This is a genomic window from Pseudomonas sp. PvP028, assembly GCF_017832255.1.
GTDB classification, from domain to species: domain Bacteria; phylum Pseudomonadota; class Gammaproteobacteria; order Pseudomonadales; family Pseudomonadaceae; genus Aquipseudomonas; species Aquipseudomonas syringae.
Genome location: NZ_JAFIBL010000001.1, coordinates 3,408,474 through 3,466,144, shown reverse-complemented (window position 1 = coordinate 3,466,144; position 57,671 = coordinate 3,408,474). Strand labels below are relative to the sequence as shown.

The 57,671-nt window shown below is 59.3% G+C and carries 48 protein-coding genes and 1 pseudogene (1 of these 49 only partly in view); 31 read left to right on the top strand and 18 right to left on the bottom strand.

Translation table 11 applies throughout. The features are described 5' to 3' along the window. Nucleotides 1-98: 98 nt before the first annotated feature. From JOE34_RS15410 to JOE34_RS15370, 9 genes are read left to right on the top strand one after another with little or no spacing between them, the layout of a single operon-like run. On the top strand, nucleotides 99-878 hold the full coding sequence (locus JOE34_RS15410) for a polysaccharide biosynthesis/export family protein (protein WP_003427153.1): 780 nt from the start codon (nucleotides 99-101) through the stop codon (nucleotides 876-878). 17 nt (nucleotides 879-895) lie between these two features. Beyond that, on the top strand, nucleotides 896-2,887 hold the full coding sequence (locus tag JOE34_RS15405) for an exopolysaccharide transport family protein (RefSeq protein ID WP_016568506.1): 1,992 nt from the start codon (nucleotides 896-898) through the stop codon (nucleotides 2,885-2,887). Then, complete coding sequence (locus tag JOE34_RS15400) at nucleotides 2,887-4,065, top strand: glycosyltransferase (protein ID WP_016568507.1); 1,179 nt, start codon at nucleotides 2,887-2,889, stop codon at nucleotides 4,063-4,065. The genes JOE34_RS15405 and JOE34_RS15400 overlap by 1 nt, the downstream gene beginning before the upstream one ends. A 1-nt stretch (nucleotide 4,066) precedes the next feature. Continuing rightward, nucleotides 4,067-5,380, top strand: a complete 1,314-nt coding sequence (locus JOE34_RS15395; RefSeq protein ID WP_003315826.1) for a cellulase family glycosylhydrolase — start codon at nucleotides 4,067-4,069, stop codon at nucleotides 5,378-5,380. Nucleotides 5,381-5,383: 3 nt separating this feature from the next. Next, nucleotides 5,384-6,601 (top strand): glycosyltransferase family 4 protein, encoded by a 1,218-nt coding sequence (locus JOE34_RS15390; protein ID WP_044313228.1) that lies wholly within the window; start codon nucleotides 5,384-5,386, stop codon nucleotides 6,599-6,601. Continuing rightward, nucleotides 6,592-7,692: a glycosyltransferase family 1 protein gene (locus JOE34_RS15385; RefSeq protein ID WP_024664516.1), complete on the top strand. Its 1,101-nt coding sequence runs from the start codon at nucleotides 6,592-6,594 to the stop codon at nucleotides 7,690-7,692. The genes JOE34_RS15390 and JOE34_RS15385 overlap by 10 nt, the downstream gene beginning before the upstream one ends. Beyond that, nucleotides 7,692-9,107 carry an O-antigen ligase family protein gene (locus JOE34_RS15380; RefSeq protein ID WP_003427162.1) on the top strand — a complete coding sequence of 472 codons (1,416 nt, stop codon included), beginning with the start codon at nucleotides 7,692-7,694 and terminating at the stop codon, nucleotides 9,105-9,107. The genes JOE34_RS15385 and JOE34_RS15380 overlap by 1 nt, the downstream gene beginning before the upstream one ends. Then, on the top strand, nucleotides 9,104-9,925 hold the full coding sequence (locus JOE34_RS15375; protein WP_024664518.1) for an acyltransferase: 822 nt from the start codon (nucleotides 9,104-9,106) through the stop codon (nucleotides 9,923-9,925). Before JOE34_RS15380 ends, JOE34_RS15375 begins: the two co-directional genes overlap by 4 nt. A gap of 15 nt (nucleotides 9,926-9,940) precedes the next feature. Then, nucleotides 9,941-11,356, top strand: coding sequence for a lipid II flippase MurJ (locus JOE34_RS15370; RefSeq protein ID WP_209996037.1), 1,416 nt, complete (start codon nucleotides 9,941-9,943; stop codon nucleotides 11,354-11,356). On the opposite strand, the gene JOE34_RS15365 is transcribed toward JOE34_RS15370, so the two are convergent. Next, on the bottom strand, nucleotides 11,290-12,243 hold the full coding sequence (locus JOE34_RS15365) for a LysR family transcriptional regulator (protein ID WP_209996035.1): 954 nt from the start codon (nucleotides 12,241-12,243) through the stop codon (nucleotides 11,290-11,292). The genes JOE34_RS15370 and JOE34_RS15365 overlap by 67 nt on opposite strands. A 128-nt stretch (nucleotides 12,244-12,371) precedes the next feature. Here JOE34_RS15365 and JOE34_RS15360 point away from each other — a divergent pair, with 128 nt between their 5' ends. From JOE34_RS15360 to JOE34_RS15335, 6 genes are all read left to right on the top strand, one after another. Beyond that, nucleotides 12,372-13,532: a TDT family transporter gene (locus JOE34_RS15360; protein WP_024664521.1), complete on the top strand. Its 1,161-nt coding sequence runs from the start codon at nucleotides 12,372-12,374 to the stop codon at nucleotides 13,530-13,532. Nucleotides 13,533-13,597: 65 nt separating this feature from the next. Further along, a complete protein-coding gene (locus JOE34_RS15355; protein WP_209996032.1) occupies nucleotides 13,598-14,530 on the top strand; it encodes a hypothetical protein in 933 nt (310 codons plus the stop codon). A gap of 75 nt (nucleotides 14,531-14,605) precedes the next feature. Next, nucleotides 14,606-14,956: a hypothetical protein gene (locus JOE34_RS15350; protein WP_004417166.1), complete on the top strand. Its 351-nt coding sequence runs from the start codon at nucleotides 14,606-14,608 to the stop codon at nucleotides 14,954-14,956. A 939-nt stretch (nucleotides 14,957-15,895) separates the two neighbouring features. Continuing rightward, a complete protein-coding gene (locus tag JOE34_RS15345; RefSeq protein ID WP_096133157.1) occupies nucleotides 15,896-17,113 on the top strand; it encodes an aldose 1-epimerase family protein in 1,218 nt (405 codons plus the stop codon). Between the two features lie 166 nt (nucleotides 17,114-17,279). Continuing rightward, nucleotides 17,280-17,957: a type 1 glutamine amidotransferase domain-containing protein gene (locus JOE34_RS15340; protein WP_016568517.1), complete on the top strand. Its 678-nt coding sequence runs from the start codon at nucleotides 17,280-17,282 to the stop codon at nucleotides 17,955-17,957. Nucleotides 17,958-18,083: 126 nt separating this feature from the next. After that, nucleotides 18,084-18,233, top strand: a complete 150-nt coding sequence (locus tag JOE34_RS15335; protein WP_002554136.1) for a hypothetical protein — start codon at nucleotides 18,084-18,086, stop codon at nucleotides 18,231-18,233. A 7-nt stretch (nucleotides 18,234-18,240) separates the two neighbouring features. Here JOE34_RS15335 and JOE34_RS15330 read toward each other — a convergent pair whose 3' ends face one another. From JOE34_RS15330 to JOE34_RS15320, 3 genes are all read right to left on the bottom strand, one after another. Continuing rightward, entirely contained in the window at nucleotides 18,241-19,176 is a 936-nt protein-coding gene (locus JOE34_RS15330; RefSeq protein ID WP_016568518.1) for a LysR family transcriptional regulator, read from the bottom strand. 68 nt (nucleotides 19,177-19,244) lie between these two features. Beyond that, complete coding sequence (locus JOE34_RS15325) at nucleotides 19,245-20,471, bottom strand: cyanate transporter (protein ID WP_024665163.1); 1,227 nt, start codon at nucleotides 20,469-20,471, stop codon at nucleotides 19,245-19,247. 113 nt (nucleotides 20,472-20,584) lie between these two features. After that, nucleotides 20,585-21,685: an MBL fold metallo-hydrolase gene (locus JOE34_RS15320; protein ID WP_209996030.1), complete on the bottom strand. Its 1,101-nt coding sequence runs from the start codon at nucleotides 21,683-21,685 to the stop codon at nucleotides 20,585-20,587. A 194-nt stretch (nucleotides 21,686-21,879) separates the two neighbouring features. Between JOE34_RS15320 and JOE34_RS15315 the strand changes: the two genes are divergently transcribed. Continuing rightward, nucleotides 21,880-22,494, top strand: a complete 615-nt coding sequence (locus JOE34_RS15315) for a TetR/AcrR family transcriptional regulator (protein WP_003315845.1) — start codon at nucleotides 21,880-21,882, stop codon at nucleotides 22,492-22,494. 20 nt (nucleotides 22,495-22,514) lie between these two features. On the opposite strand, the gene fahA is transcribed toward JOE34_RS15315, so the two are convergent. Continuing rightward, nucleotides 22,515-23,810 (bottom strand): fumarylacetoacetase, encoded by a 1,296-nt coding sequence (gene fahA / locus JOE34_RS15310; RefSeq protein WP_209996027.1) that lies wholly within the window; start codon nucleotides 23,808-23,810, stop codon nucleotides 22,515-22,517. After that, complete coding sequence (gene hmgA, locus JOE34_RS15305; RefSeq protein ID WP_209996020.1) at nucleotides 23,810-25,114, bottom strand: homogentisate 1,2-dioxygenase; 1,305 nt, start codon at nucleotides 25,112-25,114, stop codon at nucleotides 23,810-23,812. Before hmgA ends, fahA begins: the two co-directional genes overlap by 1 nt. 140 nt (nucleotides 25,115-25,254) lie before the next feature. Between hmgA and JOE34_RS15300 the strand changes: the two genes are divergently transcribed. After that, entirely contained in the window at nucleotides 25,255-26,046 is a 792-nt protein-coding gene (locus tag JOE34_RS15300) for an IclR family transcriptional regulator (RefSeq protein ID WP_209996018.1), read from the top strand. A 79-nt stretch (nucleotides 26,047-26,125) separates the two neighbouring features. Here JOE34_RS15300 and JOE34_RS15295 read toward each other — a convergent pair whose 3' ends face one another. Further along, nucleotides 26,126-27,703 carry a sensor domain-containing diguanylate cyclase gene (locus JOE34_RS15295; protein WP_024665166.1) on the bottom strand — a complete coding sequence of 526 codons (1,578 nt, stop codon included), beginning with the start codon at nucleotides 27,701-27,703 and terminating at the stop codon, nucleotides 26,126-26,128. A 356-nt stretch (nucleotides 27,704-28,059) separates the two neighbouring features. Here JOE34_RS15295 and JOE34_RS15290 point away from each other — a divergent pair, with 356 nt between their 5' ends. Continuing rightward, complete coding sequence (locus JOE34_RS15290; RefSeq protein ID WP_057445486.1) at nucleotides 28,060-30,258, top strand: EAL domain-containing protein; 2,199 nt, start codon at nucleotides 28,060-28,062, stop codon at nucleotides 30,256-30,258. 60 nt (nucleotides 30,259-30,318) lie between these two features. Here the strand turns inward: JOE34_RS15290 and hppD are convergent, their stop codons facing one another. Together hppD and JOE34_RS15280 are read right to left on the bottom strand one after the other, a co-directional pair. Beyond that, nucleotides 30,319-31,395, bottom strand: a complete 1,077-nt coding sequence (hppD, locus tag JOE34_RS15285) for a 4-hydroxyphenylpyruvate dioxygenase (RefSeq protein ID WP_003370421.1) — start codon at nucleotides 31,393-31,395, stop codon at nucleotides 30,319-30,321. 142 nt (nucleotides 31,396-31,537) lie between these two features. Further along, nucleotides 31,538-31,693, bottom strand: a pseudogene (locus JOE34_RS15280) (maleylacetoacetate isomerase); the annotation flags it as partial. Between the two features lie 138 nt (nucleotides 31,694-31,831). On the opposite strand from JOE34_RS15280, the gene glcD reads away from it, so the two are divergent. From glcD to JOE34_RS15260, 4 genes are read left to right on the top strand one after another with little or no spacing between them, the layout of a single operon-like run. Continuing rightward, the gene (glcD, locus tag JOE34_RS15275; protein ID WP_024684012.1) at nucleotides 31,832-33,331 is read left to right on the top strand and encodes a glycolate oxidase subunit GlcD; all 1,500 of its coding nucleotides are present in this window, start codon (nucleotides 31,832-31,834) and stop codon (nucleotides 33,329-33,331) included. Beyond that, nucleotides 33,331-34,389, top strand: coding sequence for a glycolate oxidase subunit GlcE (glcE, locus tag JOE34_RS15270; RefSeq protein ID WP_003391514.1), 1,059 nt, complete (start codon nucleotides 33,331-33,333; stop codon nucleotides 34,387-34,389). The genes glcD and glcE overlap by 1 nt, the downstream gene beginning before the upstream one ends. Before the next feature lie 3 nt (nucleotides 34,390-34,392). Then, on the top strand, nucleotides 34,393-35,625 hold the full coding sequence (gene glcF / locus JOE34_RS15265) for a glycolate oxidase subunit GlcF (protein WP_024665170.1): 1,233 nt from the start codon (nucleotides 34,393-34,395) through the stop codon (nucleotides 35,623-35,625). Nucleotides 35,626-35,659: 34 nt separating this feature from the next. Then, nucleotides 35,660-36,067 carry a heme-binding protein gene (locus JOE34_RS15260; protein ID WP_003391508.1) on the top strand — a complete coding sequence of 136 codons (408 nt, stop codon included), beginning with the start codon at nucleotides 35,660-35,662 and terminating at the stop codon, nucleotides 36,065-36,067. A gap of 47 nt (nucleotides 36,068-36,114) precedes the next feature. Here JOE34_RS15260 and JOE34_RS15255 read toward each other — a convergent pair whose 3' ends face one another. Together JOE34_RS15255 and JOE34_RS15250 are read right to left on the bottom strand one after the other, a co-directional pair. Continuing rightward, complete coding sequence (locus JOE34_RS15255; RefSeq protein ID WP_003344092.1) at nucleotides 36,115-37,086, bottom strand: YncE family protein; 972 nt, start codon at nucleotides 37,084-37,086, stop codon at nucleotides 36,115-36,117. 328 nt (nucleotides 37,087-37,414) lie between these two features. Further along, nucleotides 37,415-38,431, bottom strand: a complete 1,017-nt coding sequence (locus JOE34_RS15250) for a LacI family DNA-binding transcriptional regulator (RefSeq protein WP_016568529.1) — start codon at nucleotides 38,429-38,431, stop codon at nucleotides 37,415-37,417. A gap of 282 nt (nucleotides 38,432-38,713) precedes the next feature. Here JOE34_RS15250 and JOE34_RS15245 point away from each other — a divergent pair, with 282 nt between their 5' ends. The 3 genes from JOE34_RS15245 to csrA all read left to right on the top strand — a co-directional run bounded on the left by JOE34_RS15245 (nucleotide 38,714) and on the right by csrA (nucleotide 41,362). Continuing rightward, entirely contained in the window at nucleotides 38,714-39,202 is a 489-nt protein-coding gene (locus tag JOE34_RS15245) for a gluconokinase (protein WP_003344097.1), read from the top strand. A gap of 98 nt (nucleotides 39,203-39,300) precedes the next feature. Continuing rightward, the gene (locus tag JOE34_RS15240; RefSeq protein WP_003315860.1) at nucleotides 39,301-40,653 is read left to right on the top strand and encodes a GntP family permease; all 1,353 of its coding nucleotides are present in this window, start codon (nucleotides 39,301-39,303) and stop codon (nucleotides 40,651-40,653) included. Between the two features lie 520 nt (nucleotides 40,654-41,173). After that, the gene (gene csrA, locus JOE34_RS15235; RefSeq protein WP_002554157.1) at nucleotides 41,174-41,362 is read left to right on the top strand and encodes a carbon storage regulator CsrA; all 189 of its coding nucleotides are present in this window, start codon (nucleotides 41,174-41,176) and stop codon (nucleotides 41,360-41,362) included. A gap of 110 nt (nucleotides 41,363-41,472) precedes the next feature. On the opposite strand, the gene JOE34_RS15230 is transcribed toward csrA, so the two are convergent. From JOE34_RS15230 to JOE34_RS15220, 3 genes are all read right to left on the bottom strand, one after another. Next, a complete protein-coding gene (locus tag JOE34_RS15230) occupies nucleotides 41,473-42,873 on the bottom strand; it encodes a pyridine nucleotide-disulfide oxidoreductase (protein WP_032659248.1) in 1,401 nt (466 codons plus the stop codon). A gap of 722 nt (nucleotides 42,874-43,595) precedes the next feature. Beyond that, nucleotides 43,596-43,856 (bottom strand): DUF1652 domain-containing protein, encoded by a 261-nt coding sequence (locus JOE34_RS15225; RefSeq protein WP_024665172.1) that lies wholly within the window; start codon nucleotides 43,854-43,856, stop codon nucleotides 43,596-43,598. A 405-nt stretch (nucleotides 43,857-44,261) separates the two neighbouring features. Next, nucleotides 44,262-44,771, bottom strand: coding sequence for a GNAT family N-acetyltransferase (locus JOE34_RS15220; protein ID WP_003315866.1), 510 nt, complete (start codon nucleotides 44,769-44,771; stop codon nucleotides 44,262-44,264). 351 nt (nucleotides 44,772-45,122) lie between these two features. Between JOE34_RS15220 and JOE34_RS15215 the strand changes: the two genes are divergently transcribed. The 3 genes from JOE34_RS15215 (at nucleotide 45,123) to JOE34_RS15205 (ending at nucleotide 48,803) form a co-directional block, all read left to right on the top strand. Continuing rightward, a complete protein-coding gene (locus tag JOE34_RS15215) occupies nucleotides 45,123-46,067 on the top strand; it encodes an alpha/beta fold hydrolase (RefSeq protein WP_161421696.1) in 945 nt (314 codons plus the stop codon). A 54-nt stretch (nucleotides 46,068-46,121) separates the two neighbouring features. After that, nucleotides 46,122-46,562: a GNAT family acetyltransferase gene (locus JOE34_RS15210; protein WP_003391495.1), complete on the top strand. Its 441-nt coding sequence runs from the start codon at nucleotides 46,122-46,124 to the stop codon at nucleotides 46,560-46,562. Between the two features lie 120 nt (nucleotides 46,563-46,682). Continuing rightward, nucleotides 46,683-48,803, top strand: coding sequence for a TonB-dependent siderophore receptor (locus tag JOE34_RS15205; protein ID WP_074908567.1), 2,121 nt, complete (start codon nucleotides 46,683-46,685; stop codon nucleotides 48,801-48,803). A 57-nt stretch (nucleotides 48,804-48,860) separates the two neighbouring features. Here JOE34_RS15205 and JOE34_RS15200 read toward each other — a convergent pair whose 3' ends face one another. Continuing rightward, nucleotides 48,861-49,382, bottom strand: a complete 522-nt coding sequence (locus tag JOE34_RS15200; RefSeq protein WP_003391487.1) for a DUF3237 domain-containing protein — start codon at nucleotides 49,380-49,382, stop codon at nucleotides 48,861-48,863. Between the two features lie 184 nt (nucleotides 49,383-49,566). Here JOE34_RS15200 and JOE34_RS15195 point away from each other — a divergent pair, with 184 nt between their 5' ends. Then, the gene (locus JOE34_RS15195) at nucleotides 49,567-50,184 is read left to right on the top strand and encodes a TetR/AcrR family transcriptional regulator (RefSeq protein ID WP_003315871.1); all 618 of its coding nucleotides are present in this window, start codon (nucleotides 49,567-49,569) and stop codon (nucleotides 50,182-50,184) included. Between the two features lie 131 nt (nucleotides 50,185-50,315). Then, complete coding sequence (locus JOE34_RS15190; protein ID WP_003427202.1) at nucleotides 50,316-51,944, top strand: methyl-accepting chemotaxis protein; 1,629 nt, start codon at nucleotides 50,316-50,318, stop codon at nucleotides 51,942-51,944. Nucleotides 51,945-52,032: 88 nt separating this feature from the next. Here JOE34_RS15190 and JOE34_RS15185 read toward each other — a convergent pair whose 3' ends face one another. The 3 genes from JOE34_RS15185 to JOE34_RS15175 form a co-directional block, all read right to left on the bottom strand. Beyond that, on the bottom strand, nucleotides 52,033-52,914 hold the full coding sequence (locus JOE34_RS15185) for a CAP domain-containing protein (protein ID WP_003427204.1): 882 nt from the start codon (nucleotides 52,912-52,914) through the stop codon (nucleotides 52,033-52,035). Between the two features lie 138 nt (nucleotides 52,915-53,052). Then, a complete protein-coding gene (locus JOE34_RS15180; protein WP_032659282.1) occupies nucleotides 53,053-54,693 on the bottom strand; it encodes a methyl-accepting chemotaxis protein in 1,641 nt (546 codons plus the stop codon). A gap of 191 nt (nucleotides 54,694-54,884) precedes the next feature. Further along, nucleotides 54,885-55,610, bottom strand: coding sequence for a GNAT family N-acetyltransferase (locus tag JOE34_RS15175; protein ID WP_032659255.1), 726 nt, complete (start codon nucleotides 55,608-55,610; stop codon nucleotides 54,885-54,887). Nucleotides 55,611-56,185: 575 nt separating this feature from the next. Here JOE34_RS15175 and katB point away from each other — a divergent pair. Beyond that, nucleotides 56,186-57,671, top strand: the 5' portion of a protein-coding gene (gene katB / locus JOE34_RS15170; RefSeq protein WP_003344123.1) for a catalase KatB. 20 nt of this gene lie beyond the right edge of the window; 1,486 of the gene's 1,506 nt are visible here — the first part of the coding sequence; its start codon is at nucleotides 56,186-56,188; its stop codon lies beyond the right edge, outside the window.

Here is a 57,671-nt window from a genome sequence, read left to right as displayed (position 1 = left end):
CCACGCAATCGACTGCACACGGAACAGGCATGACCCGCCTACATGAATTTATTACCCGCGAGGGAGCCGTATTTGTGCATGACAGGAGCTCAGGAACAATGAAAAGCATGATGCTGATCGCCAGCTTATTGCTGTTGAGTGCGTGCAATACCCCTTCCAGGGTGGGCCTGCCCGATGACCGTGCGCAAATCGAGGCCGGCCAGGCTGCGGGCCGTGCACTGGCTGGCAAGCCACTGCCGCCGGAGCGAATCCGCCCCGGCGACACGCTGCGCATCGTGCGCAACAGTGGCGAGGCACCGTCGATTTCGGCGTTTACCGCCAACTCCATCTATGAACTGACCCTGTTTCAGGTGCTCAACGACGGCACCTTTTCCTACCCTTACATCGGCACGGTGAAAGCCGCGGGCCTGACCCTCCAGCAGCTTAACGACCTGCTGGAAAGCAAACTGCAGACCGTTTACCGCGAGACCGCGCTGACGATCAACATTTCCCAGTCGCCGGGCAACACGGTGTTTGTCGGTGGCGCAGTGCGCAACTCGGTCACCTTGCCGGTCAACGTCGCCACCAACCTAGACCAGGCCATCGTCGGCGCGGGCGGCGTGGCGCTCGATGCCGATGCCGGTCAGGTCGCGCTTCTGCGTCAGGAAGAAAACGGCCTCTACAAGACCTACTTCTTCGATTACAGCAAGTTCCTCTGGGCGGGCGGCGTCGGTGGCCCTACCGCACCGGTCCTGTTGAAACGCGGCGATATCGTGTTCGTTCCCAAATCATCGGTCGGCAACAAGGTTGACGGCGTGTCCCTGTATTTCAACCAGTTGATCCCCTTCGCGAAGTCGATCGGCCTGGGCCTGAACTACGAGCTGCGCAACAACAATTAATTGTCAGGGAAACAGACATGATCAACATCCGCTCATTCCGCGACTTGCTGCGCCTGCTCTTCATCTTCCAGCGCGAAGTCAGGATTACCGTGCTGGCGACGTTCGTCATCATTCTTCTGGGCGCGTTTCTGCTCCCCAACCGCTATGAGTCCACCGCCCTGCTGCTGGTCAAGCCCGGCCGCGACAGCAGCACGGTGCCTATCGAGTTGTCCGACCGACAGGCCATCGTGATACCGAGCGGCCTGCGCGATCCGCTGCTCGACGAGGAGCGCATGCTAAGCGGGCGGCCGATCATGCGTGCCGTTTCCGAGAAATACCTCGCCGAGCTGTCCATGGTGCCGCCTGAAACGGGCGCTCTGGCCTCGGTGAAGAACGGCATCAAGACCGTCGTCGGGGCGCTCGTCAACGGCGTGCGCAGCGTTCTGCAATTCATCGGGCTGGTGGAACACCGCTCCCAGGCCGAGCGCCTGGCGGAGGATCTGGAGAAAAACTTCAAGGTCAGCCATGAGCCTGGCTCGTCTGTGATGGAACTGAGGTTTACCTGGAGCGACCCGGAAGTCGCGCAGACCGTGCTCAAGACCTGGATCACCGAGTACCAGACGCAGCGCACCAAGACGCTGGGCCGTGTCAGCCTGTACGCGTTCTACGAAGGGGAAGTGAAGACGACCGGTGCGAACATCATCGAGTACAAGAAGCAGATCCAGAACTACCTGAACCAGTTGAGCGCGGTAAGTATTTCCCAGCGTCTGGCGGACACCTCGCAGGCGCTCAACGATCTGCGCACCGAGCGCAACAACACCACCCGCTCGATTGCCTCGACCAAGGCAGGTCTGGACCTGCTGAAAAAACAACTGGCAGAGCAGCCCAAGACCGTCTCGGCAGGCCGCGAACTGGCCCTCAACCCCAATCGCCAGGACTTGCAGAACCGCATCAACGGCAAGGAAGTGGAACGTCAGGAGATGCTCCGCTCGTTCAAGGACGAGGCGCCGCCGATTCGTGCGATCAATGAGGAAGTCAGTAACCTCAAAAAGCTGCTCAAGGAACAGGACGCCACCGTACAGCGCTCCGAAAGCATCACGCCCAACCCGATCTACAACCGCATGCAGAACGTGTACGCCGACCAGCAGACCAGCTACGCACGCCTGCAAACCCAGTTCATCCAGCAGAACGAGCAAATCGCGCAGCTGGAACGTGACCGCCAGCAGGCACTGAATCTGGAGCCGGAACTGTCACGCCTGCAGAACGAGCTGGATGCGGCAGAAAAAAGCTATGCGCTGTACAAAAACAGCCTGGAAAAATCGCGTATCGACCGTGAACTGGACAACAGTCAGATCAGTAATATCGCGACCATCGAGGAGGCGACCTTCAACCCCAGCCGGGTATTCCCGAAAAGCCTGATGATGCTGTTTCTGGCGTTCCCGCTGAGCGTCGTGGTCGGTGCCGTGGCGCTGTACTCCTTCTACTTGCTGGACCAGCGCATTCATGACGGCGACAAGATCGAGAGCAGCTTCGGTGTTCCGGTCTGGACCAGCCTCCCCGACCTGGAACGTGCCCAGGAACGCAGTGCAGCCCTTACATCGAACCTGCATCGGGTGTACGGCATTCTGCCGCTGGATCAGGTAGAAGAACGCGGTTTGACCATTGGTTTTACGTCGGTGAAGTACGGGGCCGGCGTGTCGTTCGTGATCGCGCGTTTGAGCACGCTGTTGATCGAACAGGGCCATCGGGTGCGTACCGAAGGCCGCAGTCCGGCCATTCCGGGCGAAATTGTGCTGATCAACGCTTCGGCACTGTCGGCGAATCAGGACGCCTTCGTGCTGTTGCGCAAGGCTGACCTGATCGTGCTGGTGGTTCGCGCCCAAGACACCACCGTGCCGATGCTGGAAGACACGTTGAACAACCTCAACACCGCTTTCAAGAAAGTCGACGGCATCATCATCAACCGTCGGCGCTTCGAAGTGCCTGAAAAAGTCTTGAGTTTTCTCAAGCGAATCGGGAGCAGAGGCTGATGCGAATAGCTTTGCTTGCGCCGCTGCCACCCGAGCAGAATGGCATCGCCGATTACGCCGGACATCTGCGCAATGCGCTTGAAGGCCTGGGTCTGCAGGTCACTACACCGCTGCAGGGCGTCGGCAACGATCCCCGCGCCGCAGAGCAGCGGGTGGCCGAAACTGACTGGAGCGGCATCGATCTGGTCCACGCTGAACTGGGCGGTGGGCGACTGGCAGAGTTTCAAGCGCTGCGCGCACTGCGTCGGCGTTTCCCCAAGCTGCCGTTGACCGCGACCGTACACGATCCCGAGCGGCTGGTCTGGCGGCGCGAAAAACTGCCCTGGCCGTTGTCGATGGTCAGCGGCATGCGCTCGCCGCTGCCGGAAATCGCCACGGTACTGGCCGACCCGCTGTGCCTGCATGAAGAACGGCAGCTGGCGCGGCACATGACCCGCCTGGTGACCCTGACCCAGGCGGGCAGCCAGAGCCTGCGCCAGCGCATGGGGCTGACAGCGGCGCAGATGGCGGTCATCAATCACGGCAACCTCGACATCGCCCCCGCGCCGTTGCCGCCATTGAATCCCCTGCGCCTGTTGTATTTCGGTTTCATTTATCGCGGCAAGGGTATCGAGGATCTGCTCGATGCGCTGTCCAGCGTATTCACTGCCCAGCCTGCACTGCGCTCGACCGTGCGCCTGACCCTGGCCGGTGGCAGCGAGCCGGAAATGGCCTTCGGCCCTTCCGGCAGTTATCTGGAACAACTGCGACTGCGCATCCGCCAACTGGGCCTTGTCGATCTGATCGACTGGCAACTGGACCTCCCTGCCGAACAGATCCCGCAGGTTATCCAGGCCCATCACGTCATGGTCCTGCCTTATCGCGAGTCGAGCAAACTGAAGATTCTTGGCAAGCTGCGCGGCACCAGTGGCGCGCTGTCGTGGGCAGTGGCCTGTGGCAGAGGCGTCATTACCTCGGATGCACGCTCGTTTGCCGAAGAAGTCTCACATGGTAACGGCATGATCTACCCGCAAGGCGACGTCGACGGGCTGACGCAAGCCCTGGCCCGCGCCTGCGCAACACCGGAACTGGTCAGGCAATGGGCCGATAACGCTGCGCAGATGGGCAAGGCCAGGGTCTGGAGCCATACCGCAGAACATTTTCAGAATGTATTTCGCCAGGCTTGCCAGGAGAAGTGACATGCAGCGTCCATCCAGATTCGGGCAACTCGTCACCAGCGCACTGCTCGGCGCAGCGCTGAGCTGTGCCGCGCAAGCGTCAACGGTCCTCAAGGCTCCCCGCGAGGTAGTATGGGCAGACTTTCTGGGCGTCAACGTGCAGTTTCAGTACTTCGCGCCTGACATCTATCAACAGCAGATGAGCCGTCTGGATGAACTGGGCCTGAACTGGGTGCGACTGACCATTCACTGGCCAGTAATCGAGCCGCAAAAGGACCGTTACGCCCTGACCGAGCTGGACGCCGCTATGGCCGCGATCAAGGCGCATAATTACAACACCTTGGCGTACCTGGTCGGGTCAGCGCCCTTCGCCAGCAGCGCGCCGGCCGGGGCAAAGGCCCGCGATCAATATCCGCCAACCGATTTCAACGTGTTCGCCGCACGCATGACCGCCCTGGCCCAGCGCTATCCTCAGGTCAACAACTGGCAGGTCTGGAACGAGCCGAACATCGTCTGGCTGCCCAAAGAGGACCCGGCTGCCTATAGCCGTTTGCTGACCACCACTGCCAATGCGATCCGTGCGGTGCTGCCGAGCAAGACGATCGTCACTGCGGGCATGGCTTACTACAGCCAGATGCACAGCACCTCCGGCTACATGCTGCAGACCCTGCTCGATAATGGCCTGGGCCAGCAGAATATTGTCGCGGCCTATCACCCCTACTCCGAGTACCCGGAAGGCGATTCCACACCGGATCGCGATTTCCTGGTGCGCGCCAATGCCATGAACCAGTTGTTGCACAGCAACGGCGTCAAGCAGGTGTGGGCCACTGAATGGGGCTGGTCGAGCTATGCAGGCCCGGTGGAGATGCAGCACCTGATTGGCACCTCCGGCCAGGCTGACTATACCCTGCGACGTCTGGCGCTGATGAGCGCCATGGATTTCCAGCGCATCTTCCTGTTCAACCTCAGCGATCTGGACGAGCGCGCCTCGGCCCGCGATCAGGGCTACGGACTGCTTGACCTGCAAGCCAGTCCCAAACCGGTCTACACCGCGCTGCAGAACTTTCTGAAGATCACCGGCCCGCGCCTGCTACCCGCCGAACCGCCAGCTGTAAGCAGCGTCCCGGACGACCTTTATGCCGTTCCGTGGACGCGTGCAGATGGCACGCATCTGCTGATGTTCTGGAGTGCGGCGGGCACGTCGCTGAATTTCCCGGCTATCACCGACGCTGTGGTTCACGACCCATTGACCGGTAGCCGCACCCCGCTGTCCGGCAGCCAGGGCGTCACCCTGCTGCTGAAGCCGACTCTGCAAATTCTGGAATGGAAGCCCTGAGCCATGCGAATCCTGTGGACGCTCCCCTACCTGCCCTGGCCCACCACCAGTGGCGGCAAAACCCGGGAATACCATTTGCTGCGCAACCTGGCAGCGCGTGGCCATCGCATCACGCTGCTGGTCCAGTCCAAAAACCCGCTGGACGACGACGCTCGCGCGGCACTGGAGCCGTGGCTGGAACGCCTGATCGTGATCGATCGCCGCCCTCTGCTCAGCCTGCGTACCCTGCTGGCCGTGGCGTTTGCCGCGCCACCGATGCTGGCCAGCGTGAATGGCTACGCGCCGCAACTGGAAAAGGTCTTCGAGCAGTTGCTGGAGGAAGACTGGGACATTATTCAGTTGCAGCACACTTATGCCTTCCAGCCCTTCGAGCGTGCGCTCAAGCGCTCTGGCAAGCCCTTCGTGCTGACCGAGCACAATGTCGAATCGGACCTCGGTGCCGCCAGCTACGACCGTCTGCCTCGCTGGGCCAATGCCTTCGCGGTCTATGACCGCTGGCGCTACCGGCGCTGGGAAACCCGCGTGTTTCGCCAGACCGGCGAGTTGATCGCGGTCACCGAGGACGATGCCAAGGCGCTTTCGCGTCTGAGCGGCAGGGCTACGTCCTATGTGGTCAACAGTGTCGACTGCGATTATTACGCCAGCGTTCATGCGGACCGTCACAGCCATCGCCTGCTGTTCATCGGCAACTATGAATACGGCCCCAATGTCGACGCCATCGAATGGGCGCTGGACGAAATCATGCCAAAGGTCTGGGCCCTGGCACCCCATGTGCGTTTTGCCATCGGCGGCTTCGGTATGCCCCCGGCCTGGCGCGAGCGCTGGCCTGACCCGCGCATTGAATGGCTGGGTTTTGTGCCTGACCTGCGTGCCTTGCAGGCCACTGCCTCGATGTTCTTCGCGCCACTGCGCCAGGGTGGCGGCTCAAAGCTCAAGACCCTGGAAGCCATGGCCGCCGGCCTGCCGGTAGTGACCACCGCGCAGGGGGTTTCCGGGCTGGCGGTGCGGCACGGCGAACATTACCTGGGCAGTGAGGATGCCTCCGGGCTGGCGGCACTGATCGCTGAATACACCGACAAACCACTGCAGCTCGAGCAGATTGGCGAGGCCGGCCGCGTTTATGTTCGCGCCCGGCATGACTGGTCCGTTTCGGCCGCTCAGCTGGAAGTGATTTACACCCGTTTTTCGTTCTCCAAGCAAGGATTGCGCTCATGCGTATAGGACTCGACTACCGCGCCGCAGCCGGTTACCCCACCAGCGGCATCGGACGCCAGAACCTGGCGCTGGAACAGGCGTTTCGTGAACACCCGGACGTGCAATTGCAGCTGTTCGGCGTGGCCCCCTACGATCATCCGGTACGCCGCCTGATGCATGCCCCGCGCTGGGCCGCCCCATTGAATTCGGTGCATCGGCTGCCCGATCGCCTGCGCTTCGAAGGCCAGTTCCTGCCTGCAGCCCTGCGCGATGCCGGTATTCAGATCTACGTGGCCAATATCAACATGGGCCTGCCGCTGGGGCGCAAACCGGCCGGTATGCGCTACGTGCTGCAATTGCACGATCTGTTTCAGCTCACGCAGCACAACAGTCACGGCTCGCAACTGAAAGCCAGGCTCTACCGGATGACCGACTACCTGTCGATTGCCTGGTCGTTGAAGGTTGCCGACCAGATCTGGGTGCCCTCGCAGTTCACTGCAAACGAAGCTGCTCGTATGTTCCCCAGGATCAAGGCCAAGCTGCGCGTCATACCGCTGCTGGTGGAGGCGTTCAAGGGTGAGCCGGCCGACATCGCGCAACTGCGCCTGCCGCTGCGTTACTGGCTGTGCGTGGGCACGCGCGAACCGCGCAAGAACATCAAATGGTTCGTGGATGCCTGGCAGACCGCGCGCATGCAATTCGTCGATACCCCGGAGCTGGTACTGGTCGGTGGCGATGATCCGCTGACCGAGGCCCAGCGCCAGTTACCGGGTCTGCATGTGCTCAGCGGCCTGAGCGACGCCGAACTGCACGCCGTCTACAAAAATGCCGAACGGCTCTGGCAACCCTCCAAAAGCGAAGGTTTCGGGCTGCCGGTGATCGAAGCACTGAACACAGGCACACCGGTTGCAGTGGCCACTGGCTCGTCGCTGGACGAAGTCGCCCCGCCCGACAGCCCGCGCTTTTCGCCAGTCGACAGCGGTAATCTGATCAGGTTGATGGGCTCACTTTCTCAGGCGCCCGAAGAGGATCCGGCGATTGCCAAAGACTGGACGCAACGCTACCAGTTGGAAGCCTTTAGCGAACGCGTGCACGCGGCGCTGGAGGAATTGCGCTGATGCCAATGGCCTTACCCCTGGGGCTGCTGTTCAGCCTGCTGTTCGGCGTGATGATCTGGATGTTGCCCGCGCCCTTCGTGGTGGCGGCAGCAATCGGTATCGTGGCGGTTGCCACGATCATGCGTCGGCCGGTACGCGGGCTGCTGCTGTTCTGCCTGATCGGAACCTTCCTGCCATACTCGACGGTTCAAATCGGCATTCGCACCACGGTGTCCGAAGCGCTGATCATGCTGACCTGGGCCAGTTACCTGCTGCATGCAGTCTTCCAGGAGCGCCAGCGTGTGCCCCATATGCTGCGACCCGAACGGCTGCTGGTGGCATTGATGCTGTTCAGTGCGTTTCCTTTTCTGGTCGGGCAGTTGACGGTTGTCGCCGAGGGCAACGGACCGATCAACTGGATACGCTGGTTGTTCAACCTGTCGATCCTGTTTCTGGTGCCACGCCTGCTGACCGACCTCAAGACGCTGGAAAATGCAGTCATCGCGCTGCTGGGCGGGACGCTGTTATTGCTGCTGCTCTCGATCGGAGTCTATGTCACCAAAGGCTCGGCCACTGCAATTATTCCGATCCTCGGCAGCCTGGGCTACAGCGGTGCCGACATCCTGAGCCAGAGCCTGCTTTCGCTCGCCAGCCGCATGGGCTCACCGTGGATGCACCCCAACGTGGCCGGGGGTGCGCTGGCGATGCTGCTGCCGCTAGCCTTCTGCTTCGGCATGACGCGCAGCGGCGCGGCTCGCAAGCTGGGCCTGACGGTGGCCGCACTGGGCGCGGTCGGCCTGTTGCTGACCGGATCACGCGGTGCGCTATTGAGCCTGATCGCGATGATGCTGCTGATGGCCCGGCGACGCATCCCGCACTTGGGGCGGCTGCTGATGGGTGGATTGGTGGCAGGCATTGTTCTGCTTATGTTCTACCCGCCTCTGCAAGACCGCCTGATGGGGCTGTTCAGCGATGACGACGCCAGTACCGCGATTCGCTTTCTGGAATACAGCCATTTCCCCGATGCAGTTGCCACCTTCCCGTTCGGCATCGGTTTCAAGACCGACCCGCCGGTACTGGGCTACACAGAGTTTGGCATTTCCAACCTGTGGCTGAACTACATCTACAAGATCGGCATACCCGGCATGCTGCTGTTCATCGCCATCACCGTCAGTTGGTGGAAGGAAGTGCGCCCCGGAAGCGGCCGGATCGTGCTGACTCGCGACAACGGCATTGCGCTGGGCTGCACAACCGGTGTGCTGGCAGCGCTGTTCAGCGGCCTGTTCGACCATTACTTCAGTTTCACCAGTGTGCTGGTCGCATTTTTCTGGCTATTTGTCGGCATCAGCCTGTACGAAACCAGACGCCTGCGCGCCAGCGCCTACACAACACCCAGACATCTTGAAGCCTCACACGAGCCGGGAGCCTCCTCATGAAACACCGCATGATGCATTCTCATAATCTCAGGGAGGCACTGCCCGATTACGCGCGCAAGATGGCGGTGCCGCTCGACGAGCTGGAAGCCGCCTACCAGTGGATGCTGGACAACGAAGTATGCTTTGAAACGCGGATCAAGGATCGCACCCTGTCGTTCATCTGCTACCTCAATATCGAGCCAAGAATCGAACACCCGCTGGCGCGACGCTTCTACAAGCTGCTGGCCATCGAAACCAAAGGCCCCCTTATTCCACTGTACGGGATCAATTGGCCGACCCTGCGCGACCGCATGTTGCGGACCTGGGAGCAGGCGTACAACATCCTCATCTGCAAGATCCCCAGCCACACCCTGCGCCTGCTGTGGCTGCGCATCGGCGGCGCAAAGATCGGCAAGGGCTCGACGGTCTGGCGCAATACCGAGGTGCTGGGCGTCGACAGCCTGCGCATCGGCAATGACAGCACGGTGGGCTGGCACTGCCAACTGGACGCACGCGGCGGCCTGGTGATCGGCGATCACGTCACCATCGCTTCACATGTGCTGATCATCGCCGGCGGACACGATCTCAACGAGCCTGAATTCTGGGCAGTAGGCGGGCCGGTGTTCATCGGCGACTACGCCTGGATCTGCAGCCGCGCGCTGCTTTCGTTCGGTGCCGACATCGGCGAAGGTGCAGTGGTGGGCGGTAACAGCGTGGTCTCCAAACCGGTTCCGCCCTACGCCATCGTCAGTGGCCCGAACGCGGAAATCAAGGGCGAGCGCGCTCGCGGCCTCAACTACAAGGTGGGCGGCAAAGGCCTGTTCACCTTGTTTCACTGATCAGAAGCGCAGGCGATGCTGGGTTCGACACTTTGGCTGACACTGGCCACCCTTACCGGGCTGGCTGCCGGATTTGCCCGCGAATGGCTATTGGTGGCGGCCTGGGGTGCCGGAGGCCAGAGCGACGCGTTTCTGGTTTCGATGTTCCTGCCCGAGGCGCTGCGCATGTCACTGGCGGCGGGCTTGCTCAGCGCCGCTGCCCTGCCCCTTTATCAGCAGCGCAGCGTTGAACGGCAACAGCGCTGGCTGGGAGGCATGGCACCGCGCCTGTTACTGACCGGGCTGGCCGTGAGTGTCATTCTGCTGTTGAGCGCCGGGGGGCTGGTGCGCCTGATCGGTCCGGGGCTAGACGCAGACGGCTACGCGCAGGCTGCCAGCGGCCTGCGCTGGCTGGCCTGGTGCGCACCGGGTTTCATGCTGCATGCGCTGTTTTGCGTACCGCTGCAGGCTCGCTCGCGCTTCGTGCTGGCCGGGCTCGGCTCGCTGCTGTTCAACCTGCCGCCGGTCATCTACCTCGCCACGTTAAGCCATGCCTCGACGTCGACCGGGCTGGCCAGCGCGTGCGTGCTGGGTAGCGTGCTGATGCCGGGTGTGTTGTTGCCAGCCCTGTATCGCTCGGGCTGGCGGCCTTGGCAGTGGCAATCGGAAGCTGGCGCAATGCGTGAGCTGTTGCAGCGTATCGTCCCGCTGCTGAGCAGCAACCTGGCCAGCCAGGGTCTTGCCCTGCTGGAGCGCATGGTGGCTTCGCTGCTCGGCGAAGGCGCGGTGACCTGGGTCAACCTGGCGCGCAAATTGATCAACCTGCCGCTGATTGCCTTGATGAGCCTGAATCAGGTGTTACTCGGTCTGATGAGCGGCAGTGCCGGCGATCAGCGCCTGTCGCTGCTGAAACGCGGGCTGGGCAGCGCGACCTTGCTGACCCTGCCGGCGGTGGCCGGGCTGATCGGCGCGGCCGGGGCGCTGGTAACACTGTTGCTGCCCAATCAGACCCAGGGCGGGCCGCTACCGGAATTGCTGGCCTGGTTTGCCGTGCCGCTGATGTTCGGTGCCTGGAATGCCTTGCTGGCGCGCTATGCCTACGCCGCCGGTGACACACGCCTGCCGCTCAATTGCGAACTAGTCGGCAGTCTGTGCAATGCGCTGCTGCTCGGCGCACTGCCCGTCGCCTTCGGCCTGACCGGCATTGCCCTCGCCGCGCTGGGCGGTGCGCTGGTCACCGGCGTGCTGCTGATGCGCCGCCAGTCTTTGCTGCATGTCTTGCCGTGGCGCAGCCACTGGTTGCTGGCCAGCCTGCTGATGGCTATCGCCGCCCTGTTGCTGCATCCGTTGCACGACACCTGGCTGCAACTGGGCCTGAGCTGTGTTTATGGCGCACTACTGCTGGTCGGGTTGGCGTTGTGGCTCAAGCAGTGGCGTAACGTGTCAGCCTGATCGGCGGCCTGACGACAGGTTTCCCTGAAGCGCTCCAGGCTCGGCGAGATGAACTTGTCGCGGTGCCTGATCATGAAGAACCGGCGATTGAGCGGCGGCAGCGGGCTGGCGAGCGTGCGCAACTGCCCGCTGGCCAGCAGGTCGGCGACCACACGGCGGGACAGGCAACTGATGCCAATGCCTTGCGCGAGGGTGCGCATGATCGCTTCCGAGCTGCCTACCTGACGCATGTCCTGCAGGTCATGCAAATGCCTGAGCAGCAAGTGTTCGACCTCTTCGCGCGTTCCCGAACCCTGCTCACGCAGCAGCCACTCCGCGCTCTGCAGTTCGCCCAGCGACACGTGTTCCTGCCCGGCTAGCGGATGGGCGCAGCCGGCGACGATGAGCATTTCATCGACCAGCCATGGCTCGGCGATCAGCTCAGGCAGATGACAGGGTGCCTCTATCAGACCCATGTCGATTTCAAACTGCGCGACCTTGCGAGCAATAAGCGCGCTGTTGCCGATGTCCACATCGATTCGCAACTGGGGCGTCGAGCCGCGCAGTGCCCCGACGATCTGCGGCACAACGTAATTGCCGATGGTGCTGCTACTGCCGATGCGCAGGCGAGCATTCAACGCCGCGTCGGGCAACAGAAAGCTGTCCTCGATCTGCTGGGCGTTTTCCAGCATTTTCATGGCTCGCGGCAGCAGTGCCTGCCCGCTGTCATTGAGCAGCAGACGCTTGCCTACCCGGTCGAACAAACGCGTACCCAGTGCGCTTTCCAGCTCGTTCAATGCCGCGCTGGTGGCTGACTGGGACAGCGCCAGAGCGCTACCTGCGCTGGTGGTGCTGCCACAGCGGGTGATCGCGCAAAAAATCTGTAATTGCCGCAGGTTGATTCTCAAGGCCATCTCTCTCGCCGGGTAGACCTACCTGAAAAACAGGTAACGATGATAGAGATTACCCGTTTAGAAGATTGACTGTCGATCCGTAGACTGATGGTACATCCCGAAATCACCAGCAGGAGACTGCCATGAGCAGACTCGCAATCCTCATCAAGGGCAACGCCCCCTTCGCAGCACTGACCAGCCCGCTGGAGGCGATTCGGCAATTCACCCCCAACTGGTTCGCCGTGACCATGGGCACCGGGATTCTGTCGCTGGCGCTGGCTCAACTGCCGGGTAGCCCTGCCCCGCTGCGCGCGCTGGGTGAAGCGTTGTGGTTCCTGAACATCGCCCTGTTCACGCTGTTCAGCGTGATGTACGCCAGCCGCTGGTTGCTGTTTTTCGATGAGGCACGTCAGGTCTTCGGGCACTCCACCGTGTCGATGTTCTTCGGCACCATTCCCATGGGCCTGGCCACCATCATCAACGGCCTGCTGGTGTTCGGGCCGGCGCGCTGGGGCAGTGCCATTGTCCCGGTTGCTGAAGCCTTGTGGTGGCTGGACGTGGCGATGGCCCTGGCGTGTGGGGTGCTGATCCCTTTCATGATGTTCACCCGTCAGGAGCACAGCATCGAGAAGATGACCGCTGTCTGGTTGTTACCGGTGGTCGCGGCAGAAGTTGCAGCGGCCTGTGGGGGATCGCTGACAACGCATCTTGCGGGTGCTGACTCGCAGTTCACGGTGCTGATCACCAGCTACGTACTGTGGGCCTATTCGGTGCCCGTGGCGTTGAGCATTCTGGTGATTCTGCTGTTGCGCCTGGCGCTGCATAAACTGCCCCACGAAAGCATGGCCGCCTCCAGCTGGCTGGCACTCGGTCCCATCGGTACGGGCGCACTGGGCATGCTGGTGATGGGCAGCGACGCCCCGGCCGTCTTCGCCGCCCACGGCCTTGCATCCATCGGTACGGTGGCAGCAGGCATCGGTGTGCTGGTCGGTATGCTGTTCTGGGGGCTGGGTCTGTGGTGGATGGCGCTGGCCGTGCTGATTACGGCGCGCTACGTTAAACAGGGTATCGGCTTCAACCTGGGCTGGTGGGCGTTCACCTTTCCACTCGGCGTGTACGCAGTGGCGACGCTCAAACTCGGCGCCACCCTGCATCTGGGCTTCTTCGATGTCTTTGGCACGTGGCTCGTGGCGCTGCTGGCGCTGATGTGGTCGGTCGTGTCGATACGGACTCTGGCCGGCGCCTACCGGGGTTACCTGTTCGTCTCGCCCTGCATCGCAGCACAAGGGTGCGTCCGCCGGTAAGTTTCCTTGAACTTACCTCGGCGGCGAGGCGCCTGAGAGGAATATCTCCATGACAGAGAGCCTCCATGCCCAACTCAGCATTTTCCGCCAGCCACTTTTCCGGCAACCACGCCGCTCGCGATGAAAACATCGTCATCAACTCCTATACCACCGTGCTGCGCAAGACGGGCGTTCCCCATGAGCTGTTCGCGACTTACTGGCGCGACGTTCATGGCCCGCTGTGCGCCAGGCTTGAAGGCCTGGGCTGGTATGTTCAGCATCACCTGACGCGGGAAAAGGACGGCCATCTGTGGCCAGTCATCGAAGGCGTTACGGCGTTGCCTGGCTACGTACTGGATGGTGGCGTGGAGATCGGCTTTCTGTCCGCCGAAGCGCAGAAACAATTCAAGGATGCCAGCGCCCTGCTGTTCTCCGACGAGCAGAACATGTTCGAGGAAACCATCGCCTACGACGTACCGGATGGCTCCAGCACGCTGGTGGATCGCCTGCCTGACCCGATCCCCAACGAAACCGCCACGCTGGACAAGATGCATCTGCACTTTCATCTCGCCAGCGCTGACCTGCCTGCAGCCCGAAAAGCCATTGAGCAGCTGGCCCGTGACATGGCGGGTTCCGATGCCGTGCTGAAACTGCGCCTGCACCTCGCACAACCTTACGATAACGCCAGGCCTGCACCGCCTGCGCCGGATGTTAATCATGAGGTCGTAGAGTCGCGCCTGAATATCGTCATGATGGAGTTGGTGTTCGAATCGGCCTGGACGCGCCGGACCTACTATGCCAGTGAGCAGTTCAAGACGATTACTCAAGGCATCAGCAAGCATGTTCGCTACATCACGCCGTTCGGTGTCAGCGGTGTCTACACCTACGTACGCGATGCGCTGATGACCACTGCTGGTGTGCGTGGCAGCAGGCAGGCAGAACTGATTTGTCAATTGGGTGCGATCAACCAGACCCGGCCCGAGATCGAAAGCCTGTTTGGTGCGCCGTCGACGTTTTAATATATCTGCCCCGCATGTCTGCTTTAACCGGCACGATTCGGAATCGTGCTTTACTCAGCAAAATGGAATTGGGTGATGCCTGTGAAAGCTTTGACGACTCGTGAGGTGTATCAGCAACTGCGGGATGCTGCGATGGGTACACGGTCGCTGAAGTTTACCGGCACACCCTCCGGCTTCGGGCTGCAACAGGTGGACATCGACGGCTGGCTGCTGACGCTGGAAGTCACCGAGGGCAGCCCGACCCGCTGTCGGGCGTGCCGCTGTCCGCTGGGTCGGGAAGGCTCGTTCGAAAGCTGGCTGCGCACTGATCCGGTGAGTTTGCTCAGTGGCTGGGAGCATGCGCAGATCGAGCGGTTGCTGGGTGAGGCGGCAGCCGGGCAGCTTGGGCTCGATCAGGTTCCGGGGCAGTCACCTGACTCTCAATGAGCGGTGCTTTAACGTGCGTGGTTATGTTTGACCGAGGCACCTCTCGTTCCTCATCGTCCGTACTCATCGTTATACACAAGTCTGCTTTTGATTCTGGCCGAAGGCCGTGGGAGCGAACTTGTTCGCGAAGGGGGCTGTATAATCGCCGAAAATACATCGACTGAAACACCGTCTTCGCGAACAAGCGAGCGTCACCCGGCTCACTTCCACGCCCGTCGGGCAGAAGCCTGTAAGTCCTTTATTCCGGGCATTCTAGAACGTGTGTATAACGCTGAGCGCTGCGCGTGGGAATGCAGTTCGTGACGCTCGGCGTCACACAGCGGTTCCGTGATATCAGGTAGATTAGAGTTCGACTCAAGTCACCTTTTCGCCCCTCGGCGACTCACTTTGAGGGACCAAAGTGAGCAAAGTCCTTAGCTCCGTGTCCGGCCCGACTTCGTCGGGTTCCTTCGCCCTGGCACTGATCCGGGGGTCGCCGCAACGGGCCTTCCATGGCCCGGTGCGGCTAGCCTGGCGTCCTGCCAGGCTACCCCCGGATCAGCGCCAGGACTCAGCCGTCACTTACGTCGCACTCTGCGTCGTCTGTGCCATCGTGGTTGAAAAGCGCTTTAGAGTAGTCGGGCTAGAGGCACGGCCCGGAACCTGATGACTATCGTTCCTCACGCTGCGCGTGGGAGTGCAGTTCGTGACGCTCTGCGTCACACAGCGGTTCTGCGATTTCAGGTGGACTGGGGTTCAACTCAGGCCTCCTTTGCGACCATCAGCGAGTGATTTTGATGAGGCTAAAGTAACCTCACACTCTGTGCCGTCAGTGCCATTGTGGTTGAAAAGTGCTTTGCCCGGACTCAGCCCATTGCTGAATCGTTTAACTCGGCGTTAAATAGCTGTTCAGATGATAGGCAACACCATAATTCCAATAATTACAGAAGGACCACCACCATGAAATCCCTTCCTCTGCTCGTAGGCCTCGGTGCTCTTACAGCCGCTTCCAGTGTGTTTGCCTGGGATTACGTGCTGCTCGACACCGACAAGGCTGCGCAGAATCAGCAGATCACCAGTCAGCAACTGGGCGTCAAGACCGACAAGCCGTTCACTGTCACGATGCGTACGCTGCATGGCGGTCGTCAGGAGGGCGTGAGCATCATCGATATCGACAATGGCACGATGAAGCTGTCAGTCGTCCCGACCCGTGGCATGAATGTGCTGCAGGCGTCAGTCGGCGATGTGCGCATGGGCTGGGATTCGCCGGTCAAGGACGTGGTCAATCCGGCCTTCATCGAGCTTAATGGCCGCGGCGGCCTGGGCTGGCTGGAAGGTTTCAACGAGTTGGTGGCTCGCTGCGGCTACGAGTGGGTGGGCCATCCGGGGATGGACAACGGCGAGTTGCTGACCCTGCACGGCCGTGCCGCCAACATTCCGGCGAGCAAGGTGACACTGCAGATCGACGAAAAACCGCCGTACGCAATCCGCCTCAAGGGCGAATTGAGGGAGCAGGCGTTCAAGAAGGTCGACTTCTCGGTGCAAACCGAACTGGTCACCGAGCCAGGCAGCACGAGCTTTTCGCTCAACGATACGCTGACCAACAATGGCGACTATCCGAAAGAATACCAGGCGCTTTACCACAGTAACTTCAGCACGCCGTTCCTGGAACAAGGGGCGCGTTTCGAAGCGCCGGTCAAGCAGGTTTCGCCGTTCAACGACAAAGCCAAGGGTGATCTCGGCGACTGGCAGACCTACCGCGCGCCGACGCCGGATTACGACGAGACGGTCTACAACATCGTGCCCTACGGTGATGCCAAGGGTGACACGCTGACCGTGCTGCACAACAAGGCTGGCAGCCTGGGCGTGTCGGTCGGTTTCAATACCAAGCAGTTGCCGGTGTTCTCGCTGTGGAAAAACACCGACACCAAAGGTCAGGGCTACGTCACCGGGCTGGAACCGGGGACCAGCTTCTCCTATAACCGCCGCTTCCAGCGCCCGCTGAATCTGGTACCAACCATTGCCCCGAAAGAGCAACGTCAGTTCCAGATCAGTTACAGCCTGCTGGCTGACAAAGGCGCGGTCGACAAAGCCCTTGGACAGGTCAAGCACATTCAGGACGGTCGCGAGACCGAAGTGCGCAAAGAGCCGCTGGTGGATCTGACCAAAGAGCAATGATCATCATCTGACGTTTCTCCAACGCAGCGCTGAAACAGGGCCGGATGTCGACGCAAGCCATTGTGTCGATATCCGGCCCTGCTCGTTCCGGAGGTAAAAAATTCTCACAACACTTGAGGTTTTCGCCTGTCTACACCCTCTCAACCCTTCGAAGGCGAGCATGCACATGAAAATCCTGATGGTTTTGACATCCCATGACCAACTGGGCGACACCGGCAAGAAAACCGGTTTCTGGCTCGAAGAGTTCGTCGCGCCGTATTACGCGTTCAAAGAGGCCGGTGCCGACATTACGCTGGTTTCTCCGAAAGGCGGTCAACCACCGCTGGACCCGAAAAGCGATGAGCCCGACGCTCAGACCGAAGACACCAAGCGCTTCTCCAAAGATGCTGATGCACAGAAAGCGCTCGCTAACACCGGCCTTCTGTCTGGCGTCAATGCTGCCGATTTCGATGCCGTGTTCTATCCGGGCGGTCACGGCCCGCTGTGGGACCTGGCTGAAGACAAGGACTCCATCGCGCTGATCGAGGCCTTTGCCAAGGCAGACAAGCCACACGGGATGGTCTGCCACGCACCTGGCGTATTGCGTCACGTAAAAGCGCCGGACGGCCAGCCGCTGGTCAAAGGCCGCCGCGTCACAGGCTTCACCAACAGTGAAGAAGAAGCGGTCGGCCTGACCAAGGTTGTGCCTTTTCTGGTCGAAGACACGCTCAAGCAACTGGGCGGTGACTATTCCAAGGGCGACGACTGGGGCGTCTACGTGCTGACCGACGGCAAACTGGTGACCGGCCAGAACCCGGCCAGCTCGGCGCAGGCCGCCAAAGACCTGATCACTCTGCTGAGCTGATCGATCTGCGCGGTTCGGCGTCCGACGCTATCAGCATCGGGCAACGGACCGCGCGTCATTTAAATCGAATCTTGCACCCGCCACACTGACCAATAACCACACCCCCCGACAATAAGGAATACGGTCATGGCTGATGAATCCAAACGCGAAGACCTCGATCACAAGCCTGAAAACGCCGGCAAAGTGGGCGAGAAAAACAAACAGCTCAATCAGCAGGGTGAACAGGCCCGACCCGCCACCTCGCCCGACCCGCAGAAAGACAAGTCCGGCAACTGATACCGCGTCAGAGCAAGCCGCGTTCGGCACACACCTTCACGACTTGTTCACGCAGCCAGCCACTGGCTTCGTCTCGATCCGCCTGGGCGCTCCATAGCATGTCCAGACTGAAGCCAGGCAGGTCAGGCGGCAGTTCGAATACGGAAATCCACAGTTCATTACCCAGCAGCGTTTGAATACGGCGTGGCAGCACCAGCATGAAATCCGTGCCTTCCAGCAACTGCAAGGCTGCGCGGTAGCTATTGGCCCGTGCGACGATATTGCGCTCAAGCCCCTGCCGCTGCAGCCAGCCATCCACCATGTTGGTATCGGACGTCCACGGCGTCGGGTAGACATGGCGGTGCTGGATAAAGGTTTGCAGGTCGATCAGGGCGCTGAGCGGCGCGAACCTGGAGTCCATGACGCACACCAGATCATCCTCCATCAACACCTGCGAAATCAGGCTGTCCGGGACTCGGTGAAAACCAGGCCCGAAGCACAGGGCAAGGTCAAACAGGCCATCGTTCAATTGCTCGGCAGGCAACTGCTTTTCAAGCTTTTGCACATTGACCGTCACCGAGCAACCGGCGGCAGCGAAGTCACGCAGCAGATGCGGCAATACCAGCAGCTCGAAATACTCAGGGGCACAGACCGTGAAGGTGGTCTGTGCACGAGTCGGGTCGAACAGGTCGAGGCCGTTATGGCACAGATTGACCGAGCGGAGAATCTGCTGCACATGGTCGTGCATGGCCAGCGCCTTGCGGGTCGGACGCATGCCGTTGCGAGTACAGATGAACAGATCGTCCTCGAAGTTCGCACGCAGCTTTTTCAGGCAATAACTGACCGTCGACTGGCTGACATGCAACGCTTCCGCGACCAGGGTCAGGTTGCGCTGCTCATACACCGAGACAAAGACCATCAGGTCCTGCATGTCCAGCTTTCTCAGGGCATTACTGTTAAGCATCAAGGTATCTCGCTGGCGCTGTGACCGGGCGGTCAGGTCAACGCGCACAAGATAGCATCAAAATGCAATCATGCCGCCTCCCTGCCAGTGATGACAGGTTCGTCGAGTGCGTTGCGCAGATGATCAGCATAACGTCGGGGGTCGAGTCGCACCACCATCAACAGCATGATCGCGACCAACGCCATCAGTGCCCACCACGCCCCCTCAAAACTGCCCGTCAGGTCACGAATGACGCCGGCAAGCAGCGGCGAAAGGCTGGCGATCAGATAACCCACGCCTTGCACGAATGCCGTCAGGCCACCCGCCTGCTGTGGATCATCGAAATGATCCATGGACACGATCAGGCTCAGCGGAAAGAGACCGCCAATCCCCAACCCCAGCAGGCATGTCCACAGCAGGCCCAGCTGTTGCGGCATCAGAATCAGCCCGGCAAAGCCAGTCGTCATCAACGTCAGCAGTACAACCAGCGCCACGCGCTTATCGCGACTGCGGTTGGCCAGCGCCGGAGCCAGCAGACCCGATACGACCTCCATCAGGGTCAGAAAGCCCAGCAGCAGCCCTGCACTCTGCTCACTCCAGCCATTCTCCAGATAATACGGCGCCAGCCAGGCCAACACGCAGGTATAGGACGCCGTGCCAAGGCCGAAGAAAATCCCCAGCATCCAGGCCCGAGGCATGTGAAAAAAAGTCTGCCGGTGCCCTGCAGCGGTTGACGCGTCGGACTGCAAAGCGTGCCGCTGGGCAAACCAGAAGCACATCGCCAGAAGAGCCAGTAGCGACCAGACCGCCAGGCCGACGCGCCAACTGCCACTGCTGTCCATCACCAGAGGGCTGAATGAAGCAGCCAATGCGGCGCCACCCATAATCGCGGTCACATAAAATCCCATGTACAAGGACACGTTGGCCTTGAAACGCAATTTGATCAACGCAGGCATCAGCGCCTGAATCAAGGCGATACCAAGCCCCGCCAGCACAGCGCTGAGGATCAGTTCAGCAGCAGAATCGAGAAACAGACGCGCCACGGTTGCCAAACCGATTAACGCCAGTGAAAGCAGGATGCTGCGATACGATCCCAGGTAACGAGCGATGCCCATGCCGAAAAACATTGCCAGTCCCATGCTCATGACCGGCAACATGGTCAGCAACGACGCCGTTCCGAAACCGAGCGGAACGTCCAGCCGAATCGCCACCAGCAATGGACCGACCGCAGCCATCGACGGGCGCAGGTTCAGCGCCACCAACAGGACACTGATCATCAACCCCATATTCTGAACTGCCGAACCACGCATCTGCATACCGTCACCATCGCTATTGATGATCACGATTAGGCCGGGCGCGTGCTCAAGTGACAAATCAAAATCTGGGCCATGCTATTTAAAAATCAGTTCACTGTTGCCAAAGATGGTTTTCAGGCGTTCTGGCGACGGCAACTGCAGGATTCTGCGCCGTCTGCCTGTTCGGTTTCGGACTCGACCACCTCAACCACCTCATCCACGGCCAACCACCAGGTCAGACCGCGACACGGGTATTGCACATAGAACGGCTGGCCCATCATCGGCGTAGTGATCGAGACATTCTGCTCCCAAGCCAGAGCCAGAATGCGATCGAACGGCTCGTGCCAGGCATGCATCGACAGGTCGAAGGTGCCATTGTGGATCGGCAGCAACCAGCGACCGCGCAGGTCCAGGTGCGCCTGCAGCGTCTGCTCGGGCTGCATGTGCACATCGGGCCACTCGACGTTGTAGGCGCCGGTTTCCATCAGGGTCAGGTCAAACGGTCCGTATTGCTCGCCGATGGTTTTAAAGCCATCGAAGTAACCGCTGTCGCCACTGAAGAAGATCCGCTGATCGCCATCGATCATCACCCAGGACGCCCACAAGGTGCGGTTGCTGTCGAGCAGCGTGCGCCCGGAGAAATGCTGTGAGGGTGTGGCGACGAACTCGATTCCCGCCACCTCGGTGGACTGCCACCAGTCCAGTTGATGCACCTTGTGCGCAGGCACGCCCCACTCGATCAACGTATCGCCCACGCCAAGCGGCGCCAGAAAATGCTCGGTCTTTTCGGTCAGCGCCTTGATCGCCATGCGATCGAGGTGGTCGTAATGGTTGTGCGAAAGGATCACCGCTGTGATCGGTGGCAATTCTTCGAGGCTGATCGGCGGCTGATGAAAGCGCTGCGGGCCCGCCCACTGCACGGGCGAGGCACGCTCGGCAAACACGGGGTCGGTCAGCCAGAACTGGTCGCGCAGTTTGAGCAGAACGGTCGAGTGCCCCAGGCGGTACACCGTATTGTTCGGTGCAGCCAGCAATTGCTGACGCGACAGCGGCTGTACCGGAATGTCGCCTGCCGGGCGTGTGTCCTTGGGCTTGTTGAACGCCTGATCCCAGAAAATACCGAGCGTGCGCAGCAGACTCGATGGCTTCATGGTGGCGTGATTGCGGTATCGCCCTTCGTGACGGGACAAGACAGGCAGTGAAGAAGAGTCCTTTTTCTGATGCGTCGAGGCCATGGTTCGCTGACTCCTGGGGGCAGGTTGAGGCTCCAGCCGTGCATACTTCGTACGTGATCCTGTTGCAGGATGTCCGAGGGAAAATATGTAACAGTGTTTTACACTACACGGTGTAGTTTTAAGCTTGCATGATCCTTGGCGACAAGTAAACTGCTGAGTGTAATTTTCTCTAAACGCACGTTTGAAGCGAACCTATGACCGAACCCATGCGCCTCACCGATCAGAAACGCGAATCCATCGTCCAGGCGGCTATCGCCGAATTCGGCGATCGTGGCTTCGAGATCACCAGCATGGACCGGATCGCCGCGCGGGCCGAGGTTTCCAAACGTACGGTCTATAACCACTTCCCCAGTAAGGAAGAACTGTTCGCCGAGATGCTGCAGCGCCTCTGGAGCTGCGCCCCGCCGCAGGCCGAAGTGGTTTTTCATCCGCAGATCGGCTTGCGCGAGCAGTTGCGGGAATTGCTCTGGGGCAAGATGCGCAACCTGACCAACAGTCACTTCCTCGACCTGGCCCGCGTGGTGGTTGGCGCGACCATTCACTCGCCCGAGCGGGCGCAGGTGTGGATGGCGCGGATCAATGAACGAGAAGAAACCTTCAGTGCCTGGATTCGCGCCGCGCAGAAGGACGGCCGTCTGAAACCGGTCGACCCGGCCTTTGCCGCGACGCAAATGCACGCATTGCTCAAATCGTTCGCGTTCTGGCCGCAGGTCACGTTCAGTGCGGCATTGCTTACCCCCGAGGAGCAGCACACGGTGGTCGAATCGACCCTGGACATGTTTCTCGGCTGGTACGAAATAGCCCGCTGAAGCAGCCGGACACGGTATTTTTAATCGAGCACAACGCCCCGGCACTCGCCGAAGCCAATCGAGACGTGCCCTTCGCGATGACAACGGGCACGCAGAATCACCTCGTCGCCCCGCTGAAGGAACATTCGCGTTTCGCCATTAGGCAAGGTCACCGGTTGCTTGCCGCCTGCGGTCATCTCCAGCAGGCTGCCGTACTGACCTTCCTGGGGGCCGGACAACGTACCGGTGCCGAGCAGGTCTCCCGGTTGCAACTTGCAGCCGTTGACGCTGTGATGCGCAACCATCTGCGCCACTGTCCAGTACATGTTCAGCGCGTTGCTCAGACCTAACCGATGAGGCGCCAGCCCGTCGGCTTTCATCTGTGCAGTCAGCAGCAGCACTTCCAGCTCGATATCCAGCGCCCCGCGCTGCTGATCGTGGTCATCCAGCAGATACGCCAACGGTTGCGGATCGCCTTCCGGACGCGTCGGTTGCGCGCGACGAAACGGCTCAAGTGCTTCGGCGGTTACCACCCAGGGCGAGATCGTCGTGGCAAAGCTCTTGGACAGAAACGGTCCCAATGGTTGGTATTCCCATGCCTGTATGTCACGCGCCGACCAGTCGTTGAGCAGGCACAACCCGGCGATGTGTTCGGCAGCCTGATCGATCCCGATGGCCTCACCCTGGGCATTCCCCGGCCCGATCCAGACCCCCAACTCCAGCTCGTAATCGAGGCGTTTGCAGGGACCGAAAACGGGAACCTCCTGGCCTGGCACCAGGGTTTGCCCGCTGGGCCGCCGCACCGTCGTACCGGAGGGACACAAGGTCGACGCTCTGCCGTGATAGCCGATAGGCACGTATTTGTAGTTGGGCAGCAGTGGGTTGTCCGGGCGGAACAGCTTGCCGACATTCAGTGCATGATGAATACCGACGTAAAAGTCCGAGTAATCACCCACCCGAGCCGGCATGTGCAACGTGCACTCGCTCATCGGCAGCAACAAACCGCCAACAGCCTGCAGCCTGTCGCGCTGCGGGCTGTCTTCATCGAGCAACTGCAACAAGGCGGCGCGCAACGCCCGTCGGGCAGCGGCACCCAGCGCAAGAAAATCATTGAGCTGGTCGCGGCTGGCAATTTCAGCTACTTCGGCGGCCTGCCCCTGAAACATCCCGGACTCTGTTGCCACGCGCAGATCGAAAATCCTGTCGCCGATGGCCACCCCACCACGCGGAGCGGTCTGGCCATGGCTGAACACGCCAATGGGCAGGTTCTGCAGGGGGAAATCGGCATGCCCGTTGGCAGATTCGACCCAGCTACGACGATTGAGCGCGGTAGTCATCAGCGTGGCTCCTGGGTGAACGTTCTGGCCATGTCCTTCCAGCAGGCATCGTAATCGGTTTGCAGTTGCGGGCAGTCGAGCGCGTGACGACTGGGGCGCAACACCTTGCCGGTCTCGAACATGAAGGCCATGGTGTTGTCGATCCTGTGCGGTTTCAGCTCGGCGGCAATGGCCTTTTCGGCGGTGACATTATCGGGGCCATGCGCACTCATGCAATTGTGCAGCGAAGCGCCTCCGGGCATGAAGCCTTCGGCCTTGGCATCGTACGCGCCGTCGATCAGCCCCATGAATTCGTTCATCAGGTTGCGGTGGAACCACGGCGGGCGGAAGGTGTTTTCCGCCACCATCCAGCGCGGCGGAAAGATCACGAAATCGATATTGGCCTGGCCGTGAATAGCCCCCGGTGAGGTTAGCACGGTGAAAATCGACGGGTCCGGGTGATCGTAGCTGACCGTACCGAGGGTGTTGAAACGCCGCAGGTCATATTTGTACGGAACGTTGTTGCCGTGCCAGCCCACCACGTCGAACGGTGAATGCTCCAGTTGCGTCGACCACAGTTCGCCGAGGAACTTCTGCACCAGTTGTATTGGCTGGCGACTGTCTTCGAACCAGGCGACCGGGGTCAGAAAATCACGTGAATTAGCCAGCCCATTGCTGCCGATCGGGCCCAGTTCCGGGAGGCGCAAGGCGCAACCGTGATTCTCGCAGAGGTACCCACGAGCGCTGCTGTCGAGCAGTTGGACGCAGAACTTCAAACCTCGCGGCAAGACGGCGATTTCCAGTGGTTCGATGTCCAGCAAGCCCAGTTCGGTGATGATTCTGAGTCGGCCCTGCTGCGGCACCACCAGCCATTCTCCATCCGCACTAAAGAACGCTCGCTGCATGGAAGTATTGGCGGTGTACAGGTAGACGCTGACACCCTCGACCTGCTCCGCCGCCGAGGTGCTGGCGAGGGGGATGAGACCGTCGATGAAATCGGTCGGTGCCGCCGGAATATCGAAGGCATTCCAGCGCAACCGATTGGGGTTGATCGGCCCCTGCTCCTGACCAGCCATCTGCAGATCCATGCGCTGATAACGCGGATGGGCTGCCGATGGCTTGATCCGATACAGCCAGGTACGTCGGGCTTCGCTGCGCGCGACCGTAAAGGCGGTGCCCGAGAACTGCTCGGCATACAGACCCAGCGGATGTTTCTGCGGCGAATTCCGGCCAACCGGCAAGGCACCGGGCAGCGCCTCGCTGCTGAACTGGTTGCCGAAGCCCGACTGATAAACCAATGCGTCGGAACTGGAGTGGATAGCCATCTGGACCTCTTGTTGTAATGGGGTCGGACGGAGACAGGACGAAACATTATTTAACGTAAACAGATTACGCATAACGTAATTTGAGTTTGCCAGCCGGTCAAGCTATAAAGCTGCCTTTCCCGATCGGCGCACAACATCCCATGACCCAGCAAACCGAAAGCCCCGCAGGCGGACGCCCGCAAAAGGTCCAGGCGGCCGAAGTCGGGCTGGGCGTACTCAAGGCGCTCGCTGAACTCTCCCCTGCCACGTCCTTGTCAAGACTGGCCGAACACTTGGGCATGCCCGCCAGCAAGGTTCATCGTTACCTGCAGGCGCTGATTGCCAGCGGTTTTGCCGAACAGGATGCCGTCAACAATCACTATGGGCTGGGGCGCGAGGCGTTGCAGGTGGGACTGGCCTCACTCGGCAAGCTGGATGTCCTCAAGGTGTCGGCACCTTGGCTTGCCAGCCTGCGCGATGAACTGAACCAGACCTGCTTTCTGGCGGTATGGGGCAACAAGGGCCCGACCGTGGTGTATGTCGAACCCTCGATGGGTGCCGTGACGCTGGTCACGCAGATCGGTTCGGTGCTGCCACTGCTTGGCTCGTCCACCGGCCTGGTGTTCGACAGTTTTCTGAACGGGCGCGAAACCGCTGCGCTTCGCGAGCAGGAAGTGCCGTTGCTGAGCGCCAGCCAGCTGCGTGAGGCCGAGCAGCATGTCGAGCAGATTCGTACCACTGGCGTGCACCAGATTCAGGGCTTGCTGATGCCGGGTATCAACGCAGCCTCGTCACCGCTATTCGCCATGGGTAACAAGCTGGTGGGCGTGATCACGGTCGTCGGACCGGGATCGGTGTTGAACGACGAGACGCAGAGTCTGGCGGCCAGAAGGCTTTTGCAAACGGCGGTGACAATCAGCGAGCGCATGGGAGGTAGCCGTCCGTCAGACTGACGTTGCGCCTGCGGACGTACGTTGGTTTGCCGAACATATTGATAGCAACCCTGTGCAGGTACAGATCCATGACGCTCGACTATCGAGTGGACGCTGTGGATACCCTGGCAAAATGACTATCTGCTTGCCACCCTTGAATCAAGCGACCTTCGACACGGTTACGCCCTTTGGTTTTGGCCAGGTAAAGGAGTCGATCCGCTTCCTTCAGCGCAGCTGTGTGCTCATCCTTCTTCTCTGCTGCGTTGATCGCCACCACGCCCGAGCTGATGCTCAGCCTGCCCAGCGGGCTGGACGAGTGCTCTATACAACTGGCTTCAATGGATGATCTGATTTTTTCCGCGAGCCTCAGCGCGCCTGCCAGGTCGGTTTCAGGCAACAGAATGACAAACTCTTCACCGCCGTAACGTGCTGCCATATCCCCGGACCGGTCAAGACTGTTGCCAATCAGCCCCGCCACTTGCCTCAGGCAGTCGTCACCCTGCAGATGGCCGTAGGTGTCGTTGTATTGTTTGAACCAGTCGATATCCAGCAAAATAATTGCGATGGTTGCATCATTCCGGCTCGCCCGCCCCCACTCCTGCTGCAAGGCCGTATCGAAGCAACGTCGATTGGCCAGGTGCGTCAGGCTGTCCGTGTGAGCGATGATCTCCAGGTCGTTCCTGGCGATATTCAGTTCACCCTCCGCCGTGATCAACTGCTGGATTTGTCGGTACAACAGCACGCCCAGAAAGACCAGCGCCAGGATAATGATGCCGGTGATGGTCATGGACCGCTGTGCATAGGCCCACCAGGGCGCGAACACATGCTGACTGGAGATACCGGCAGCGGCGACGATGGGCAATCCGGACACGCGCCGATAGGCGTATACCCTTTCCACCCCATCCACCACGGAGTTGATCACTGCGGTGCCGCTGTCGCTGTACGGCAGATAGCGAGTGAAGATATCGCCCTTGGCTACATTGGTGGTCATCAGTGCGGTTAATGTGGGCCGCCGCGCAAGCAGGTCGCCATTATTCAGAGCGAGGAAGATCACACCCTTGTCGTCTACATCCATACGCTGGAAAAACGCCTGGAAATAAGCCACCGGCACGGTGGCGAGTGCAACGCCTGCAAAACTGCCATCCGCCGCATTGATACGCCGACTGACCGGGATGACCATGTCCCCTGTATTGCGGCTTTCAACAATGGACCCTACATGAATGGACGGGTCAGGGTTGTCGCGGTGGTAAATGAAGTAGGCGCGGTCTTCGTTGTTCCTGGTCTGCACGCCCTTGGCAAAGGAATTGGCGACCCAGTTGCCTTGAGCATCATAGATGAACAGCCCCTGAAGCCCTTTGACGTTGACCAGGTCTTGAGCCATCAGTCTGGTCAAGCGGCTTTGCTGCTCGCCTGCGGCGCCATCTTGCTCAACCCGCTCGGCAAGGTCACGCAGCGTATTGTCAGCCTGCTGCAGGGTGTCCTGAGCCTGCTGTTCAGCAGCAAGCACGATATTGGACACCGCAATCCTGGCAGTGGCGACGCGCTCGAGCTTGGATTGGTTCATCTGCCAGGCGGTGGCCAGGATCAACGATAGACAGACCAGGGCAATGAAACCGATCAACGCCTTGCTGAGCGCCGAAGGTGCAAGCCTCGTCGAAATAGAGAAAAGCCGCTGCATAGGGTCGTCATCAAATTGGCAGTGAAAACCGCTATGCAGTTTCCATACCCTTGCGACGCCAAACCTGAACACTTCGTTACGATCGGGTAATACTGGCCTTAGTTGGATCCATACCCGCCACGCTAGTTGCTTGAGAAGTTGTTACAGGTATCCGGCTTTTTGACGATATAGCTTCTAAGCTGCCTTGGACAGCTATCGAGACGCTACCGCGAGAGGTGCTGCATGTATCTGACTTTCCTTTTCCGGCGTGGCGCAAGCGCATGCTGGCAGGGTACCTCCGCCGGTGCCGACACAGCGGCGTTATCCATCGATCGCTTCGTGTCTCGCGTGCGATCAGCGTTTAGCGATGGCCTCAAATGAATAGTTACCCAGTCGGCGATGATGACGAAGAACGTATTCGTATCTTGAATGCCTTTTCGTTGATGGATACCCCACCTGAGCACGAATACGATCAGATCGTGCAAATGGCATCGCGGATTTTCGATGTGCCCATTGTTCTGATTTCTCTGGTTCATCGAGACCGGCAATTCTTCAAGGCGCGCGTTGGCCTCGATGTCTGCGAAACGGGCCGCGACGTTTCATTCTGCAATTTTGCGCTCATGGGCCGTAACGTTTTTCTGGTGCCTGATGCATTGCAGGATGAGCGGTTCAGCTCAAACGCCTTGGTAGTCGGCGCTCCCCATATTCGCTTTTATGCCGGGGCGCCGCTGATAACCGCCAGCGGTCATGTACTGGGCAGCCTGTGCCTGATCGACAATAAACCTCGAGAGACTTTCTCGGAGCGAGATCAGCGGGTTCTTCAGGACCTGGCGGTCATGGTCATCGAGAGAATGGAGTTGCGTCGACTCACGCTCGAGAATGAAGACAGCCACACCCGCTTCATGAATATCACCTCGACTTCACCCGACGCGATCATCTGCTCGGACAGCAAAAACCGGATCATCTCATGGAACAACTCGGCCGAACTCATTTTCGGGCATCGATCCGAGGACGCCATGGGCAAGCCTCTCGACATCATTATTCCGCCCGAAATGCGCTCCAGGCACCATGCAGGTTTATCGAGGGTTGCTGCGGGTGGCCCGGCCTCCATTATCGGAAAATCCATCAACCTGACGGCCATCCATCGCGACGGTCACACCCTCCCCATCGAGCTCTCGCTCTCACAATGGACGTATGCCGGCGAGCCACAATTCGGAGCGATCATTCGGGACATCACCCAGCGTGTCGAGGCGGACAAATTACTCAAGCATGCGGCCGAATACGATCACCTGACCGGGCTTGCCAATCGATCGACACTCAAAAGGCGGATCAAAGAGGCGTGCGACGCGCAGCTGTCAGCAGCCATCCTGCTGATCGATCTGGACGGCTTCAAGGACGTCAACGACACGTTGGGCCACGCTGCAGGCGATTTTGTACTCAAGGTGACCTCTCACCGTCTTCGCGAACACGTACCGGCCTGCCATATGGTCTCGCGTCTGGGCGGCGATGAGTTTGTCGTGTTCCTGTCCGACACCGCAGACCCTGACAAGGCGATCAAGCTGGGCCTGGCGCTCATCGCGGTCATCGAGGAACCGATAGAGTTTGAAGACAATTCAATCTACATCGGCGCCAGCATCGGCGTCTCCGTAAGGTCTGGCGCTGATTACGACGATGAGCAAATGCTCGGCAATGCGGATCTGGCGCTCTACCAGGCCAAGTCTGACGGCCGCTCCCTGGTTCGCACCTTCACCTCCGAGCATCGACAGACCGCTTCAAGAAGAGGAGCGCTCAGCTCATCGATGCGTCAGGCATGGGCCAACAAAGAGTTCGAGCTTTACTACCAACCTCAGGTACGACTTGCGGATGGTCGTATCACCGGAGCCGAAGCCCTTATACGCTGGAACCATCCGACACTGGGCGTCGTGTCCCCGGCGGTTTTTCTGCCCGCACTGGAAGCAGGCCTGCTTGCGGTGCCGGTGGGCGAATGGATACTGCGTTCAGCCTGTGAGCAGGCAGCGAAATGGCGAAATACCGGCTGCGAGGAATTCCGCATCGGCGTCAACCTGTTCGCCGCGCAGTTTCGCATGCGCGACTTTGCCGAAATGGTTGAAAGTGCGCTTGAAGACTTTTCCTTGCCTGCACACTCACTCGAACTGGAGATCACGGAAAACATCATCTTGCGAAACGAGCAGCGCATTATGGAACCGCTGCGTCACCTTCGCTCGTTGGGTGTGGGCATCGCGTTCGACGATTTCGGTACCGGCTATGCGTCCCTGAGCCTGCTGAAAGACTATCCGGTGACACGACTGAAGATTGACCGCTCATTCGTAAGTGGCGTAGAGCGCAGCAAAAAAGATGAAGTCATCGTCGAGGCCGTTGTCAGGCTGGCAAACGGCTTCAATCTTCAGGTCACGGCAGAAGGCATAGAAACCCGTGAGCAGGAAAGTCTGATGCGCCATTATGTATGCGACGAAGGCCAAGGCTATCTGTATGGTCGCCCCATGCCGGCGCATGACTTCACCGAGCGCTATATCTCTTCTCACAACCGGCAAGCTGACGTTCTCAAGCACAAATGACTCAGAACGAGCCTGGGCAGGCTCGTCTGATCGCGCAAGACGGACGCTTTTTATGATTGCTCAGTCCGGCGTCAGGACACCACGCTGAATCTGGTCGCGTTCGATGGATTCAAACAGTGCCTTGAAGTTGCCTTCGCCAAACCCGTCATCGCCTTTGCGCTGAATGAATTCGAAAAACACCGGGCCCATCAGCGTTGCGGAGAATATCTGCAACAGCAAACGACGCTCGCCCCCTTCGGAAGAGCCATCGAGCAGAATACCGCGAGACTTGAGCTCGGCCTCCGGTTCACCGTGATCAGGCAAGCGACCTTGCAGCATCTCGTAGTAGGTATCCGGCGGCGCGGTCATGAAGCGCATGCCGGTTGCTTTCAGCGCGTCCCAGGTCTTGATCAGGTCATCGGTAAAGAACGCCACGTGCTGAATGCCTTCGCCATTGAACTGCATCAGAAACTCTTCGATCTGACCCGCGCCCTTGGACGACTCTTCGTTCAGCGGAATGCGGATCATGCCGTCCGGGGCGGTCATGGCTTTGGAGGTCAGGCCGGTGTATTCGCCCTTGATGTCGAAGTAACGCAGCTCGCGGAAATTGAACAGCTTTTCATAGAAACCGGCCCAATACGCCATGCGTCCGCGGTACACGTTGTGGGTCAGGTGATCGATGAATTTCAGACCGGCACCAACAGGGTGGCGGTCAACGCCTTCGATGAAGTTGAAATCGATGTCGTAGATCGACGTGCCCTCGCCGAAGCGGTCGATCAGATACAACGGCGCGCCACCGATGCCCTTGATCGCGGGCAGGCGCAATTCCATGGGCCCGGTAGCGATTTCCAGCGGTTGTGCGCCCAGTTCCAGTGCCCGGTTATAGGCCTTCTGCGCATCTTTCACGCGGAACGCCATACCGCATACCGAAGGACCATGCTCGGCGGCAAAGTAAGATGCCAGGCTGTGCGGTTCGTTGTTGAGGATCAGGTTGATCGCCCCCTGACGAAACAGGGACACGTCCTTGGAGCGGTGCGTTGCGACTTTGGTGAAGCCCATCATCTGGAACACAGGCTCAAGGCTGTTGGGCGTCGGTGATGCGAATTCGATGAATTCAAAGCCCATCAGGCCCATGGGGTTTTCGTAGAGATCAGCCATGACTGGCTCCTTGCAGGAAAGTGAGAGTGGGTAACCCTGGCAATCACTGTCCTGCGGGCGGCGCGCACGGAATCCCTCGCACGCTGCGTGCGAGAAAATCACCGAATATCAGTTGCAGACCTAGAATCTTCATGAGGGCAGCCTACTCCGGCTTATCCGATTGTGCATCAGGGTGTGCCTGGTAAAAGGCCGGGGGCTGCCGGGCCAGATGCTCGACCCGCTGAATACGCACGAATGCAGTCGGGTCGACGCGGTAACGATGCGCTGCGTACAACTGGGGTAGCAGGTAAATATTCGCATGGATGCGGTATTTTTATTTTCGTAAACCTATTACGTCATGCGTAAATTGCGTGATCGGACCCTCGCTGTCAACTCAAGCCTCGCAGCGAATGAGCTAGGATGCATTAACCCGACAAAAACAACCCAGGGTGGCTTGATGAACATTCTGTACGACGAACGCATCGACGGCGTGCTGCCCGCCGTCGACAAGCAGCTGCTGTTGCAGGCGCTGCAACAGCAGTTGCCCGACCTGGACATCCTGCATCGTCCCGAAGAGCTGCGGCCTTATGAGTGCGACGGGTTGTCGGCCTATCGCACCACACCGATGCTGGTGGCATTGCCGCGGCATGTGGAAGAAGTACAGACGCTGCTCAGGCTGTGCCACGCACGTCGCGTACCGGTGGTCGCTCGCGGGGCGGGCACCGGGCTGTCGGGAGGCGCGTTGCCGCTGGAAAAAGGCGTGCTGCTGGTCATGGCGCGTTTTAACCAGATCCTCGATATAGATCCCTCCGCGCGCTTGGCGCGGGTTCAGCCCGGCGTGCGCAACCTGGCCATTTCCCAGGCGGCAGCGCCCCACGGCCTGTATTACGCGCCGGACCCGTCCTCGCAAATCGCGTGCTCCATCGGCGGCAATGTGGCGGAAAATGCCGGCGGCGTGCATTGCCTCAAATACGGGCTGACCGTGCATAACCTGCTCAAGGTCGAGATCCTGACGGTGGAAGGCGAGCCGATGACGCTGGGCAGCGACACGCTGGACTCGCCGGGCTTCGACCTGCTGGCACTGTTCACCGGCTCCGAAGGCATGCTCGGCGTCATTACCGAAGTCACGGTCAAACTGCTGCCCAGACCGCAGGTGGCCAAGGTGCTGCTGGCAGCCTTCGATTCCGTGGAAAAGGCCGGGCGCGCGGTGGCCGATATCATTGCTGCGGGCATTATCCCCGGCGGGCTGGAGATGATGGACAATCTGGCGATTCGTGCCGCCGAGGATTTCATTCACGCAGGCTACCCGGTCGATGCCGAAGCCATCCTGCTCTGCGAACTGGACGGCGTGGAAGCCGATGTGCACGCTGACTGCGAACGGGTCAGCGAGGTATTGACACTGGCGGGCGCTACCGAAGTGCGCCAGGCCAAAGACGAGGCCGAACGGGTCCGCTTCTGGGCCGGGCGCAAGAACGCTTTCCCGGCCGTGGGTCGCCTGTCGCCGGACTACTACTGCATGGACGGGACCATCCCGCGCCGTGAGTTGCCGGGCGTATTGCGCAGCATCAGGGAGCTATCCGAGCAATACGGCTTGCGCGTCGCCAACGTGTTTCATGCGGGCGATGGCAACATGCATCCGCTGATCCTGTTCGATGCCAATCAACCGGGTGAGCTGGAGCGCGCCGAGGCACTGGGCGGCAAAATCCTCGAGCTGTGCGTCAAGGTCGGCGGCAGCATTACCGGCGAGCACGGTGTCGGTCGCGAGAAGATCAATCAGATGTGCGCCCAGTTCAATAGCGACGAGCTGACCTTCTTCCATGCCATCAAGGCGGCATTCGACGCCAGCGGCCTGCTCAACCCCGGCAAGAACATCCCGACCCTGCATCGCTGCGCGGAATTTGGTGCCATGCACATCCACGCCGGGCAATTGCCGTTCCCCGACCTGGAGCGTTTCTGATGAGCACGATGGACAACGACGTCAGCCAGGCACTGCTCGAGCGGGTCAATCAGGCGCTGCGCGACGAAACGCCGTTACGTATTCAGGGCGGCAACAGCAAGGCTTGTCTCGGTCGTGAAACCGCTGGCGAAATACTCGATACCCGCGAGCACCGTGGCATCGTCAGTTATGACTCGACAGAACTGGTGATCACTGCACGCGCCGGCACGCCATTGAACGAACTGATGCAGACGCTGGATGCCGCAGGCCAGATGCTGCCTTGCGAACCGCCCGACTTCGGCGCCGCGACGCTCGGCGGCATGGTCGCTGCGGGACTCTCGGGACCGCGCCGGCCGTGGAGCGGATCGGTGCGTGATTTCGTGCTGGGCACACGGGTCATCACCGGTCTTGGCAAACACCTGCGTTTCGGCGGAGAAGTCATGAAGAACGTTGCAGGTTATGACGTTTCACGCCTGATGGCAGGCAGTTTCGGCTGCTTGGGGCTGCTGACCGAGGTGTCGCTCAAGGTGCTGCCCAAACCACGTCTGTGCAGCAGCATCGCACTGGAAATGGACAGCGCGCTGGCCTTGGCGCGCCTTGCCGAGTGGGGTCAGCAACCGATACCGATCAGCGCGGCCAGCCATGATGGCCACGTACTGCGTCTGCGCCTGGAAGGCGGTGAAGGTTCAGTGGCCGCAGCCCGGGACCGGCTCGGCGGCGAGCTACTCGATGCCGCGTACTGGCAACAGTTGAATGCGCATCACCTGCCCTTCTTCGATGACCCGCGGCCCCTGTGGCGGCTCTGTGTACCTGCCGACAGCCACCTGCCGGATCTGCCGGGCGAGCAGTTGATCGACTGGGGTGGCGCGCAACGCTGGCTCAAGTCGGACGCTGACGGACAGACCATTCGAGCCATCACCATGGCGGTTGGCGGCCATGCGACCTGCTACAGCCAAGGCGTCGTCGACAGCCCGTTTGAACCGTTGGCCGCACCTGTGCTGCGCTACCATAAGGCACTCAAGACCCGACTCGACCCGCAGGGGATTTTCAACCCCGGTCGACTGTACGCGGAGCTTTGAAACATGCAGACCACATTGAGTGAACACGCCAGAACCCTGCCGCGCGCCGAAGAAGCCGAACGTATCCTGCGCAGTTGTGTGCATTGCGGTTTCTGTAACGCTACGTGTCCGACCTATCAATTGCTGGGTGATGAGCTGGACGGTCCACGCGGCAGGATCTACCTGATCAAACAAGTGCTCGAAGGTCAGCCGGTTACCGAGAAAACCCGTGTGCATCTGGACCGCTGCCTGAGCTGTCGCAATTGCGAGACCACCTGCCCGTCCGGGGTGGATTACCACAACCTGCTGGACATCGGCCGCGCGGCGGTTGAGGCCCTGGTGCCGCGGCCACTCGCAGAACGCGTGCTGCGTGAAGGCTTGCGTCGCGTCATCCCCCACCCCGGACTGTTCAAATCCCTGACCGGCATGGGCCTGAAGTTCAGGCCGTTGCTGCCACAAACCCTGGCCACCAAGCTGCCGGCGACGGTCCATCCTGCCGGACTTCGCCCGCACACCGGTCATGCGCGCCAGGTGTTGCTCCTGGAAGGTTGCGTTCAGCCGGGCCTGTCGCCAAACACCAATAGCGCTACGGCGCGGGTGCTGGATCGTCTGGGCATCGGCATTACGGCGGTCAGACAGGCGGGTTGCTGCGGCGCCGTGGATTATCACCTCAATGCACAGGAGGCAGGGCTGGACCGGGCACGGCGCAACATCGACGCGTGGTGGCCCGCGTTGCAAGGCAGTGCTGAAAGCCTGATCCAGACGGCCAGCGGCTGCGGGGCCTTCGTCAAGGATTACGGCCACCTGCTGCGCCATGATCCAGCCTATGCCGACAAGGCCGGGCAGATCAGCGCGCGAACCAAGGATCTGGTCGAACTGCTGCGCGACGAACCGCTGGAAACCCTCTGCATCAAGACCGATCAGCGCCTGGCGTTCCACTGCCCGTGTACGCTGCAACACGCGCAAAAACTCGGCGGCGAAGTCGAGCGTGTCCTGACTCGTCTAGGCTTCAATCTGACCACAGTGCCGGACGGTCATTTATGCTGCGGCTCTGCAGGCACCTACTCCATCACCCAGCCTGTCATCGCCCGTCAACTGCGCGACAACCGCATGAACGCACTGGAGAGCGGCAAACCGCAGGTGATTGCCACCGCCAATATAGGCTGTCAGACCCATCTGGCCAGCGCCGGCCGAACGCCAGTGCGGCACTGGATCGAACTGATCGACGCGGCGCTTGGCACGCCTGAATCACACTGAACGCCATTCAATAATCATTACTCCGGAGAGCTCCATGAAGATCAAAGCCGTACTGACCCAGACCGAAGTCAGCCTGATGCTCGGTGCCGCACGCGAAGAGGCGCAGGCCAATGGCTGGGCCGTTTCCATCGCCGTCGTTGATGACGGCGGCCATTTGCTGGCATTCGAGAGACTGGACGACGCCGCACCGATCAGCAGCTACATCGCGATCGAAAAAGCCCGCACCTCGGCACTCGGCAAACGTGAGTCCAAGGGTTACGAAGAGATGGTCAATGGCGGGCGCACTGCATTCCTGAGTGCTCCGCTGCTGACTTCCCTGGAAGGCGGTGTGCCGGTCATCGTCGACGGCCAGGTGATCGGTGCGCTGGGGGTTTCAGGCGTGAAGGCCGAACAGGATGCTCAGGTCGCCAAGGCCGGCGTCGCAGCGCTTGACGCCGACTGACGGTCGACCCGGCTGGTAACACGCAAGCCAGGCCATTGCAGGAGTCTTCATAGCCGGTAGATCGAAATCCAGCTCATGTCCGGATGACTGGAATAGATGTACGTGCCGGTCTTGTTGAGTACCGCACCGCCTACCGACGGAAAGTAAGCGATGCAGGTGGCGATGCCCTTCACCGTGTCGATCCGGTAAACGTCGTAATTACAGGTATAGATCGCGTAGACATAGCGGTCATCCGAGGTCACTCCGATGACTTTCACCGGGTAGCCTTGCGTGCCGATCCTTTCCCGATAGAAGGTTTTGTTGGTAGCCGCATCGATGATGTAAACCTCGTCGATGCCACCGACATACAGCCAGGCGCCATCGGAACTGAAGGCCATCGAACGCGGGTCGGAGAAGCCGGGAATGTCATGTTGCAGGTAATCGACCTTGCTGATCGCAAGAACATCGGTAGGCGCGGTCCGGTCAACCAGCATGGTTGCGTAAAACCTGTCGTTCAACGGGCTGATCCCGAGGGCCAGTGATGCGTTGGTCAGGGCACCCAGATCGAACTCGTTTTCGACCGTGTAATTCTCGGTCTCGATGAGGCGAATCAACCCGCCGAGCGCGTTCTGAAAGGACAGGCAGATAAAACGGCCATCGGCACTGCACAGGATCCTGTTGACGTTGGCTGCAGGAAGTATCCTGATCACTTCGCGCATGCGCGTATCGACCACGTAGCACCTTTTCTGGCCGATGGTGTAAAGCCTTTTGCCATCGGGGCTCAGGGTAATCGCGCCTGCCCCTGCCCGCTTGATGGCACCCGTTACGCTGGCACTGGCGATGTCGACCACACTGACTTCGCGACCACTTTCATGAGCGACATACAACGTGGTTTCATCAGGGCTGATAGCGATCTCTGCGGGTACGAAGCCCAGCGGGATAATGCCGGTCAGCCAGGCGATGTCCAGGGGGACACCTGAACCGACGGGGTCGACGATATGCGTCAGGGCTCTAACGTTCTGAGATGCTTTTTTTTGCATTTCTCTCACCTTCAATAGGTCTTGTAAGACCGCCAGAACGGGGAATAGATAAGAAGATATATCCCCGTCATCCAACGATGCGGCCAAGACACTTATGCCGCTCCGAGCCAAAAACGTAGGGTCATTGAATACTCAACACGGGGGGATGGGTACTGTCAGAAATAACAGTCGAAATGTGCCGAAACCGTTCGAATGAGGGTATCGACAACAGTGCAGGACAGCACGGTCGGGCACTCCAGCCCGGAGGCATCGAGCCCGCAGAGCGCCCCTACCATTGGTCAGTACAATGACTCGGGGAGGGATCGCCAGGGCTGGTCGGGGAAAAGACTCAAGAGCTTTCCCGCACCACCAGTTCAAACCCTAGATCGACCTGCGGGTGCTGGGTGACCCCGTCCAGCAGGCCCAGCAAGACCTGAGCAGCACGCTGTCCGACTTCTTCCCTGGGTGTGCGAATCGAGGTCAGGCGCGGCACCATGTGCGCGGACCCAGGCAGGTCGTTGAAGCCCACCAGAGAGACCCGTTCGGGAATCGCGACCCCCAGGCGCAAGGCCTCCAGCGCAGCGCCCTGCGCCAGGTCGTCATTACAGAAGAACACCCCGTCGACATCCGGATGCTGGTCAAGCAGGCGCGCGAACAACTCCCCGCCCAGACCGATCGAGGAGGCCTGGCGTGTCGAGACCTGCAGCGCGGGGTCGAACAGCCCGGCGTCTTCCAGCACCCGACGGAACCCGGTGCCACGTTGCAGCACACGAGGGTCGAGCTGGGCGGCCATGTATGCCAGCCGATGACGGCCACGCCCGAGCAGGTGCCGCGCAGCTTCGGCACCGGCCTGTTGCTGCGAGAACCCGACGCAATAGGCGCCCAGGCGAGTGTCGAGTTCCATCATGTGCACGCAGGGTATGCCGCTGGTTTCAAGCATCTGGCGGGACGCTGCCGTGTGGTCGAAACCGGTCAGCAGAATACCGCGCGGGCGATTGACCAGATGGTTGCGCAGCAGCTTCTCTTCCTCTTCGGGTGAGTAATGGTAGTTGCCGATGAGCACGTCCAGGCCGCGCACGCGCAACACGTCCTGAATGGCTTCCAGCGTCTCGATGAACAACTGGTTGGAAAGCGACGGCACCAGCACCACGACGGTCTGACTGCAGGAAGAGGCCAGCGCCCTGGCTGCCGGGTTGGCCACATAACCCAGGCTCTGCGCCGCAGCACGGACCTTTTCGACCAACTCAGGCGCCACGGTGCTGATACCGCGCAAGGCTCGCGAGGCGGTGATCGGAGAGACGCCAGCCAGCTTCGCCACTTCATTGAGCGTGGGGCGACCAGTCGAGCGGGAACCAATGCGTATCATGCGTTGCCAACTAACATAGGGGTTGCCAAATGTGTCGAATGCCCCATAAGGTAGCGCTGTCTCATGGAACGTGACAATGCTTTATCGCTGGTTTCACAGGGGTTACCCGATTCGGGTCCGCGGAGAACAGCCTCCCATGCTTATTGATGAGCCCAAAACAACGACAAATAACTGGAACAGTCCGGGATGAGACTTATGTCCCCCCGAAAGAAGACAGCGCTGTCTCCAGATGAGGTGCCTACTGTGACAACTGCGAATACTGCTATTTCCGCCCTTGTGGTGATGGGTGTATCTGGCTGCGGCAAAAGCGCCGTCGGTGCCGAGATTGCCCTGAACAGCGGCGGCCGCCTGATCGAAGGCGACGCGTTCCATCCTCCAGCCAACATCGAAAAGATGAGCGCCGGAACCCCCCTCAACGACGAAGACCGTGCCGGCTGGCTGACCCGCCTGGGCGAAGAGATGGCTGCCGCCCTCGCCAACGGTGAACACCCGGTTCTGACCTGCTCTTCGCTCAAGCTCATCTATCGCCAGCGCCTGCGTGATGCGGTGCCAGGCCTGGGTTTCGTTTTTCTGGAACTCAGCAAGGAACTCGCCAGCGAACGCTGCTCGCACCGGCCTGGGCACTTCATGCCCGCCAGCCTTGTAGACAGCCAGTTCGCGACCCTCGAACCGCCCTATGGCGAACCGCTTACATTGATCGTGGACGCGTCCCAGCCTATCGATGTCATCGGCAAACAAGCCGCAGCATGGTGGAAAGGCTCTCACGCCTGATAAAGGCGTGAGTGCAAAAGACAGCGCTGTCTTGCGCACACACGATTGAAGTCGGCGCTGTTAACAGTTCCTTAAAACAATAAACCGGAGAGATATCCATGTTCGGTATGACCCATGAGACGTTCCTGCTCGTCGATGCGTTGGTGACCATCGTCGGCCTGGTGCTGCTGATCACCACCTTCAAGGTGCACCCTTTCGTCGCGTTGACCCTGGCGGCAGGCTTTCTTGGCCTGACCTCGGGAATGCCGGTCGAAAAAGTCATGAAATCCTTCCAGGACGGCTTCGGCGGGGTGCTGGGCTTCGTCGGCATCATCCTCGGCCTGGGCACAATGCTCGGCAAGCTGATGGCTGACTCGGGCGGCGCGGACCAGATTGCGCAAACGCTGATACGCACGTTCGGCAAACAGAAAGTGCACTGGGCAATGATGTTCTCTGCCTTCCTGGTGGGCATCCCGTTGTTCTTCGAGATCGGTTTTGTCCTGCTGATCCCGTTGGTGTTCATTGTTGCGCGGCGCACCGGCGTGCCCATCGTCAAGATCGGCATCCCGCTGCTGGCAGGCCTGTCAGCCGTACACGGTCTGGTTCCGCCTCATCCGGGTCCGTTGCTGGCCATCGGCATCTTCGGCGCCGATATCGGCAAAACCATTTTCTACGGACTGATCGTTGCACTGCCGACGGCCATCATCGCCGGCCCGATCTTCGGTAACTGGATTTCCAAAAGCATCCCCGGTACGCCGTCCAAGGAACTGATGGATCAGATCGCCAAGGAATCGAGCACTGAAAACCTGCCAGGCTTCGGCATCACACTGGTGACCATCCTGCTGCCGGTCTTCCTGATGCTGCTCAAGACCTTTGCCGATGTGGTGTTGCCGGAAAACAACATGTTCCGCATCTGGATGGACCTGATCGGTCACCCGATCACCGCCCTGCTTGCCGCGCTGTTGCTGGCGTTCTACACCTTCGGCGCCGCACGTGGTTTTGATCGCAGCAAAATCATGAAGCTGCTGGACCAGAGCCTGGCTCCAGTGGCGGCAATCGTGCTGATTGTGGGCGCAGGCGGTGGCTTCAAGCAGATGCTGGTCGCCAGTGGCGTGGGTGACGTGATCGGACACATGGCTGTGCAGGCGCAGATCAACCCGATCATGCTGGCCTGGCTGGTAGCGGCGGTCATCCGTATCGCAACCGGTTCGGCGACGGTGGCAACCATTACCGGTGCTGGCATCGTAGCGCCGGTGGTCGGCCTGATCCCCGGCGTCAATCGCGAGCTGCTGGTGCTGGCAACCGGTGCCGGTTCGTTGATCCTGTCGCACGTCAATGACGCCGGGTTCTGGCTGGTGAAGCAGTACTTCAACATGACCGTTGCCGAGACCTTCAAGACCTGGACGGTGATGGAAACCATCCTCTCGGTCGTCGGCCTGATTTTCATCATGCTGTTGTCAATGGCGGTGTAAACCCCGAACGAGCCTTCGCGGGCGCTGAAACCCGCGAAGGCCTGGCCCTGCCTCACACCTGTGCATCCCTTCCCTGCCCCCCGTGGTACCCAGCATCAGCGTGAACACTAAGGTGATCCGCAGACCCTTCCTACACACTCGCTCAGCACTTTCATTTGAATTTTCAGAAAGCCCGGGCAATCTGGTGCAGTCGTGCCTACGCTTGTACTCATATCGAAATGGCTCAAGCAGCACCGTCGGCTAAGATGATGATGACCCGGAACGGTGCAGCGGTTGACGTTACTTTTTATATGACGCCAGTAAATACGGGCATTTTCACGTCGAAACGGGCAGAATTGGCGCACTCGTCGTATCCGGGATGCAAATCTCGATGACAAGAAAATGAACCGAGGGAATTTAATTCACCTGTGCGACGTCATAAGACGGATGCATTTGGATGCACTCGGCAACAATCACCACGCAAAGGCAAACGCCAGCCTCTTGAGAGAGGCGTTTTCAAGAGGCCATCAAGGAAAAGATTATGTTGATACTCACTCGCAAAGTAGGCGAAAGCATAAATATCGGTGACGAGATCACCGTCACGATTCTTGGCGTTCAAGGGCTTCAAGTCCGCCTGGGCATCAATGCACCCAAAAATGTTTCAGTGCATCGTGAAGAAATCTACAAACGTATCCAGGCAGAACTGGCTCCCAACCAGGACCCACAATAACTCCCGCACTACCCCCTTATTCAATGCTGACCTGCCGTTTATTGGCAGGCCGGCCGTACGGCGTCCCTGGGACGCCGTTTTTTATGACCACCAACCTGCGCTGCACCAGCCTAACCGGCCTGAAGGCCTAAAGCCGCTTGCATGAATCCTTCCGAAATGAACGTCTCGGCAGCTACAGGCTGATGAGCGAGTCTGCGCGTGATCGCCTCCAGTACCACTCCGCTGGCATCATGGTGAAACTGCCAGACGCCATATACCCGGCCGTCGAAAGCGGGTTCGCTGCCCAATTGCGGGTCGACGCCCAATCCGGCGCCCAGACCGAAAAGATGCATGCCCTTGATTCGACGACCGTGCTGATCGAACGGGCAGCCGCCAGCGTCCGAATCGAGCCCCCCTTTGGCCTCGCGCAAACTGACGAGATTGCCATTGGCATCACTCAGTCGGGGCAACACGGGCTGATAGCCAGAGCACTGCACGATCACAGCCGAGTCGGCCAGCGCGAGTCGGGCTTGCTCATATTCATCGGGGCGTCCGCCCAGTGTCTGCAACATCTGCACGCGCACGCCGGTTTTGCCCACGCGACCGTTTTGCAACGCTTGGCGCCCGATCTCCAGCGCACGGTAACGCAAACCTCCGGAACGGTTGACCCGACCTGAAACCGGACAGACATCAAGCTGCGCGTCAAATACGTAACCGGCCGCGTGCGCCAGTTCAACACTTTCGTAAAACAGCCTGATGCTGCTGCGATGAACGAGTGACAGTTCCTGCAAGCCGGCAAACTCCAGTGCATCCGCCAGATTCTCCAGCGTCGAAAAAGCGCTATGAGATCCCCCGACGATGGTGATGCGCCCGTTATCGACCAGCGCCGGGGCAAAGACTTCGCGCAACTGCACCGCGTTCATGCGCAGCAAGCGGTCAGCGCTCTGGACAGTGCAGTGGTCCGGCAGCGTCAGGCCTTGTCGAGCAAGATCATGGATCAAGTGTTGTGGATCCTGGCGCCCGCCCAGGTTGAGTACCAGCGCCTGACAGCGCACGCGTCTTTTGCCGTACACGCTGTCGACGTGCAGACAAAACTCGTCACCCTCGCATATCACCTCATCCAGGCGCGTGCCGGACCAGACTTCTACACCATAACGTTGCACGATGTGGTCCAGCACCAGCCTGGATGCCTCGGCCATGAGCAGGCCCACATCCGACAGTTGCGGCGCGCTCTGTGCCTGAGCCTTGATGCGCCAGTAAGCTGCGGAGTTTTCCAGGGGTTCGAATACCTCGCGCAATGCCGGATCGCGAAGACAATCAATGAACACATCGCCAACCGAGTTGGCAGTGATCCGGTAATCTCCCAGCGCACCCGTACCGGGCCGGTCACTTGCATCAATGACAATCAGTCCTTTGGCTGCGAGCCCGGGCATCGCGCCGCTTTTCAGGGCGTTGAACAAAAAGCCCATGCCCGCGAGCCCTGCGCCACCCACCACGCAACCGCAGGCTGTTTCCATACAGGTATCAAACATAATGATGCTCCATCGTCATTTTCATACGTGGGTGCAGTCCAGAAGTTCTGGAGGGTCGAATACCTGATTGATAAAGCGAATCAGCGTCCCTGCACGATTCGAGGCAAAACACATGCAGCACACTGCACACTCTCTCACTCACGGCACCTGTGAGCCGCCATGGTCAGAAAAAGTGTTCTTCACAAAAAATTACAATAGGTAAAACAGACACAGGCCTTAAGTTCAGACCTGACAGGGATAAGACGTCATGCTACCGCCCTTTTTTAACCCAGCACTTTTATCAACTTGAGAAGAGTGACAATGCGTTACAAAATAAGTCGGGCAACTGAATAGTTGCAAAGAAAAGCAAGAGTGTCAAATGGGCTGCAAGCAGCGGCAACGGCCCGGAACGCTTTATAACCTGATGATTTGAATGAGCTTGTATCTTTCAGCCGTGGAAGCCCCCTTCAAAAGAGCAGTTGTCGACGACATTACAGCGTTCAACGCGTTCAACTTATTTTTTATCGTCTGCGCTAAAAACAACAGGCTTTCGACGCTGTTAATTTGACGAGCACACTACCGATGTGTGCCACCCAAGGGTCCGCGCTCATGAAGAGCAGACGAGCCCCTCTCTCTGCGCTGAATGCGATTGATAAATCGACCCGTGGAAACGACAAGGCCCCGATCAGCGATGATCAGGGCCAGGTAACGTAATGCCGGAGCATCAGCGGTGTGCAGCGGTATCAGGCAGCGCTGTAGTAAGCTTTCGCGACTCGAGCCGTCACCGGCACTTCACGCAACTCGGCCACCAGCTCAGCGATGTCCCGAACGGTCTTGATACGGCTGAGCGGCAGTTTCTTCTGACGCTGGGTGCGCCCGGATACCGGGTGGCTTATCTGCACATTCATCTGCTCATCGACAATCGTACAGGTGCAACGCAACGGCAGAAGCGCACATTCAACCATACTCCTGAGTTCTAACTCGGACAGTCCACTCGCGATCATTTCTTTATCTCCTTATGTGTGTAAGCATGTCCCGACAGTGACAAAATCTTGATAATTTTTATTGTTGATGACTTTTTAAAAACGGCCCGCGCCAGCCCGCCAATTATCTGTCGCCACTCACGTGATGCTTAAACCCGTTATACACTGCGCCCTGCACTTGAGGCAACTTCCATAACTGAATATCGACAACCCTTTTAACGCAGTTTTTTATTGACGGCGTCAACAGAAAAAACGATTCACTGCCCTGTTCATCAACAAAATGGCACTTGAGGTGAACCCGCGTGGATAAACTGCACGTAAAAGAAGGAAGTTAAGACTGACGAACGGTTGAAGCCTGAAACGGATGCGGCGCTTGCAAGGCACGCCCGCTCCGTCGAAAAGAGCCGTGCGTGCCCTGCTCGAAACTTATTCTTGCGTGTCTTGCATGTTCTCTTTTGCGTCGGTGCCGGACAGCCGCAGATGAATCAACGCGACACGCTCGCCGCGCTTATCGCGCTTTTCTTCGATATGGAATGGACGGAATCCCATCCGCGGATAGAACAGCAGGCCAGGGACGTTATGGTTATAGCAGGAAGCGACCATTTCAGTGGCTTCATGCTTGTCGAACGCGATCCCCATCATGGTGGTGATCATGAAGCGCCCTACCCCTCTGGACCGGGCTTTCGGGGCGATGATGACATTACCCAGCGAACAGCGGCCGCGAAAGTTGCATTGAGAGAAATTGGCAAAACCTACCACTTCGCCGTCCATTTCAATGACGGTCGAATCATGCCGTGTCTCAAGCGCTTGGCTGAGTTGCGAGGCGGTCAGCGGGTACGTTGCCCTGGGGAACATATAGAACAGCTCATCGGCATTCTGCGGCAGCTCGCAAATGAGAGGGACGTCTTTTTCTTCCAGGGGACGGTGAGTGAACATAGGCGGTAACCTCTTGAAGAAATTGAAGAAAGCGCGGGAATACAGCAAGCAGATCGGCGAATCCGGCGACGGTAGATGACAAAAACACAGCGCCCTCGCCCACACAGCATAATCCGCGGCTATCGAAAAGGGCTACCTCAATAACAAAACGTGCTAATAAGCGTCGTTGTCGATGCTGCCTTTAGGCCTCCTCGCGCAAGGTATTGAAGCCAAGGGCTTTACTCGCCTCAACCTTTCGGTATTTGCGGCGCGGGTGCGCAATATCCTGTAACCCGGCGTTCGTCGGCTGGTCTTGCATCCCGGATGCAGATTCTGCATTTATTTCATTTTGTTGACCGGACTATTCCTCTTATGTCGATTTCGCCGCTGGCTCGCTTCAAAGCCCGTCCGCTCAGATGGATTAGCATGATAGCCGTCATCCTTGGCCTGCCCGTCGGCTGTGCAGTGCTTGAACACAAGGAGCGCGAACTGGTGTTCCGCATCGAGCCCGGTACCGCCAGCTGGTACAGCGGTCTGCCGGCAGATGTGCAGGAAATCGAACTCAGTACACCGGCATTCGGCACCTCCCAGAATATCCATGCATGGTGGTGGCCCGCTGCGGACAAGAACGCTCCGGCGGTGCTGTACCTGCATGGATCACGATGGAACCTCACCGGTCAGCTGTTCCGTATCCAGCAACTCAAGGCGCAGGGCTACTCGATACTGGCGATCGATTACAGGGGTTTCGGGCAAAGCATGGGCCAACTACCGTCGGAAAGGTCTGTGTATGAAGACGCACGCATCGCCTGGGAACGCCTGAAGCAATTGCAACCCAACCCGCAGCGCAGGCTGATTTATGGGCACTCTCTGGGCGGTGCGGTGGCGGTGGATCTGGCGGCCGAACTGGGCGAAGACGCTGAAAAGGGCAATGCGCCGATTCAGGCCCGCGGGCTGATCATAGAATCGACGTTCACCAACCTGGCCGATGTGGCCACCGCGCTGGCCAACACCTCGCTGCCGGTGCGCTGGCTGCTGTCGCAGAAGTTCGACTCGCTGGACAAGATTGCAGACATCCATATGCCGGTGCTGATCGTGCACGGCACCGAGGATCGCTATGTACCGTCCCGCTTCAGCGAACAGTTGTTTGCAGCCGCGCAGGAACCCAAGAAGCTGCTGTTGGTGCCTGGCGGTACGCATAACAACAGCATGCAACTCGGGCAGCCCGCTTACAGCCGGGCCATTCGCGCCCTGCTCGATACACCGGCATCGCTGCCTCAGGTGACAAAACAGGGCAAGGACTCAAAGAACGCCGGTTAGACAGCGCCGGGCGCGTGGCAGTAGTCTTCGGACTCATGGCCTAAGGACCCCGCAATGAACTGTATTGTCGAATATTCAGACCCGCATCACCGCCTGGCGGTCATCCAGCTGTGGAAGACCGTCTTCAATGACGACATGCCACACAATCGCCCAGACCTGTCGATCGACAAGAAACGGGCTGTCGACGACCATTTGTTCTTCGTTGCACTCGCGGATGACCAAGTGGTCGGTACCCTCCTTGCTGGCTACGACGGGCATCGCGGCTGGCTGTATTCGGTTGCCGTCGATCCGCAACAGCGCGGCAACGGCCTGGGCACCCGGCTGGTCAGGCACGCAGAAAAGGCGCTTGCGGATCTCGGCTGCGTGAAGATCAACCTGCAGATCCATACCTTCAATGAAAGCGTGCAGGCCTTCTATCAAACCCTGGGCTACACGCCGGAGCTCATTATCAGCATGGGCAAGCGGATCGATGCCAACGTAACGGCTCAGTCCTGAGCCGAGCGCTCTCTGTTTGCCGAGGGGACCGAAACCAACAGGCGCCTCAATCATTTATTTACATGAGAATTAATATCAAATTACAATTATTGCTATTAACGTCATAGCAGAGCATCTCCCTTGAGCACGTCCTTCCAATGCCCTCGCCGTCCCGGCACTTTTCTGCTGTCCGCGCTTTCTCTGGCGATGTTCTCCGGCGGCGCAGTGCATGCAGCTGAAACTGCAACGCTGCCCGCTACGCAGGTGTCGGCAACCGCGACCGAAGCGCAGGAAGGCTACAGCGCCAAAAGCGCCAGCACCGCGAGCAAGAGTGATGTACCACTCAAGGAAGAAGCGCAGTCGGTCAACGTGGTGACACCACAGACCATTGCCGACTACAACGTGCGCTCGCTGGACGATGCCATGAAGTTTGTCAGTGGCGTCAGCCAGGGCAATACGCTCGGCAACACCAAGGACTCACTGGTCAAGCGCGGCTTCGGCACCAACGATGATGGCTCGGTGCTGCGTGACGGCGTGCGCTCGGTGGTGTCGAAAAATTTCGGTGCCACGACCGAACGCGTTGAAGTGCTCAAAGGCCCGGCCTCGCTGCTGTACGGAGCAATGGAGCCAGGTGGCGTGATCAACGTGATCAGCAAACAGCCGCAATACGTGCAAAGCACCACGCTCAGTGGCTCGGCGTACAGTGAAGGCGGCGGCAGTTTCGGCGTCGACACCACCGGCCCGCTCGGCGACTCGGGGCTGGCCTACCGCCTTGTGGCCGAGCGTCAGAGCGAGGACTACTGGCGTAACTATGGCGTTGACCAGCACACGCTGGTCGCGCCGTCGCTGTCCTGGACCGGGGAGCGCGCCAGCCTGACGCTGGCTTACGAATACAACGACTACGTCAGCCCGTTCGATCGTGGCACGGTGTTCACGGGCGGTCATCCGGCCGATATCAGCTACGACAAGCGCCTGGACGAAAAATGGGCAAATACCGTCGGCATCAGCGAAACCGCGACCGCGCGCTTCGAGTACCAGCTCAGCGATGACTGGAAAACCCGCCTGACCTACGGCTGGAACAACGACCGCTACAGCCTCTCGATTGCCCAGCCGAGTACGCTGTCCAGCAGCGGCGTGCTGCGGCGTCAGGCCAATGGCGGCCATTACGATTATGAAACGCGTTATGCCAGCTGGGACTTCATCGGCAAGCAGGAGGTGTTTGGCCAGCAACATGATCTGCTGATCGGTGCCGAGCAGGAAGACTCCGACAAGTACCGCGGCAAGACCTACCGCAACACCGCGCAGAACGGCTTCAACATCTTTTCGCCCAGCTATGGCAGCCTGGCGGAGCCCAGTGTCGTCAGTGCGACCACCAGCAACCTGAGCAATCAACTGACCTCGTCGTCCGTTTACCTCAAGGACAACTGGCACCTTGATGACCGCTGGATTCTGGTCCTGGGTGGCCGTTACCAGCATTACGATCAGTACATCAAACAGGGCCTGGGCGCGAACCGCACGGTGAACCTGGACAGCAATGACGATGTCTTCCTGCCAATGGCCGGTCTGGTATTCAAGGTCAATGAAGACCTGTCGCTGTACGGCAACTACAGCCGCTCCTTCGTACCCAACGATGACGTCAACGATGACGGCACCACCTTCGACCCGGAAGAAGGCCGCAGCTACGAAGTCGGGGCCAAATATGCACTGGCACCGGAACTCAACTTCAACCTCGCGGTATTCGACATAGAGAAGAAAAACGTCGTTACGCCTACCGGCGTGACCGGTGTCAGCGAAGCAGCCGGCAAGGTAGGTTCACAAGGCGTGGAGCTGGACGTGACCGGTCGAATTGCCGAGCGTTGGGACATGATCGGCACGTACGCCTACACCCACACCGAAGTGCTGGATGATCCAAGCAACAAGGGCAATCGTCTGAGCCAAGCCCCCAAGCACACGGCCAGCCTGTACCTCACCCACCACCTGCAAGTCCCGTCCGGTCTGGGCGACTGGCACGCCGGTGGCGGCGCACGCTACGTCGGCGAACGCGCCGGCGACGATGCCAACACCTTCTATATGAGCAGCTATACCGTGGCCGATGCGTTTCTGCGCTGGGACGTGCCTATGGCCGGTTATAAAACACGCCTGCAGTTGAACGTGGATAACCTGTTCGACAAGCAGTACTACCCGTCCAGCACCGGCAGCCAGTTGCAAGTCAATGTGGGTGAACCGCGCACCGCACGCCTGAGCGCCAGCGTCACGTTTTAAGACGTTGCCACAGAGCAGGCCTGCGCGGGCTTGCTCGGTGGCACTTGAAGGGATGTATCAGAACTTAATTCGGTAAAAGCTGATCAGCGCTTCATTGCCATACAGGTATTCGAACCTGCCGATGAACGCGCTCTTCTCCAGCCACTCGTTAGGACCCAGAGAAACCTGAAAGCGGGGTGTGCAAGTGCACTGGTAATGGCCTTCGCTGATTGGCCATACTCCGTTCTGCAGCTCGTGCTGGCCCATTTCGTCAACAAGCAGAGCGCCTCTGCTTTCTACGTTGATCATTTCACCCAGTTGGGTGACCAGCGTGAAACGGGTTTCGAGAAAGGCCAGCTCGGATGACAACTCAACCAGCGTATTGCTACCGCCGGAAAGTACCGAGCCGCTGAAGTTTTCGCCGTAAAACTCCCCGCCCAAAACAGTGCTGTTGCTACGCAGTCCATCGCTGCATATCCCCATGAGCACAGGAGCATCGGTCTTCAGAATCACCGTCAGCATTTTTTCCAGCTGAGGAGCCGTTGCCGTATTACCACGAAAAGAGCGTTTGACGGATTTGTTGAAGTCGATAATGGTCATAGAACTGTTCACTCCATCTTTGAATGGATTCGGGCAACGAGTGGCCGGGTGCAGTCCATCGGCATTTATCTACGCCTGCTTTTCCAGTAAGCTCCACGGAGTCGACTGAAATCGTACCGAACGGTTCAGTTCCAGTCTAGAGAATTTTGCACACTATCTGCCCACCGGAGAATTGAGGATATGAATGAAGGTCCGTACTGAAGCTCGCCGCGAAGCCATCATTGATGCCGCAGCAAGTGTCTTCCTCGAAATGGGCTACGAGCGTGCATCGATGAATGAGGTCACCAAACGAATGGGTGGCTCCAAGGCGACGATCTACAGTTATTTCCCTTCCAAGGAAGAACTGTTCATCGCCGTAGTCGACAGACTCGCAACCGCCCATTTGGCCGACGCGGTTTCAGAGCTGGCGATCCAGGATGACAGACCGATCGATTTGCGGACCCTGTTCACGCGCTTCGGGGAACGCATGCTGATGGTGCTTATCAATGATGACAAGGCACTGGCCGTGTATCGCATGGTGGTCGCCGAGTCCGGACACTCGGACATCGGCATGATGTTCTACGAGTCCGGTCCCAGCCAGTGTCTGCAGACAGTCACCTCAATGATGGCTCTGGCGATGCGAAGAGGCCAGTTGCGTGACACCGACCCGCATATCGCCGCGTTGCAGCTGACTGCGCTATTGACTGCCGAAACCGAGATTCGCCTTTACCAACAGGCGCCCATGCCGCTGAGCATCGAAGAAATTCGCGCACTGGTCAAACGCGCAGTCGATACCTTCATGTTGGGCATGGAGAAACGTTGAGCGCACATAACAGAACCAGCCGGTACTGATAAGAACCGACACTGCAACCCTTCTGAAACACCTTGTTACCCTTTTACAGCCAAGTTAATCCGAATGAGGGCGATAGCTGATTACCCCTTCGGAGAAACACTATGATCCTGCGAAAACTCAACCTGGCCGCTCGTTCGACGCTCTGTTTCGGCGTGTTCTGCCTGATGATCATTGCCTTGGGCCTCCTCGCCCTGCGTCAGGCGGCCGAGCTCAATGCGGCGGAAAAATTCATCGAGACCAATGTGCTTCCGAGCGTAAAACAGCTCGGGTCGATTGATCGGGAGTTTGTCAGTATCCGCGGCAACAACGCCCGTGTGCGCAATCCGATTGAGCCGCAGGATCGAAAGAACAAGGCGCTCAGCGATATCCAGCAGTCTCGCTCGCTGATCGCCGGCTATTTTGACACGCTCGGCAAATTGATCGTGACCCCGCAAGGGCGCCAGGCATTCGATGAATTGTCTCAGGCACAGGCCGGGTATCAGGTGGCACAGGATCGCTACCTGGCCTCAGTGGCCGCCGGCAATCTGGAAGCTGCAGTGGCAACCTCCAATGGCGAAATGAAAAGCGCGGCCGATCAGGTTGAAGTCGGGCTGAAGAAACTCATCGGCGTCAACGACGCCAAAGCCGAGAAAGCCGGCGCTGCCGCTAACGCTGCCTATCAGCAGACGCTGTGGATGGTGGGCATTTTCATCACCGTGGGCGTCATCACCACGCTGCTCCTCGCCTGGATGTACACCCGCAGTGTGACGGGCCCGATTGGCGATTCGTTGAGTATCGCGCAACGCATCGCCAGCAATGATCTGAGCAAGGATATCCCGCAACATGGCACTGACGAGGCGGCGAAACTGATTGCCGCACTCGCCACCATGCAAACCAACCTGCGCGATGCCCTGATCCTGATCGGCGACTCCTCCACCCAGCTGGCGGCCACCTCCGAGGAAATGCATGCCGTCACGGAAGATGCATCGCGCACCATTCTGCGCCAGACCAACGAGATCGAAATGGCAGCCACCGCCGTCAACGAGATGAGCGCGGCGGTAGAAGAAGTCGCCAGTAATGCCGCATCGGCATCGGAAGTGACCTCGCAATCCAGCACTGCCGCCATGGCCGGACGCGCGCAGGTCGATGAGACCGTCACGGCGATCAACCTGATGGTTTCCAAGGTGCAGATCACGTCCACCGAGGTACAAGGCCTGGCCGTCATGGCGACGGACATCAGCAAGGTGCTGGATGTTATTCGCGCCATCGCCGAACAGACCAACCTGCTGGCGCTCAACGCGGCCATCGAAGCGGCCCGCGCAGGTGAAGCCGGACGAGGTTTTGCGGTGGTTGCCGACGAAGTCCGGGCACTGGCGCATCGCACTCAGCAATCGACCCGAGAAATCGAGCAGATGGTCGGCTCGATTCAGACCGGTACCGGCAATGCCGTCAGCGCAATGGAGCAGACTAGCGTTCAGGCCCACAAGACGCTGGAGATGGCCAATGGCGCCGGCAAGGCGCTGCTGGAAATCACCGAATCCATCAGCCAGATCAATGAACGCAACCTGATGATCGCCACCGCTGCCGAAGAACAGGCTCAGGTCGCTCGAGAAGTCGACAGAAGCCTGGTCAGCATTCGTGATCTGTCCAGCCAGACATCCGAGGGCTCCAATCAGACAGCCATCGCCACTGCAGAACTGTCGACCCTGGCTTCAAGCCTGAACCGTCTCACCAAGCAATTCCGCGTTTAAGCCCCTCTGCCGGGAGGCTCGCTTCCCGGCATCTTTCCTTGTCGAATGATCTGCCCAGGCTTGCCAGCCCGTTACGCAGCGGCAGACACTACTGCTGCGTGCCGAACATTGCCGTCCAGTAAATCCCTGCGTCACTTTTCGGGTCCATCGCGTAGGCTGCGCCCAGCTCGCGGAAATCCGGATTCATCAGGTTGGCGCAGTGGCCCGGGCTCAGCAGCCAGCCATCCACCACCTTGCGCGCACTGTCCTGACCGGCGGCAATGTTCTCCCCTACCTGCTGACCCACATACCCGGCCAGTTCGGCGCGGTCGCCAGGTGTACGGCCGTCACGATCCTTGTGGTCAAAAAAGTTTTGATTGGCCATCGCCTGGGAATGACGTTGCGCAGCGGTCCCCAGTACCAGGTTCCAGGCCAGCGGCGTAGTAGCGGCGAAGGATTGTGTGCCGCACTGGCGTGCCTGAGTGCGGGCATTGTTGATCATGTCCAGAATTTTTTGCCCCTCTGCCTGCCAGTCGCCAAGACGCGCCGCGACCAGCGAACGCGCCAGCACGATACGCCAGTCTCGTCCTTCACGGCTGACCCCGATATCGACGAACTGCGGGTCCAGCACCACACGGCAAAAACTCTCCAGAACCGCCTTGAGTGCAGCGTCTGCATTGTTCGGACCGGACAGGCTTATCGCCTGCACAGTGACCATCGGATAGGAAGCACGCGTCAGCGCCTGTTGCAGGTCCAGATTGCCACTGGCCGGCAGCACCAGACGCGCGTCGCTGGTCAGCGGCGGCAGCTCCATGGACACCTGCTCGCCACAGCGCTGTGCCTGGCTGCGATAGGCATTGAGGGATTCGATCAGTTGCGTTTCGTCACCGGCCAGCGCAGCACTGGCAAACACGCCAGAGCACAATACGGCCAGAAAGGATAATGACACTCGCGGGAGCGACAGGCGCAGAAGGTAATGAATGACAGGCATGAAAAGTCTCTCTCGGGCTGAGTCCGCCTATGATGCGCGAAATGACCCGGTCGGGCGCAACGCCTTTTTTATGCCTGACCGGAATTTCACTACCGATCGGGCCCAGACGTGCGCCAGACAATGCCCCGTGAGGGCGACTTACAGCTTGAAGTTGGCAACCAGTGAGTTGAACGAGGTGGCCAGTCGCGACAGTTCCTGACTGGACGCGCTGGTCTGGTTGGCACCGGCAGCGCTCTGGGTCGACAGGTCCTGAATGTTGATCAGGTTACGGTCTACCTCGCGGGCCACCTGGGCCTGCTCTTCCGAGGCAGAGGCAATGACCAGATTGCGCTCATTGATGGTGGCTACACCCAGGGTGATTTTCTCCAGCGCCGCGCCCGCCCGCTGAGCCAGTCCCTGCGTGTTGGTGGCCAGCGACAGGCTCTTGCCCATCGCCGCAACTGCGCCGTCGGCGCCCGACTGCACGGTGCTGATCATGCCTTCGATTTCCACTGTCGATGCCTGAGTACGGTGCGCCAAAGCCCGAACCTCGTCAGCCACCACCGCAAAACCACGCCCCTGTTCACCAGCACGCGCAGCTTCAATGGCGGCGTTCAAGGCCAGCAGGTTAGTCTGTTCGGCGATACTGCGAATCACGTCAAGCACCTTGCTGATTTCCCGCACATGCCCGGCCAGCTCGGATACAGCGCCGGTGGATGCGGTGATCTCGTGAACCATGGTGGTGATGCCCTTGACTGTGTGATCGACCTGACCACGGCCATCGACAGCATCGTCTGTCGCAGACTTCGACGCTTCGGACGTGGACACCGCGTTGCGCGCCACTTCTTCCACTGCGGCGGTCATCTGATTGACAGCCGTTGCCGCCTGCTGGATTTCGTCGTTCTGGCGAGTCAGCCCGCGGGTGCTTTCATCGGTGACGGCGCTCAGTTCTTCGGCAGCGGAAGCCAGCTGGTCCGAGGCACTGGCAATCTGTTGAATAGTATTTTTCAGACCGTTTTGCATATCGGAGAGCGCGTTCAACAGTTGTCCGGCTTCATCGCCACTGTTAGAAACAATAGGCTGAGTCAGGTCACCGCCCGCAATGCGCTGAGCACTGGCGACTGCGACGGCCAAAGGACGGGTGATCATGCGGGTAATCAGTACGCCCAGCATGATGGCCACCAGAAAGGCAATCACCACGCCAATCTCCAGCATCAATACCGAATTGGCCTTCAGATCGGCAGCAGCGGCTGCGCCTTCCTTGATCTGACGGTTGTTGGAATCGATCATGGTGCGCATGTAACTGCGCACCTTGGTAAAGCTTTCCGAGGACAGGCTGTTCAACTGGGTCCGGGCAGCCGGGTAATTACCCGCCTTCATCAGGTCGACAACCTGTTGAGAGCCCGAAACGTAAGCGGGCAGCATCAGTTCCAACTGGTCCCCGGCGGCGCGTTCGTCATCTTCCAGAGGCGTGGCACGATAGATCGCAAACACTTTTTGCGCACGGGCCAGGTCATCACCCAATGCCTGACGAACTCGATCCTTGTCCGTTTCGGAGACACCGCCATCCTGCGCATCCAGCAAACGGTAAAGCCCGCGGTTGTGAGCGGTGAAGCTGGTCAGCGCTTCATTGGTGTTGCCAACCGAGATCAGATTGTTGGAGAAGGTCAGCTCAAGGGCGTTGGCCAGGCGGGTCACGCCCACCATCCCCAGAGCGCCGACGGCCAGCGTAATCAATGCACAGATGATGAAAGCAGAGAGCAGCTTGGTGGAGAATTTGGACTGACGCAGGACGTTCATGGGGCTTACCTGTTGCTGAATGAGGAGTGGTGTCAGTGCCGAAATGAGGTGATCAAACAGCGATGATGTCATAATGACTTCACCTCATTTGGATCGTTCCACAACCTCTTCTTTTTTCGATAGAAAAGACTTTGGCAGTCGCACTTGTGCGGCCAACGCTCTCTATCGGTCCTGCCTCATTGCGTTCTTTGTCAGTGCAGGCGCGAAGTTTTTGACGCGTCGTCTGCCAACTCATTGTTGCCAAGACGTTGCTCGGCGAACGTTCTCGCTTCAAGGGTCATACGGTCCAGATGGCGATCGCGTTGCTTTTCCGCATCGACCATCGCGCTGTTGCCGTGCTGTTTGAGCAGGTAAGCGTGAATCTGCCGCACTTCCACCGAGTTGTAGATCGGCGCGATATCCATGACCGCAAGCAAGCCGTCAGTACCGTGATCACGCGTGTTCATGATGACCTGCGGACCACGCGCACCCAGCACTTGAAAGCCCATTGCCTCGAAATACGCGACTTTGCCGACCACGCAATACAGCTCTGCGTGCGGATAGCGACTGGTCATTTTCTCCAGCATCGAGCGTGCGATGCCCTGACGACGGTGGCTGTCGCGCACCGCCATGTAGGCTACGGCGCAGGCTTGCGGATCATCCTGGACAGGCATGTACAGCAAAAAACCCAATACGGTTTCGGGGTCTTCATCGTCCAGTGCGACGATCAGCTCCACGGTCAGCTGCTGCGAACCGTCCATGGCATTCAGGTACAAATGCACCTCGTAGCCCACGCCGTACTGGTAAAGGTTGTACAGCGGGTTGCTCGGCGCAATGGCCACCAGGCTGATGTCCGTCACGTAGTCGACAACCATCTGCTGGATCTGGCTACGGATGAACTCCGGCGGCGGGGTGTGTAGCAGCATGATCGTCGGCATGGGACAAGGGGCTCCATTTAATAGGTGTGTCTGTACAGGACGTGGCCACATGATAGCGCGTCGAAGCATTCAGGACCGATATTGTCATATTGCCAGCATCCAGCAGCGCGCCAACTTAGTTGCAACTTATACGATGACTTAAAAAAAGAATGTCAAATAGCCACCCACCTGAACGATGATCCTAACTACCAGTACGATCGTACCAACCCACTCGACAGCGACCTGACGGGAGCCAGACAACAAAGTTGATAATGATTCACATCTGCCTGATAGAGGGGCGAGACGGCAAGTTTAATGACTGTCGACATTCAATAAAAATCCATTTATTTCAGAGGGATGCTGAACTAGAGAAAACTCGGATATATAACTTGATCCACAACGTCTGAACGGGCATCAATGCACCAGGCGAATTCAGTGCAAACATTCTTCACCGGGTCTACCTTTTGCCTGAGTATTTATCTCAATCACCCCGATACATTTTTATAATCACCGCATTTCCCTCACGCGCCTAAGATAATCCGGCCTACTAAAAATATGAGGGATTCAAAATGCCGTTATTAAACTGGTCCAGACACATGGTGTGTCTAACTGCAGCCGGTCTGATTACTATTCCGACCGCTTATGCAGCCGACACCCTGACCCGCGACAATGGCGCCGTCGTTGGAGACAATCAGAATTCTCAGACCGCAGGCGCCGAAGGGCCTGTCCTGCTGCAAGACGTGCAGCTGCTGCAAAAGCTGCAGCGCTTTGATCGCGAACGCATTCCTGAGCGCGTCGTGCATGCCCGTGGCACTGGCGTCAAAGGCGAGTTCACGGCCTCCGCCGACATCAGCGACCTGAGCAAGGCGACCGTTTTCAAATCCGGCGAGAAGACCCCGGTATTTGTACGCTTCTCCTCCGTGGTTCACGGCAATCACTCGCCTGAAACCCTGCGCGACCCGCACGGCTTCGCCACCAAGTTCTACACGGCTGACGGTAACTGGGACTTGGTTGGCAACAACTTTCCGACCTTTTTCATTCGTGACGCCATCAAGTTCCCGGACATGGTCCACGCGTTCAAACCTGACCCGCGTACCAATCTGGACAACGATTCGCGTCGCTTCGACTTCTTCTCCCACGTACCGGAAGCCACCCGTACGCTGACCCTGTTGTATTCAAACGAGGGCACCCCAGCGGGCTATCGCTTCATGGACGGCAACGGTGTACACGCCTACAAACTGGTCAACGCCAAGGGCGAAGTGCACTACGTCAAGTTCCACTGGAAATCCCTGCAGGGCCTCAAGAACCTTGATCCCAAGGAAGTTGCTCAGGTCCAGTCCAAGGACTACAGCCACCTGACCAACGATCTGGTCGGCGCGATCAAAAAGGGTGACTTCCCGAAATGGGACTTGTACGTTCAGGTCCTGAAGCCTGAAGAGCTGGCGAAATTCGACTTCGACCCACTGGACGCTACCAAGATCTGGCCGGATGTTCCCGAGAAGAAAATCGGGCAGATGGTCCTGAACAAGAACGTCGATAACTATTTCCAGGAAACCGAGCAGGTCGCCATGGCCCCGGCCAACCTGGTGCCAGGTATCGAACCTTCCGAGGACCGTCTGCTGCAAGGCCGTGTGTTCTCCTACGCTGACACCCAGATGTATCGCCTTGGCGCGAATGGCCTGAGCCTGCCCGTCAACCAGCCAAAAGTTGCGGTCAACAACGGCAATCAGGACGGCGCGCTGAATACCGGTCACACCACCAGCGGCGTCAACTATGAGCCGAGCCGTCTGGAACCGCGTCCAGCGGATGACAAAGCGCGCTACAGCCAGCTGCCGCTCAGTGGCACTACCCAGCAGGCGAAGATCACGCGTGAGCAGAACTTCAAGCAGGCGGGTGATCTGTATCGCTCCTACAGCGCGAAAGAGAAGACTGACCTGGTGCAGAGCTTTGGTGAGTCGCTTGCCGACACCGACACTGAAAGCAAGAACATCATGCTGTCGTACCTGTACAAGGCGGATCCGGACTACGGCACTCGGGTAGCCGAAGTCGCCAAAGGCGATCTGAGCAAGGTCAAGTCCCTGG

What these genes read in the sequence shown, in the direction of transcription:
- JOE34_RS15410 (WP_003427153.1), top strand. Translation starts at nt 99, where the DNA reads ATGAAAAGCATGATGCTGATCGCCAGCTTATTGCTGTTGAGTGCGTGC.
- JOE34_RS15405 (WP_016568506.1), top strand. Translation starts at nt 896, where the DNA reads ATGATCAACATCCGCTCATTCCGCGACTTGCTGCGCCTGCTCTTCATC.
- JOE34_RS15400 (WP_016568507.1), top strand. Translation starts at nt 2,887, where the DNA reads ATGCGAATAGCTTTGCTTGCGCCGCTGCCACCCGAGCAGAATGGCATC.
- JOE34_RS15395 (WP_003315826.1), top strand. Translation starts at nt 4,067, where the DNA reads ATGCAGCGTCCATCCAGATTCGGGCAACTCGTCACCAGCGCACTGCTC.
- JOE34_RS15390 (WP_044313228.1), top strand. Translation starts at nt 5,384, where the DNA reads ATGCGAATCCTGTGGACGCTCCCCTACCTGCCCTGGCCCACCACCAGT.
- JOE34_RS15385 (WP_024664516.1), top strand. Translation starts at nt 6,592, where the DNA reads ATGCGTATAGGACTCGACTACCGCGCCGCAGCCGGTTACCCCACCAGC.
- JOE34_RS15380 (WP_003427162.1), top strand. Translation starts at nt 7,692, where the DNA reads ATGCCAATGGCCTTACCCCTGGGGCTGCTGTTCAGCCTGCTGTTCGGC.
- JOE34_RS15375 (WP_024664518.1), top strand. Translation starts at nt 9,104, where the DNA reads ATGAAACACCGCATGATGCATTCTCATAATCTCAGGGAGGCACTGCCC.
- JOE34_RS15370 (WP_209996037.1), top strand. Translation starts at nt 9,941, where the DNA reads ATGCTGGGTTCGACACTTTGGCTGACACTGGCCACCCTTACCGGGCTG.
- JOE34_RS15360 (WP_024664521.1), top strand. Translation starts at nt 12,372, where the DNA reads ATGAGCAGACTCGCAATCCTCATCAAGGGCAACGCCCCCTTCGCAGCA.
- JOE34_RS15355 (WP_209996032.1), top strand. Translation starts at nt 13,598, where the DNA reads ATGCCCAACTCAGCATTTTCCGCCAGCCACTTTTCCGGCAACCACGCC.
- JOE34_RS15350 (WP_004417166.1), top strand. Translation starts at nt 14,606, where the DNA reads ATGCCTGTGAAAGCTTTGACGACTCGTGAGGTGTATCAGCAACTGCGG.
- JOE34_RS15345 (WP_096133157.1), top strand. Translation starts at nt 15,896, where the DNA reads ATGAAATCCCTTCCTCTGCTCGTAGGCCTCGGTGCTCTTACAGCCGCT.
- JOE34_RS15340 (WP_016568517.1), top strand. Translation starts at nt 17,280, where the DNA reads ATGAAAATCCTGATGGTTTTGACATCCCATGACCAACTGGGCGACACC.
- JOE34_RS15335 (WP_002554136.1), top strand. Translation starts at nt 18,084, where the DNA reads ATGGCTGATGAATCCAAACGCGAAGACCTCGATCACAAGCCTGAAAAC.
- JOE34_RS15330 (WP_016568518.1), bottom strand. Translation starts at nt 19,176, where the DNA reads ATGCTTAACAGTAATGCCCTGAGAAAGCTGGACATGCAGGACCTGATG.
- JOE34_RS15325 (WP_024665163.1), bottom strand. Translation starts at nt 20,471, where the DNA reads ATGCAGATGCGTGGTTCGGCAGTTCAGAATATGGGGTTGATGATCAGT.
- JOE34_RS15320 (WP_209996030.1), bottom strand. Translation starts at nt 21,685, where the DNA reads ATGGCCTCGACGCATCAGAAAAAGGACTCTTCTTCACTGCCTGTCTTG.
- JOE34_RS15315 (WP_003315845.1), top strand. Translation starts at nt 21,880, where the DNA reads ATGACCGAACCCATGCGCCTCACCGATCAGAAACGCGAATCCATCGTC.
- fahA (WP_209996027.1), bottom strand. Translation starts at nt 23,810, where the DNA reads ATGACTACCGCGCTCAATCGTCGTAGCTGGGTCGAATCTGCCAACGGG.
- hmgA (WP_209996020.1), bottom strand. Translation starts at nt 25,114, where the DNA reads ATGGCTATCCACTCCAGTTCCGACGCATTGGTTTATCAGTCGGGCTTC.
- JOE34_RS15300 (WP_209996018.1), top strand. Translation starts at nt 25,255, where the DNA reads ATGACCCAGCAAACCGAAAGCCCCGCAGGCGGACGCCCGCAAAAGGTC.
- JOE34_RS15295 (WP_024665166.1), bottom strand. Translation starts at nt 27,703, where the DNA reads ATGCAGCGGCTTTTCTCTATTTCGACGAGGCTTGCACCTTCGGCGCTC.
- JOE34_RS15290 (WP_057445486.1), top strand. Translation starts at nt 28,060, where the DNA reads ATGAATAGTTACCCAGTCGGCGATGATGACGAAGAACGTATTCGTATC.
- hppD (WP_003370421.1), bottom strand. Translation starts at nt 31,395, where the DNA reads ATGGCTGATCTCTACGAAAACCCCATGGGCCTGATGGGCTTTGAATTC.
- glcD (WP_024684012.1), top strand. Translation starts at nt 31,832, where the DNA reads ATGAACATTCTGTACGACGAACGCATCGACGGCGTGCTGCCCGCCGTC.
- glcE (WP_003391514.1), top strand. Translation starts at nt 33,331, where the DNA reads ATGAGCACGATGGACAACGACGTCAGCCAGGCACTGCTCGAGCGGGTC.
- glcF (WP_024665170.1), top strand. Translation starts at nt 34,393, where the DNA reads ATGCAGACCACATTGAGTGAACACGCCAGAACCCTGCCGCGCGCCGAA.
- JOE34_RS15260 (WP_003391508.1), top strand. Translation starts at nt 35,660, where the DNA reads ATGAAGATCAAAGCCGTACTGACCCAGACCGAAGTCAGCCTGATGCTC.
- JOE34_RS15255 (WP_003344092.1), bottom strand. Translation starts at nt 37,086, where the DNA reads ATGCAAAAAAAAGCATCTCAGAACGTTAGAGCCCTGACGCATATCGTC.
- JOE34_RS15250 (WP_016568529.1), bottom strand. Translation starts at nt 38,431, where the DNA reads ATGATACGCATTGGTTCCCGCTCGACTGGTCGCCCCACGCTCAATGAA.
- JOE34_RS15245 (WP_003344097.1), top strand. Translation starts at nt 38,714, where the DNA reads ATGGGTGTATCTGGCTGCGGCAAAAGCGCCGTCGGTGCCGAGATTGCC.
- JOE34_RS15240 (WP_003315860.1), top strand. Translation starts at nt 39,301, where the DNA reads ATGTTCGGTATGACCCATGAGACGTTCCTGCTCGTCGATGCGTTGGTG.
- csrA (WP_002554157.1), top strand. Translation starts at nt 41,174, where the DNA reads ATGTTGATACTCACTCGCAAAGTAGGCGAAAGCATAAATATCGGTGAC.
- JOE34_RS15230 (WP_032659248.1), bottom strand. Translation starts at nt 42,873, where the DNA reads ATGTTTGATACCTGTATGGAAACAGCCTGCGGTTGCGTGGTGGGTGGC.
- JOE34_RS15225 (WP_024665172.1), bottom strand. Translation starts at nt 43,856, where the DNA reads ATGATCGCGAGTGGACTGTCCGAGTTAGAACTCAGGAGTATGGTTGAA.
- JOE34_RS15220 (WP_003315866.1), bottom strand. Translation starts at nt 44,771, where the DNA reads ATGTTCACTCACCGTCCCCTGGAAGAAAAAGACGTCCCTCTCATTTGC.
- JOE34_RS15215 (WP_161421696.1), top strand. Translation starts at nt 45,123, where the DNA reads ATGTCGATTTCGCCGCTGGCTCGCTTCAAAGCCCGTCCGCTCAGATGG.
- JOE34_RS15210 (WP_003391495.1), top strand. Translation starts at nt 46,122, where the DNA reads ATGAACTGTATTGTCGAATATTCAGACCCGCATCACCGCCTGGCGGTC.
- JOE34_RS15200 (WP_003391487.1), bottom strand. Translation starts at nt 49,382, where the DNA reads ATGACCATTATCGACTTCAACAAATCCGTCAAACGCTCTTTTCGTGGT.
- JOE34_RS15195 (WP_003315871.1), top strand. Translation starts at nt 49,567, where the DNA reads ATGAAGGTCCGTACTGAAGCTCGCCGCGAAGCCATCATTGATGCCGCA.
- JOE34_RS15190 (WP_003427202.1), top strand. Translation starts at nt 50,316, where the DNA reads ATGATCCTGCGAAAACTCAACCTGGCCGCTCGTTCGACGCTCTGTTTC.
- JOE34_RS15185 (WP_003427204.1), bottom strand. Translation starts at nt 52,914, where the DNA reads ATGCCTGTCATTCATTACCTTCTGCGCCTGTCGCTCCCGCGAGTGTCA.
- JOE34_RS15180 (WP_032659282.1), bottom strand. Translation starts at nt 54,693, where the DNA reads ATGAACGTCCTGCGTCAGTCCAAATTCTCCACCAAGCTGCTCTCTGCT.
- JOE34_RS15175 (WP_032659255.1), bottom strand. Translation starts at nt 55,610, where the DNA reads ATGCCGACGATCATGCTGCTACACACCCCGCCGCCGGAGTTCATCCGT.